General features: G+C 32.2%; 57 protein-coding genes, 5 tRNA genes and 1 riboswitch (1 of these 63 running past the window's edge). Of the genes, 47 read left to right on the plus strand and 15 right to left on the minus strand.

The features are described from left to right. Window positions 1-341: 341 nt before the first annotated feature. Together murD and mraY are read right to left on the minus strand one after the other, a co-directional pair. Window positions 342-1,550, minus strand: a complete 1,209-nt coding sequence (gene murD / locus KAR88_RS03025; protein WP_002784561.1) for a UDP-N-acetylmuramoyl-L-alanine--D-glutamate ligase — start codon at window positions 1,548-1,550, stop codon at window positions 342-344. Next, window positions 1,550-2,611 carry a phospho-N-acetylmuramoyl-pentapeptide-transferase gene (mraY, locus tag KAR88_RS03030; RefSeq protein ID WP_002829659.1) on the minus strand — a complete coding sequence of 354 codons (1,062 nt, stop codon included), beginning with the start codon at window positions 2,609-2,611 and terminating at the stop codon, window positions 1,550-1,552. The genes murD and mraY overlap by 1 nt, the downstream gene beginning before the upstream one ends. A 79-nt stretch (window positions 2,612-2,690) precedes the next feature. Here mraY and gpmI point away from each other — a divergent pair, with 79 nt between their 5' ends. The 3 genes from gpmI to KAR88_RS03045 all read left to right on the plus strand — a co-directional run bounded on the left by gpmI (window position 2,691) and on the right by KAR88_RS03045 (window position 5,394). Further along, window positions 2,691-4,169, plus strand: coding sequence for a 2,3-bisphosphoglycerate-independent phosphoglycerate mutase (gene gpmI / locus KAR88_RS03035; RefSeq protein WP_002793620.1), 1,479 nt, complete (start codon window positions 2,691-2,693; stop codon window positions 4,167-4,169). Between the two features lie 64 nt (window positions 4,170-4,233). Beyond that, window positions 4,234-4,977 carry a 3-oxoacyl-ACP reductase FabG gene (gene fabG / locus KAR88_RS03040; protein ID WP_192801226.1) on the plus strand — a complete coding sequence of 248 codons (744 nt, stop codon included), beginning with the start codon at window positions 4,234-4,236 and terminating at the stop codon, window positions 4,975-4,977. Between the two features lie 9 nt (window positions 4,978-4,986). After that, a complete protein-coding gene (locus tag KAR88_RS03045) occupies window positions 4,987-5,394 on the plus strand; it encodes a pyridoxamine 5'-phosphate oxidase family protein (RefSeq protein ID WP_002778435.1) in 408 nt (135 codons plus the stop codon). A gap of 19 nt (window positions 5,395-5,413) precedes the next feature. Here the strand turns inward: KAR88_RS03045 and tenA are convergent, their stop codons facing one another. Next, on the minus strand, window positions 5,414-6,079 hold the full coding sequence (gene tenA, locus KAR88_RS03050) for a thiaminase II (RefSeq protein ID WP_002778437.1): 666 nt from the start codon (window positions 6,077-6,079) through the stop codon (window positions 5,414-5,416). Window positions 6,080-6,192: 113 nt separating this feature from the next. Here tenA and acpP point away from each other — a divergent pair, with 113 nt between their 5' ends. From acpP to KAR88_RS03095, 9 genes are all read left to right on the plus strand, one after another. Further along, window positions 6,193-6,426, plus strand: coding sequence for an acyl carrier protein (gene acpP / locus KAR88_RS03055; protein WP_002778438.1), 234 nt, complete (start codon window positions 6,193-6,195; stop codon window positions 6,424-6,426). Window positions 6,427-6,459: 33 nt separating this feature from the next. Beyond that, the gene (locus KAR88_RS03060) at window positions 6,460-7,674 is read left to right on the plus strand and encodes a beta-ketoacyl-ACP synthase II (protein ID WP_002784557.1); all 1,215 of its coding nucleotides are present in this window, start codon (window positions 6,460-6,462) and stop codon (window positions 7,672-7,674) included. Window position 7,675: 1 nt separating this feature from the next. Continuing rightward, complete coding sequence (gene accA / locus KAR88_RS03065) at window positions 7,676-8,614, plus strand: acetyl-CoA carboxylase carboxyl transferase subunit alpha (RefSeq protein ID WP_002778440.1); 939 nt, start codon at window positions 7,676-7,678, stop codon at window positions 8,612-8,614. A gap of 464 nt (window positions 8,615-9,078) precedes the next feature. Next, window positions 9,079-10,374, plus strand: a complete 1,296-nt coding sequence (locus tag KAR88_RS03070) for an SLC13 family permease (RefSeq protein WP_192801227.1) — start codon at window positions 9,079-9,081, stop codon at window positions 10,372-10,374. Window positions 10,375-10,384: 10 nt separating this feature from the next. After that, on the plus strand, window positions 10,385-11,215 hold the full coding sequence (locus KAR88_RS03075; RefSeq protein WP_192801225.1) for a hypothetical protein: 831 nt from the start codon (window positions 10,385-10,387) through the stop codon (window positions 11,213-11,215). 12 nt (window positions 11,216-11,227) lie between these two features. Continuing rightward, window positions 11,228-12,400 carry a CaiB/BaiF CoA-transferase family protein gene (locus KAR88_RS03080; protein WP_057037167.1) on the plus strand — a complete coding sequence of 391 codons (1,173 nt, stop codon included), beginning with the start codon at window positions 11,228-11,230 and terminating at the stop codon, window positions 12,398-12,400. Between the two features lie 9 nt (window positions 12,401-12,409). Continuing rightward, window positions 12,410-13,243: a CoA ester lyase gene (locus KAR88_RS03085; RefSeq protein ID WP_192801224.1), complete on the plus strand. Its 834-nt coding sequence runs from the start codon at window positions 12,410-12,412 to the stop codon at window positions 13,241-13,243. Window positions 13,244-13,485: 242 nt separating this feature from the next. Then, a complete protein-coding gene (locus KAR88_RS03090) occupies window positions 13,486-15,549 on the plus strand; it encodes a TonB-dependent receptor (protein ID WP_002778449.1) in 2,064 nt (687 codons plus the stop codon). Between the two features lie 75 nt (window positions 15,550-15,624). Next, window positions 15,625-16,218 carry an NUDIX hydrolase gene (locus tag KAR88_RS03095; protein ID WP_002784640.1) on the plus strand — a complete coding sequence of 198 codons (594 nt, stop codon included), beginning with the start codon at window positions 15,625-15,627 and terminating at the stop codon, window positions 16,216-16,218. Between the two features lie 20 nt (window positions 16,219-16,238). Here KAR88_RS03095 and KAR88_RS03100 read toward each other — a convergent pair whose 3' ends face one another. From KAR88_RS03100 to rpmB, 3 genes are all read right to left on the minus strand, one after another. Continuing rightward, entirely contained in the window at window positions 16,239-17,333 is a 1,095-nt protein-coding gene (locus tag KAR88_RS03100) for a methyl-accepting chemotaxis protein (RefSeq protein ID WP_002778453.1), read from the minus strand. Window positions 17,334-17,344: 11 nt separating this feature from the next. Then, the gene (locus KAR88_RS03105) at window positions 17,345-17,560 is read right to left on the minus strand and encodes a YdcH family protein (RefSeq protein WP_002778454.1); all 216 of its coding nucleotides are present in this window, start codon (window positions 17,558-17,560) and stop codon (window positions 17,345-17,347) included. A 196-nt stretch (window positions 17,561-17,756) separates the two neighbouring features. Then, window positions 17,757-17,951, minus strand: coding sequence for a 50S ribosomal protein L28 (gene rpmB, locus KAR88_RS03110; protein WP_002778456.1), 195 nt, complete (start codon window positions 17,949-17,951; stop codon window positions 17,757-17,759). A 138-nt stretch (window positions 17,952-18,089) separates the two neighbouring features. Here rpmB and rpe point away from each other — a divergent pair, with 138 nt between their 5' ends. The 3 genes from rpe to thiC all read left to right on the plus strand — a co-directional run bounded on the left by rpe (window position 18,090) and on the right by thiC (window position 20,959). Continuing rightward, window positions 18,090-18,737, plus strand: coding sequence for a ribulose-phosphate 3-epimerase (gene rpe, locus KAR88_RS03115; protein ID WP_002783571.1), 648 nt, complete (start codon window positions 18,090-18,092; stop codon window positions 18,735-18,737). Next, entirely contained in the window at window positions 18,734-19,495 is a 762-nt protein-coding gene (locus KAR88_RS03120) for a 3'-5' exonuclease (protein ID WP_002780764.1), read from the plus strand. The genes rpe and KAR88_RS03120 overlap by 4 nt, the downstream gene beginning before the upstream one ends. 22 nt (window positions 19,496-19,517) lie before the next feature. Beyond that, window positions 19,518-19,622, plus strand: a riboswitch (TPP riboswitch). Between the two features lie 44 nt (window positions 19,623-19,666). After that, complete coding sequence (gene thiC / locus KAR88_RS03125; protein WP_002780766.1) at window positions 19,667-20,959, plus strand: phosphomethylpyrimidine synthase ThiC; 1,293 nt, start codon at window positions 19,667-19,669, stop codon at window positions 20,957-20,959. Here thiC and KAR88_RS03130 read toward each other — a convergent pair. Genes KAR88_RS03130 through KAR88_RS03155 form a run of 6 tightly spaced genes read right to left on the minus strand, consistent with a single transcriptional unit; the run spans window position 20,951 to window position 25,129 of the window. Continuing rightward, window positions 20,951-21,469, minus strand: a complete 519-nt coding sequence (locus KAR88_RS03130; protein WP_002778460.1) for a hypothetical protein — start codon at window positions 21,467-21,469, stop codon at window positions 20,951-20,953. The genes thiC and KAR88_RS03130 overlap by 9 nt on opposite strands. Beyond that, entirely contained in the window at window positions 21,466-21,990 is a 525-nt protein-coding gene (locus tag KAR88_RS03135; protein WP_002780778.1) for a hypothetical protein, read from the minus strand. The genes KAR88_RS03130 and KAR88_RS03135 overlap by 4 nt, the downstream gene beginning before the upstream one ends. Then, entirely contained in the window at window positions 21,987-22,973 is a 987-nt protein-coding gene (locus tag KAR88_RS03140; protein WP_002783572.1) for a hypothetical protein, read from the minus strand. The genes KAR88_RS03135 and KAR88_RS03140 overlap by 4 nt, the downstream gene beginning before the upstream one ends. A gap of 8 nt (window positions 22,974-22,981) precedes the next feature. Beyond that, window positions 22,982-23,605: a lysophospholipid acyltransferase family protein gene (locus KAR88_RS03145; protein ID WP_002778463.1), complete on the minus strand. Its 624-nt coding sequence runs from the start codon at window positions 23,603-23,605 to the stop codon at window positions 22,982-22,984. Next, the gene (gene miaB, locus KAR88_RS03150; protein WP_002800930.1) at window positions 23,589-24,890 is read right to left on the minus strand and encodes a tRNA (N6-isopentenyl adenosine(37)-C2)-methylthiotransferase MiaB; all 1,302 of its coding nucleotides are present in this window, start codon (window positions 24,888-24,890) and stop codon (window positions 23,589-23,591) included. The genes KAR88_RS03145 and miaB overlap by 17 nt, the downstream gene beginning before the upstream one ends. Then, window positions 24,887-25,129 (minus strand): HP0268 family nuclease, encoded by a 243-nt coding sequence (locus KAR88_RS03155; RefSeq protein ID WP_002778465.1) that lies wholly within the window; start codon window positions 25,127-25,129, stop codon window positions 24,887-24,889. Before KAR88_RS03155 ends, miaB begins: the two co-directional genes overlap by 4 nt. Window positions 25,130-25,253: 124 nt before the next feature. On the opposite strand from KAR88_RS03155, the gene nusA reads away from it, so the two are divergent. After that, window positions 25,254-26,342: a transcription termination factor NusA gene (gene nusA, locus KAR88_RS03160; RefSeq protein ID WP_002778466.1), complete on the plus strand. Its 1,089-nt coding sequence runs from the start codon at window positions 25,254-25,256 to the stop codon at window positions 26,340-26,342. Between the two features lie 26 nt (window positions 26,343-26,368). Here nusA and KAR88_RS03165 read toward each other — a convergent pair whose 3' ends face one another. Continuing rightward, on the minus strand, window positions 26,369-27,556 hold the full coding sequence (locus tag KAR88_RS03165) for an MFS transporter (RefSeq protein WP_002778467.1): 1,188 nt from the start codon (window positions 27,554-27,556) through the stop codon (window positions 26,369-26,371). 71 nt (window positions 27,557-27,627) lie between these two features. Here KAR88_RS03165 and KAR88_RS03170 point away from each other — a divergent pair, with 71 nt between their 5' ends. From KAR88_RS03170 to recG, 3 genes are read left to right on the plus strand one after another with little or no spacing between them, the layout of a single operon-like run. Beyond that, window positions 27,628-28,674, plus strand: a complete 1,047-nt coding sequence (locus tag KAR88_RS03170; protein ID WP_002778468.1) for a dehypoxanthine futalosine cyclase — start codon at window positions 27,628-27,630, stop codon at window positions 28,672-28,674. Beyond that, window positions 28,674-29,894, plus strand: a complete 1,221-nt coding sequence (locus KAR88_RS03175; RefSeq protein ID WP_002778469.1) for a pitrilysin family protein — start codon at window positions 28,674-28,676, stop codon at window positions 29,892-29,894. Before KAR88_RS03170 ends, KAR88_RS03175 begins: the two co-directional genes overlap by 1 nt. Then, window positions 29,884-31,698 (plus strand): ATP-dependent DNA helicase RecG, encoded by a 1,815-nt coding sequence (gene recG, locus KAR88_RS03180; RefSeq protein ID WP_002778470.1) that lies wholly within the window; start codon window positions 29,884-29,886, stop codon window positions 31,696-31,698. The genes KAR88_RS03175 and recG overlap by 11 nt, the downstream gene beginning before the upstream one ends. A gap of 2 nt (window positions 31,699-31,700) precedes the next feature. Here recG and ctb read toward each other — a convergent pair whose 3' ends face one another. Further along, entirely contained in the window at window positions 31,701-32,087 is a 387-nt protein-coding gene (gene ctb / locus KAR88_RS03185; protein WP_002780786.1) for a truncated hemoglobin Ctb, read from the minus strand. 81 nt (window positions 32,088-32,168) lie between these two features. Here ctb and nssR point away from each other — a divergent pair, with 81 nt between their 5' ends. The 19 genes from nssR to rpoC all read left to right on the plus strand — a co-directional run bounded on the left by nssR (window position 32,169) and on the right by rpoC (window position 48,800). Continuing rightward, window positions 32,169-32,765, plus strand: a complete 597-nt coding sequence (gene nssR / locus KAR88_RS03190) for a nitrosative stress-sensitive transcriptional regulator NssR (RefSeq protein ID WP_002780788.1) — start codon at window positions 32,169-32,171, stop codon at window positions 32,763-32,765. Window positions 32,766-32,775: 10 nt separating this feature from the next. Beyond that, window positions 32,776-33,477 (plus strand): amino acid ABC transporter permease, encoded by a 702-nt coding sequence (locus KAR88_RS03195; RefSeq protein WP_002778476.1) that lies wholly within the window; start codon window positions 32,776-32,778, stop codon window positions 33,475-33,477. Further along, complete coding sequence (locus KAR88_RS03200; protein WP_002780790.1) at window positions 33,470-34,126, plus strand: amino acid ABC transporter permease; 657 nt, start codon at window positions 33,470-33,472, stop codon at window positions 34,124-34,126. The genes KAR88_RS03195 and KAR88_RS03200 overlap by 8 nt, the downstream gene beginning before the upstream one ends. 1 nt (window position 34,127) lies before the next feature. After that, entirely contained in the window at window positions 34,128-34,865 is a 738-nt protein-coding gene (locus tag KAR88_RS03205) for an amino acid ABC transporter ATP-binding protein (protein ID WP_002779794.1), read from the plus strand. 134 nt (window positions 34,866-34,999) lie between these two features. Further along, window positions 35,000-35,075: transfer RNA gene (locus tag KAR88_RS03210), tRNA-Thr, on the plus strand. A gap of 60 nt (window positions 35,076-35,135) precedes the next feature. After that, a tRNA-Tyr gene (locus KAR88_RS03215) sits at window positions 35,136-35,221 on the plus strand. Window positions 35,222-35,227: 6 nt separating this feature from the next. Further along, window positions 35,228-35,304: transfer RNA gene (locus KAR88_RS03220), tRNA-Gly, on the plus strand. Between the two features lie 95 nt (window positions 35,305-35,399). Continuing rightward, window positions 35,400-35,474, plus strand: a tRNA-Thr gene (locus KAR88_RS03225). A 60-nt stretch (window positions 35,475-35,534) separates the two neighbouring features. Beyond that, on the plus strand, window positions 35,535-36,734 hold the full coding sequence (gene tuf, locus KAR88_RS03230; RefSeq protein WP_002779448.1) for an elongation factor Tu: 1,200 nt from the start codon (window positions 35,535-35,537) through the stop codon (window positions 36,732-36,734). 52 nt (window positions 36,735-36,786) lie between these two features. Beyond that, a complete protein-coding gene (gene rpmG / locus KAR88_RS03235; protein WP_002779449.1) occupies window positions 36,787-36,945 on the plus strand; it encodes a 50S ribosomal protein L33 in 159 nt (52 codons plus the stop codon). Between the two features lie 11 nt (window positions 36,946-36,956). Beyond that, window positions 36,957-37,032: transfer RNA gene (locus KAR88_RS03240), tRNA-Trp, on the plus strand. Between the two features lie 18 nt (window positions 37,033-37,050). Beyond that, entirely contained in the window at window positions 37,051-37,230 is a 180-nt protein-coding gene (gene secE / locus KAR88_RS03245) for a preprotein translocase subunit SecE (protein WP_002779450.1), read from the plus strand. Window positions 37,231-37,243: 13 nt separating this feature from the next. Further along, window positions 37,244-37,777, plus strand: a complete 534-nt coding sequence (nusG, locus tag KAR88_RS03250; RefSeq protein WP_002779451.1) for a transcription termination/antitermination protein NusG — start codon at window positions 37,244-37,246, stop codon at window positions 37,775-37,777. 25 nt (window positions 37,778-37,802) lie between these two features. Next, a complete protein-coding gene (gene rplK / locus KAR88_RS03255; protein ID WP_002779452.1) occupies window positions 37,803-38,228 on the plus strand; it encodes a 50S ribosomal protein L11 in 426 nt (141 codons plus the stop codon). 57 nt (window positions 38,229-38,285) lie between these two features. Then, window positions 38,286-38,987, plus strand: coding sequence for a 50S ribosomal protein L1 (rplA, locus tag KAR88_RS03260; RefSeq protein ID WP_002779453.1), 702 nt, complete (start codon window positions 38,286-38,288; stop codon window positions 38,985-38,987). A 148-nt stretch (window positions 38,988-39,135) separates the two neighbouring features. Beyond that, window positions 39,136-39,615, plus strand: a complete 480-nt coding sequence (rplJ, locus tag KAR88_RS03265) for a 50S ribosomal protein L10 (RefSeq protein ID WP_002779454.1) — start codon at window positions 39,136-39,138, stop codon at window positions 39,613-39,615. Between the two features lie 17 nt (window positions 39,616-39,632). Then, the gene (gene rplL / locus KAR88_RS03270; protein ID WP_002779455.1) at window positions 39,633-40,010 is read left to right on the plus strand and encodes a 50S ribosomal protein L7/L12; all 378 of its coding nucleotides are present in this window, start codon (window positions 39,633-39,635) and stop codon (window positions 40,008-40,010) included. Window positions 40,011-40,120: 110 nt separating this feature from the next. After that, window positions 40,121-44,257: a DNA-directed RNA polymerase subunit beta gene (rpoB, locus tag KAR88_RS03275; protein WP_072212059.1), complete on the plus strand. Its 4,137-nt coding sequence runs from the start codon at window positions 40,121-40,123 to the stop codon at window positions 44,255-44,257. Next, entirely contained in the window at window positions 44,250-48,800 is a 4,551-nt protein-coding gene (rpoC, locus tag KAR88_RS03280; protein WP_002780797.1) for a DNA-directed RNA polymerase subunit beta', read from the plus strand. The genes rpoB and rpoC overlap by 8 nt, the downstream gene beginning before the upstream one ends. A 24-nt stretch (window positions 48,801-48,824) precedes the next feature. Here rpoC and KAR88_RS03285 read toward each other — a convergent pair whose 3' ends face one another. Next, the gene (locus KAR88_RS03285; RefSeq protein WP_002779460.1) at window positions 48,825-49,586 is read right to left on the minus strand and encodes an IclR family transcriptional regulator; all 762 of its coding nucleotides are present in this window, start codon (window positions 49,584-49,586) and stop codon (window positions 48,825-48,827) included. Window positions 49,587-49,818: 232 nt separating this feature from the next. Between KAR88_RS03285 and KAR88_RS03290 the strand changes: the two genes are divergently transcribed. The 9 genes in view from KAR88_RS03290 to aldA are tightly spaced (at most 14 nt apart) and all read left to right on the plus strand, a layout consistent with a single transcriptional unit that may run on beyond the window. Beyond that, window positions 49,819-50,727, plus strand: a complete 909-nt coding sequence (locus KAR88_RS03290; protein WP_057037165.1) for a dihydrodipicolinate synthase family protein — start codon at window positions 49,819-49,821, stop codon at window positions 50,725-50,727. Then, window positions 50,724-50,987, plus strand: a complete 264-nt coding sequence (locus KAR88_RS03295; RefSeq protein ID WP_002779462.1) for a UxaA family hydrolase — start codon at window positions 50,724-50,726, stop codon at window positions 50,985-50,987. Before KAR88_RS03290 ends, KAR88_RS03295 begins: the two co-directional genes overlap by 4 nt. Window positions 50,988-50,989: 2 nt before the next feature. Then, the gene (locus KAR88_RS03300) at window positions 50,990-52,156 is read left to right on the plus strand and encodes a UxaA family hydrolase (protein ID WP_002779463.1); all 1,167 of its coding nucleotides are present in this window, start codon (window positions 50,990-50,992) and stop codon (window positions 52,154-52,156) included. A 9-nt stretch (window positions 52,157-52,165) separates the two neighbouring features. Beyond that, the gene (locus KAR88_RS03305) at window positions 52,166-53,437 is read left to right on the plus strand and encodes an MFS transporter (protein WP_002788668.1); all 1,272 of its coding nucleotides are present in this window, start codon (window positions 52,166-52,168) and stop codon (window positions 53,435-53,437) included. Between the two features lie 14 nt (window positions 53,438-53,451). Beyond that, on the plus strand, window positions 53,452-54,240 hold the full coding sequence (locus KAR88_RS03310; RefSeq protein WP_002829741.1) for an SDR family oxidoreductase: 789 nt from the start codon (window positions 53,452-53,454) through the stop codon (window positions 54,238-54,240). A gap of 10 nt (window positions 54,241-54,250) precedes the next feature. Then, window positions 54,251-55,492, plus strand: coding sequence for an L-fucose:H+ symporter permease (gene fucP / locus KAR88_RS03315; RefSeq protein WP_002779466.1), 1,242 nt, complete (start codon window positions 54,251-54,253; stop codon window positions 55,490-55,492). Between the two features lies 1 nt (window position 55,493). Then, entirely contained in the window at window positions 55,494-56,288 is a 795-nt protein-coding gene (locus KAR88_RS03320) for an amidohydrolase family protein (protein ID WP_002779467.1), read from the plus strand. After that, window positions 56,264-56,581, plus strand: coding sequence for an L-rhamnose mutarotase (locus KAR88_RS03325; RefSeq protein ID WP_002779468.1), 318 nt, complete (start codon window positions 56,264-56,266; stop codon window positions 56,579-56,581). The genes KAR88_RS03320 and KAR88_RS03325 overlap by 25 nt, the downstream gene beginning before the upstream one ends. 13 nt (window positions 56,582-56,594) lie before the next feature. Then, window positions 56,595-57,671: the 5' portion of an aldehyde dehydrogenase gene (gene aldA, locus KAR88_RS03330; protein ID WP_002779469.1), read on the plus strand. It continues 363 nt past the right edge of the window; only the first 1,077 of its 1,440 coding nucleotides appear in the window; it begins with the start codon at window positions 56,595-56,597; its stop codon lies beyond the right edge, outside the window.

The following is a 57,671-nucleotide window of genomic DNA, read 5'->3' on the forward strand; positions in this document are numbered from 1 at the left end:
TGTGTCAATTGTTCTTTATATGTCTAGTTTATATTTTATTATGTAGCTTGGGTTTGTTCAATAATTGGGTTGGATTTTTAATCACTCAAGTTTATTTTATAGTGTTTATTGAGGTTTTATGGTTGGGAGGTATACACTTCTTGGTTGGGTTAGGGGTTAATGTTGGGTTAGGGTGGATAGACTATGATTGTTTATTCTTGTTGGCGAGAATGAATGTTATACTTGAGATAAATTTTTTATCAAGGTATGTTGTTTAATAAATGAATTTTAATTCTAAGCCGAATACGAGTCGTTTTAAATTAGTGTTTGATAAAAATTAATATGTGATGGGGGGGGGTGAATTAAATTTTACCTACACATTCTTTAAATTTTTCTCCACGTTGAGCATAAGAGCTGAATTGATCTAAGCTTGCACAAGCAGGGCTTAATAAAGCTACTTCATTGTTTTTTAGCGTTTTGGAAATTTCTTGTACAGCATTTTCTAAAAATTCACACTTACGAGCTTTTAAATTTGCTTTTAAAGCATAATCAAGCATTTTTTGAGTGCTAAGTCCTATAGCATAGAGTTCTATGTTGAAATTTTTCATAAAATTAAATAAAGCGCTTAAATCCACACCCTTATCATCGCCGCCCACAATAAGATGAATTTTTTTATTTTTATAGCGGTTAAGAGCGGCCATTACAGCGTTTTCATTGGTCGCTTTAGTATCATTGACCCAAAGTCTACCTTGACTATCTTGTAATTCTTCGAGTTTATTTTTTTCCATGATAAATTGATTTAAAAGTTCATAGCTTAGACTATCAAGTAGAATTTTTTCTATACTTAAAGCCATGACAGCATCAAGCAAAAAAGGGCTTTTAAAAGATATTTTTTCTATATCGATACCCATTTTTTGAGCAAGATCAAATTCATCTTTGTAAGAGATAATATAAGCTTTTGTAGGTGTTTTTGCGTAAATTTCAGGCAAGATTGCAATATCACACTCATTCATTCTTTCTAAAACGCTCAATTTATCTTTTGCATAATTTTCAAAGCTTCCATGCCATGAAAGATGATCCGCACTTATAGGTAGAAGTGCATAAATTTCGGGTTTTGCAGTATGGGTATAGTGAAGTGTAAAAGATGAAGTTTCAAGTATCCAAATTTTGGCATTTAAATCAAGCTCAGCCAGAGGAAAACCGACATTTGCTCCCATTACTGCTCCAACATGTGAAAGTAGATGTGTAGCCATTTGTGTGGTTGTGGTTTTACCATTTGTACCACTGATCCAAACAGATTTTGGCATAGCATCATAAAAAAAATCATATTCGCTTTGTAAATTTTTTGCTTTTTTTATAAGGTTATGGTTAGGTGAAAAGCCAGGGCTTGGAATTTCAAGCTCGCTTACTTTTTCATCAAATTCTTTAGGATTTAAAAGATGATTACCCCATTCATCCTTGCTTTTTTCTTGAAAATGATCATCGTAGATATCAAAAGGGCCGAATTGATTGGCTAAATTTTTAGCTATTGCCTGTGTGGTTTTACCATATCCAAAAAGTGAAATTCTCATTATCTTAACTTTATCGATGCAAGCGCAAGTAAATTAGATAGCAAGGATATCATCCAAAAACGCACTATGATTTTATTTTCTACCCAGCCTATTTTTTCAAAATGATGGTGTATGGGCGCCATTTTAAATACTCTTTTATTGAAAATTTTAAAGCTTCCCACTTGTAAAATGACAGAAATGGTTTCAAGCACAAAGACAAAGCCTACAAGTAAAAGCAAGATTTCATTTTTGCTTATGATGGCTAAAAAACCTATAAATCCACCCAAGGCTAAGCTTCCACTATCTCCCATAAAAACTTGTGCAGGATAGCAGTTATACCATAAAAATCCCATAAGAGCTCCAATCAATGCAGCACAGATAATCACTACCTCGCCCAAGCCTTGAATTTTAGGTAAAAGCAAATATTCACTATAATTTAAATTTCCACTCAAATATAAAAATATACCTAAGGTAGATAAAGAAAAAATGCTAGGAACTGTTGCAAGTCCGTCAAGTCCATCGGTTAAATTGACAGCATTAGAGCTGGAGATTAAGACCAAAATCCAAAAAGCAAGAGCAAAAATTTTCATATCAAAAAGCGGATATTTGTAAAAAGGAAGATAAAATTCTGTATTAAATTCAGGGCTAAAATATAAAGGTAAAATACAGATTAATCCTACGCTTATTTGTGCTAAAAGTTTCATTTTTGGGCTAAGTCCTGAGTGGTTGTCTTTTTTTAAAATTTTACCCAAATCATCCACAAGTCCAATAAGGCAAAAAAGCACAAGACAAAGCAAGGCGGTGATTGTAAATACATTATCCAATTTAGCACAAAGAAGACTTGTAAAGACTGCACAACCTATAAAGATAAGCCCACCCATTGTAGGCGTTTGAGATTTTACCTTGTGAGTTTGGGGTGCTAGTTCATAAATGGGTTGATTTGCATTTTTGTTTTTAGCCCAAGCAATAAATTTAGGCATGATAAATAAAGACAAGCATAAAGCAATGAAAAATGCAAAGCCCGCGCGTACACTGATATAAGTAAAAAAAGCATAATCACTAAAATAAGAAAGATAATACAAAAGCTAGCCTTCTTTTTGGTTTTTAAAAGCTTAATTTTAGTAAAATCTAGCCAAAAAATTTCTTATAAAAGAGTAAAAAATGAGACAAAAATGTATTTTAGTTATTACAGATGGAATAGGTTTTAACAAAGAAAAAGATTTTAATGCTTTTGAGGCTGCTAAAAAGCCAAATTATGAGAGGCTTTTTAGAGAAGTACCAAATTCTTTAATTAAAACTAGTGGTTTAGCGGTAGGTTTGCCTGAAGGGCAAATGGGAAATAGCGAAGTGGGCCATATGTGTATAGGTAGTGGGCAAATTATCTATCAAAATTTAGTGCGTATTAATAAAGCTATAGAGAGTTGCGAACTTGAAAAAAACGCAAATTTAAAAAAACTTCTACAAAAATGCAAAAGAGTGCATGTTATTGGTTTATATAGCGATGGTGGGGTTCATTCTATGGATACACATTTTAATGCCTTGCTTGAAATTTGTGCCAAAAATGGAAATGAAGTTTTTGCACATGCAATTACTGATGGACGCGATGTAAGTCCTACAAGTGGATTAGAATTTATAAGAAAGCTAAAAAATCATTGTGAGGAAATAGGCGTACATTTTGCTACGCTTTGTGGCCGTTTTTATGCTATGGATAGAGATAAGCGTTGGGAAAGAGTTAAGGAATATTATGATTGTTTATTAGGCAAGAGCAAGGGTGTGTCAAATTGGGTTGATTATATAGAAGAATGTTATCAAAATGAAACAACTGATGAATTTATTCAAGCGGCTAAAAACGAGAATTATAAAGGCATGCAAGAAGATGATGGATTGATTTTTGTTAATTTTAGAAATGATAGAATGAAACAACTCATCGAAGTTTTAAATTCTCAAAATTTCAAGGAATTTGAGCGAGAAAAAGTGTTTGAAAATTTGCTTACTATGAGTGTTTATGATGATAAATTTAATATTCCAGTACTTTTTGAAAAAGAAGAAATTAAAAATACACTTTCTGAAACCATCTCCAAAGCAGGACTTACTCAACTTCATACTGCAGAAACTGAAAAATATGCTCATGTTACTTTCTTTTTCAATGGAGGAAAAGAAGAACTTTTGGAAAATGAAACAAGGGTTTTAATCCCAAGTCCAAAGGTAAAAACTTACGACGAAAAGCCTGAAATGAGCGCTTTTGAAGTATGCGATGTGGTTAAAAAAGGGATAGAAAAGGGCGAAGATTTTATAGTGGTGAACTTTGCAAATGGTGATATGGTAGGCCATACAGGAGATTTTAATGCTGCCATTAAGGCTGTAGAAGCAGTAGATGTTTGTTTGGGCGAAGTGGTCGAGTGTGCAAGAAAGCATGATTATGCCTTTATCATTACAAGTGATCATGGAAATTGTGAAGCGATGCAAGATAAAAAAGGAAATTTATTGACCAATCATACAACTTTTGATGTTTTTGTTTTTGTAGAAGCTAAGGGAGTAGATAAGCTTAAGGAAAATATGGGACTTAGTAATATCGCTGCAAGTGTGCTTAAAATATTAAATTTAGAAATTCCAAAAGAGATGAATGAGGCTTTATTTTGATCTGTTTGCCTTTTGATATAGATTTTTGTTAAAATTTAATTTTATATTTTTTTTAAGGATAGAAATGAAATTTAGTGGAAAAAATGTTTTGATTACAGGTGCAAGTAAGGGTATTGGTGCTTCTATTGCAAAAACTTTGGCAAGTTTTGGATTAAAAGTTTGGATTAATTATCGCTCAAAACCAGAACTTGCAGATGTTTTAAAAGATGAAATTCTTGCGCAAGGCGGCAATGCAGCTGTGATTAAATTTGATGCAAGCAAAGAAGATGAGTTTGAAAATGGGATAAAAACTATAGTAGAAAGCGATGGAGAGCTTAGCTATCTTGTAAATAATGCAGGTGTTACAAACGACAAACTTGCCTTAAGAATGAAACTCGAAGATTTTACAAGTGTAGTGGATACAAATTTGAGTTCTGCATTTTTAGGTTGTAGAGAGGCTTTAAAAACAATGAGCAAAAAGCGTTTTGGTGCGGTTGTGAATATTGCTTCAATTGTCGGTGAAATGGGGAATGCCGGTCAGACTAATTATTCTGCGAGCAAGGGTGGAATGATTGCTATGACTAAATCTTTTGCTAAAGAGGGAGCAAGTAGAAATTTGCGTTTTAATTGTGTTACTCCAGGCTTTATTAAAAGTGATATGACAGAGATTTTAAGCGATGAAATCAAACAAGCATATCAAGATAATATCCCTTTAAAACGCTTTGCAGAACCTGAAGAAGTTGGAAATTGTGTAGCATTTTTATTAAGTGATTATGCTTCTTATGTGACAGGTGATGTGCTTAAAATTAATGGCGGATTATATATGTAAGGAAAGTATATGGACTTAAAAGAAATTGAACAATTTTTAGATGAAAATACTCCTGCGTTTTTGGCAACTTTAGGAACTTGTGGAAATCCTAGGGTTCGTCCTATGCAGAGCCCTTTACTTGTAGGAGATAGAATTTATTTTTGTACTTCTAATAATAAAGGACTTTTTAAGCATATACAAAATTATAATGGTATTGAATTTTGTTCTTGTTCTAGAGAGGGCGTTTTTTTAAGACTTAGAGCAAATGCAGTTTTTGAACCTAACGCAAAAGTTAAAGAGCTGATGTTTGAAAAATATCCTTATCTTGTAAGCCTTTATGAGAATCCACAAAATTCTAGATTTGAAGTTTTTTATCTTGATAATTTAAGTGCTAAAATGCAGTTTCCAAACGGAGATTTTAAACTTTATAAAGCTTAAAGCAAGGATTTTCCTTGCTTTAAATATCCATTTTCATTTGTAAAGCATGTTCCCAAAAAGCATTTTCTAAACGCACTACATTATAAAAAATTTCGCTAAGATTTTCAAATTTTTCTTGAGATATTTGTTGAGTATAAGAATTTAAAAAGTCTTCAAATTCTTTAATTTCACTTTGAAATTCATCTGAACTATAGGTTAAAATCCATTCTTTATAAGGGTGATTTTGAAGTTTTTCCTTGCCAAGTCTTTTATAAATTTCAGCTCCTATATAACCATAACCTATGGCACAAGCACTTAAAGCCACTAACATATCTAAAAAATCTCCACTTTCACCCACGCTTAACATATAGCGTGTGTAAGCTATATTGGTCAAACTTTCATCTTTAACATTTAATTTATCAGCATTGATGCCAAGTTTTAAAATACTTTTATGAAGTTCAATTTCTCCTTCTATAATGTAGTTTTGAAATTTCATTGCAAAGCGTAGTTCTTCGGCATTTTTTGCATTTAAGGCAAGTCGTGCATAGCATTTAGCATAATGGATGAGATAGATATAATCTTGTTTGAGATAAAAAAGAAAATTTTCTTCTTTTAAACTTCCATTTTCTAATTTTTTTACAAATTCATGATGTAAATATTCATCCCAAATGTGTGAATTTGTTTCAATAAGTCGAGAAAAAAGCATTTCTTACTCCTAAAATTCAATGGTTTTTTAAAGTATAGTCAAAAACTATAAATATTTTAAGTTTTTTATTGTAAAATACGCTTTATTTTAATTTTTATCAAGGAGATATATAAATGGCAACATTTGATGATGTAAAAGCAGTGGTAGTAGAGCAATTAAGCATTGATGCGGATGCTGTTAAGATGGAATCAAAAATCATTGAAGATTTAGGTGCAGATTCTTTGGATGTTGTAGAGCTTATTATGGCATTAGAAGAAAAATTCGAAGTAGAAATCCCAGATAGTGATGCTGAAAAACTAATTAAAATTGAGGATGTTGTAAATTATATCGAAAATCTTAAAAAATAATTTAAAAAAATTCACTTTACAAGGAGCTTGTTCTTGAAAAGAGTTGTAGTAACAGGTATTGGTATGATCAATGCCTTGGGTTTAGATAAAGAAAGTTCTTTTAAGGCGATTTGTGAAGGTAAGAGTGGTGTGAAAAAAATCACTCTTTTTGATACTACAGACTTTCCGGTTCAAATTGCAGCAGAAATTGAAAATTTCGATCCTCTAGAAGTAGTTGACGGTAAAGAGGTTAAAAAAATTGATCGTTTTATTCAATTGGGCATTAAAGCTGCTCGCGAAGCAATGCAAGATGCTAATTTTGATCAAAATTTAGACAAAGAAGAATTTGGAGTTGTTTCAGCTGCGGGAATTGGAGGTCTGCCAAATATAGAAAAGAATTCGGTTATTTGTTCTGAACGTGGCCCTCGTAAAATTTCTCCATTTTTTATACCTTCAGCTTTAGTAAATATGTTAGGCGGTTTAATTTCTATAGAACACGGACTTAAAGGACCTAATATTTCTTGTGTAACGGCTTGTGCAGCAGGAACTCATGCTATAGGGGAAGCATATAAAAGTATAGCTTTAGGTAATGCTAACAAAATGTTGGTAATTGGCGCAGAAGCTGCTATTTGTCCTGTAGGAATTGGCGGTTTTGCTTCAATGAAAGCTCTTTCTACTAGAAATGATGATCCTGCTCATGCTTCAAGACCTTTTGATAAAGAAAGAGATGGTTTTGTAATGGGAGAGGGTGCAGGCGCTTTGGTTTTTGAAGAGTATGAAGAGGCTAAAAAGCGTGGGGCTAAGATTTATGCTGAATTGGTTGGTTTTGGAGAAAGTGCTGATGCGCATCACATTACCTCACCTACATTAGATGGACCTTTAAGAGCGATGAAAAAAGCCTTAAAAATGGCAGGAAATCCAAAGGTAGATTATATTAATGCACATGGAACTTCAACGCCCGTAAATGACAAAAATGAAACAGCTGCAATTAAAGAGCTTTTTGGAAGTGAAATTCCAGCGGTTAGCTCAACAAAAGGACAAACAGGGCATTGTTTGGGTGCTGCAGGAGCTATTGAAGCGGTTATTAGCATCATGGCATTAGACAATGGAATTATGCCACCTACTATTAATCAATTTGTTAGCGATGAAGAATGTGATTTAGATTATATACCAAATGAGGCCAGAAAAGCGGATTTAAGAGTTGTGATGAGTAATTCTTTTGGCTTTGGCGGCACAAATGGTTGCGTGGTATTTAAAAAAGTAGATTGATATGGCTTCGTATTTAGATTTTGAAAAAAATATTCAGCAAATTGATGAAGATATTATCAATGCTCAAATTAAGGGTGATACCGAGGCTGTTGCTATACTTAAAAAAAATCTCGAAAAAGAAATTGCTAAAACTTATAAAAATTTAAGCGATTTTGGACGCTTGCAACTCGCTCGTCATCCAGATCGCCCTTATGCACTTGATTATATAGATCTTATTTTAAATGATGCTTATGAAATTCACGGAGATCGTGCTTTTAGAGATGATCCTGCTATTGTTTGTTTTATGGGGTATTTAGGAGAAAAAAAACTTATAGTTATAGGAGAACAAAAAGGACGTGGCACAAAAGAAAAGATCGCTAGAAATTTTGGTATGCCTCATCCTGAAGGTTATAGAAAAGCTTTAAGAGTGGCAAGACTTGCAGAGAAATTTCAAATTCCTATTTTGTTTTTGATAGATACCCCGGGTGCTTATCCAGGTTTGGGAGCAGAAGAACGTGGTCAAAGTGAAGCTATTGCTACAAATTTGTATGAACTTAGCGATTTAAAAACTCCTACTATAGCTGTGGTTATAGGAGAAGGAGGAAGTGGTGGAGCTTTGGCTATAGGTGTGGCTGATAAGCTTGCAATGATGAAAAATTCAGTTTTTTCTGTCATTTCTCCTGAGGGTTGTGCAGCTATACTTTGGAATGATCCTTCTAAAAGTGAAGCAGCAACAAAAGCTATGAAAGTTACTGCAGACGATTTAAAAAGTCAAGGCTTAATTGATGATGTGATTGAAGAGCCTATCAACGGAGCCCATCGCAATAAAGAAGCTGCTGCTGTTGCTATAGCTGATTATGTTAAAAAAGCCTTGGATGAATTAGAAAAAATAGATCCGCGAGAACTTGCTTCAAATCGCATGCAAAAAATTCTTCAACTTGGAGCTTTTAGCGAAAGCTAAAAACTCTACTTAATAAAAATATTCTTTAAAATTTCAAATTATTCTAAAAAATTAAAATTTTGACAATAAAGCAAAACCTACAAAAAGAAAAGTTCAATAAATATAAGAGATAAATAATGAATACTTTATATCCTTTATATCACAAATAAAACAATATAGAAGATGCAAAGAAGCATTTATACTTTTTAATGGATAAAAAATAATTTGACAAATGGGTAATATTGTAATAAAAATTTATTAATATTTAAAATATCACTTTTATATGAAAAATATATAAAAATTAAATATATGATTTTTTTTAAATTTGCTTAATTAAGTAACAATAAATTTAAAATATGAGAATATTAGTAACATTATTAAATAAAATTTTTATTTGTCAAAGATTTATTGATAAGATTTAAGTATTTTTTATTGGAAGTTAGTGGAAAATTATCTTAAAATTACTCAAGATAAGGAGCTAAATGATGGATACTATTAATATTATTATTTTATTTTCCCTCATAATATCAATTGCTTTGGGCTATGTTCTTAAAGCAAATATCGGAGTCTTCGCGATACTTTCAGCCTTTATTGGGGCATACCTTTACGGTATAACACCAGAAAAGGTGATTAATCTTTGGAATGGAAGTTTAAGTTTATTTTTTATACTTCTTTCTATTACTTATTTTTATGGTTTTGCGATTGCAAATGGTACGCTAAACAATCTCGCGTTAAAAGCTGTGTATTCTGTTAGGAATAGACCTTGGAGTATTCCTATTGCACTTTATATTACAGTTATGGTATTTGTAGGAATTGGACCAGGACATTATGCAGGCTTTGCTTTTATGAGTCCTTTGGTTCTTTATAGTGCTAGCAAAATCAAAATGAATAAGATTTTAGCAGCTATTATTATTTATTCTGGTTCCTGTGCAGGTGGATTTAATCCCTTTACCCTTGGTGGCAGAGTAACTTTTGATCTTATCGAAAAACTTGGTTATTCAGCAGAAGCTTCTGCAATAATGCAATTAAATTTAGGTAAAAATATGTTTATTGCACATACTTTGATTTTTATAATCGGATATTTTTTGCTAAAAGGTTATAAGGTGAAAATTACTTCGCAAATTACAAAACCAAAAAGACTCAATGCTGCACAATGGAAGACGATTTTTATTGTGTGTTTTGTTTTTGCGGTTATTATGATCCCATCTTTTTTTCTTGCTTTAAATCCTCATGATGAAACACTAAAAAAAGTAACTTCCATTTTTAACCCTGTTTTTGTTTCATTTCTTGGAATCGTTTTGGCAGTAATATTTGGAATTGGTAGTGAAAAAGAAGCATTTAAGAATGTGCCTTGGGATTTGATTTTCATGATTGGATCACTTTCTATGCTTATTGAGCTCAGTAAAACAACAGGCATAATGGAAAATATCACAACATTTATGAGTGCGCACGGTTCAAGTAGCAGTAATTGGCTTTATTATTTGCTTGGAATTTTATCTTCTTGTATGAGTGCGTTTGCCTCAAGCATGGGGGTGGTTATGCCAACATTTTTCTCTATCGTACCATCAATCAAAGCACTTGAGCCATCACTTGCATTTTCTATAATCGCAGTATTTGCAACATTTACTGGATATTCAAGTTTTTCAACAGGCGGAGCCTTGGTTTTGGCTGGTGCACAAGATGAAAGTGAAAAACGCTATCTTTTTATAAGATTGATAATATTGCCTTTAATTTTGGTAGTATTTGGTTTTGTATTATTATTTTTAGGTATTTTAAATTAAGGAGAAAAAAATGAGTTATGAAAATTTTATTGGAAAACAAGAAAAATTTACAGAAAACATCAATGAAAAACAGGTGCAAAAAATTGTTACAACGCTACAATCTAAGCAATTAAAAAATGGCGATGCCCTTCCATATCTTTGGCAATGGTGCTTTTTTAATGAAGCACTAACTCCAGATAAATTAGGCAGAGATGGCCATCCTAAACTAGGACTAGATAAAAATAGCTTTTTTCCAAGCTTTGGTGAAGTCAATCGTATGTGGGCAGGAGGTAGATTTAACTTTATTGCTCCTTTGATTATTGGAGAAGATGCAACAAAAATAACCACAATAAAAAAGATTCAAGAAAAACAAGGAAAAAGTGGAAAACTTACTTTTGTTACCTTAGAGCACTGCTATTATCAAAAAGAGCAGTTAAAAATCGAGGAAGAACAGGATATTGTTTATAAACAACCAGCACCTCCAAAGCTTACGAGCGATGTAGTTGCTATGAATGCAGATTATTCTGAAAAAATGCAACCTGATTCCACGCTTTTGTTTCGCTATTCTGCTTTAACCTTTAATGGCCATAAGATCCACTATGATTTTCCTTATGCAACGCAAGTTGAGGGTTATCATGGTTTAGTTATACATGGTCCTTTATTGGCAACTTATATGATTAATTGCTTTGTAAAAAATCATCCCGATAAACAAATTATTAATTATAGTTATAGAGGTATGCATGCACTTTGTGTTCCTGATAGTTTTGCTGTGGAGTCAAAAATTATTGACAACAATACTGCTGAAGTATGGATAAATAAAAATGGATTTGTGGTACATTCTGGCACTATTCATTTTAAATAAAAAGGAGAAGAGATGTTACCTTTAGAAGGAAAACTAGTTTTAAGTATAGAACAAGCAATAGCAGCACCTTTTTGTACAAGGCAATTGGCAGATTTGGGAGCTAGAGTTATTAAAATCGAAAGACCTGAAGTGGGAGATTTAGCAAGAGGATATGATAAAAGAGTAGATGGCATAGCTAGTCATTTTGTATGGGCAAATCGTAGCAAAGAAAGTTTGGCTATTGATTTAAAAGATCCTGATGGGCTTGAATTTATCAAGACGATTTTACCAAAAGTAGATATTTTTGTACAAAATTTAGCATTTGGAGCATCTAAAAGATTGGGATTAGATTATGAAAATCTAAAAAAATATAACCCAAAGATTATAGTTTGCGATATTTCTGGATATGGCGAAGGTGGAAATTATGGGCATAAAAAGGCTTATGATCTTTTAATACAATCAGAAAGCGGCTTAGTTTCTATAACGGGTACGCAAGATGAATGTGTAAAAGTTCCAATCAGTATCGCAGATATTTCCGCAGGAATGTATGCTTATAGCGGTATTTTACAGGCATTATTATACTTAGAAAAAACGGGAAAGGGTTCTAGGGTAGAAATTTCCATGCTAGAATGTATGGCTGAATGGATGAATTATCCTCTTTATTACACCTATAAAAATGCAACTCCTCCAGAGAGAAAGGGTGCATTTCATGCAAGCATTACTCCATATGGTCCTTATAAGGCAAAAGATGGAGTTGTAATGTTTGGCTTGCAAAATCCAAGAGAGTGGGAAAGTTTTTGTAAAATTGTATTGCAAGATGAATCATTGATCGAGCATGAAGATTTTAAAAATAATACCTTAAGAACCAAAAATGCATCAAAAGTAAAAGAAATAATCGAAGATGCTTTCAAAAACCTTAGTGCAAAAGAAGTTGTAGATCGTCTTGATGAAGCAAAAATTGCAAATGGAAATGTTAACGAACTTAATCAAGTATGGGAGCATCCACAACTAAAAGCTAGAAATCGTTGGAGGGAAGTTGATAGTGAAGTTGGAAAAATTCCTGCACTTTTGCCACCTGCGACAAATAACAATTATGAAGCTAGAATGGATAAAATCCCAGCTCTTGGAGAACATACAGAATCAATTCTTAAAGAATTTGGCTTTTCTGATAAGATAAATTTATTCAAAGAAAAAAAGATTATCTAAGGATTTTATATGAAAGCCAAAAGTTTTTTATTTGTTCCATCAATTTTTCCAGAAAGATTTACAAAAGCTTTGCAAAGTGGTGCTAGTCAAATTATTATTGATTTAGAGGATTCTGTTGAAGTGGCAAAAAAAGAAGTTGGAAGAAAAAATATTGTAGATTTTTCAAGCCAATGTGCTAAAAATAATGATAAATTTCTTATAAGAATCAATGAAACAAAAAGCAAGGAATTTCAAAAAGATTTGTCTTTAATTTCAACTATTAAAGAATCTAATGGCATTATTGGCGTTGTATTGCCAAAAGCGCAAAGTTATGAGGATATAGATATGCTTAGCCAATTTGAACTTCCTATATTACCTATTATTGAAAGTGCGTTAGGAGTGGAAAATTTAGATGATATTGCTAGGCATCCGAGTGTTTTAGCATTAAGTTTTGGAAGTTTAGATATGACTTTGGATTTAAATTTGCAAGAGGGTGTGGGTAAGAATTTTATTTTAAATAGCATTAGAACACAGATTGTTCTAAAAAGCACAAAATACAATCTTTTATCGCCAATAAATGGAGTTTATCCTGATATAAAAAATATTGATGGATTAAAAGAGGATTTAATATTTGCAAAATCAATGGGGTTTGGGGGGTCTTTGTGCATTCATCCAAACCAAGTTGCACCAATTAATGAAGTTTTTAGCCCATCGGCCAAGCAAATTGCATGGGCAAAAGAAATTTTATCACTTAGGCAAAATAGCAATGATATTATTTTTAACTACAATGGAATGATGGTGGATCTACCCGTTATTAAGAAAGCAGAACAAATTCTGTTAGATAGCAATTCAAATCTCTCATAGGGAGATTTGAATAAATTATTTGTGTATAAATATAATACTTTTTTTAAGATATTTTATCCTCTTACTTGTCTTTAAAATAACTTATAATATTTCTAAAAAGCTATGTTTTGTGCAAATTTTAAGCTTTAAAATTGTTTTTATAATTATTATCAAAGTTAAGTAAATTTAAAGTCATTTTTATCTATACTTCAAAATTGATTTTAACTATCATAATAGCCTAATACAAGAAAGGAAAAAGGATAATGAATGCTAAAAAGCTTAAATTAAGCATTTTATGTTTTTGTTTGATGGGATTAGGTGAAATCAAAGCAGAAGAACAATACCAACTTGATGATGTGGTAGTGAGTGCAAGTGGTTTTGAACAAGACTTAGTGGATGCGCCTGCTAGTATTTCTGTTATTACTAAAGAAGAGCTTAGTAAAAAGCCTATTAAGGATATAGGAGAAGCAATTTCGGATATCCCGGGTGTTGATGTTACTATGAATAAAACCGGTACTTATGATTTTAGCATACGAGGTTTTGGAAGTTCTTACACTTTGGTTTTGATTGATGGAAAGCGTCAAAGCGTTGCTAATGGTTTTTATGATAATGGTTTTGGCGGTAGCGAATCAGGATATTTACCACCCGCATCTATGATAGAGCGTATCGAGGTGATACGCGGACCTGCTTCTACACTTTATGGTAGCGATGCAGTAGGTGGGGTAATAAATATCATTACTAAAAAAAATCCCAATAAAACCGAAGCGAATATAGAATTTAGCACCCTTTTACAGCAGCATTCTAGTAAATATGGAAATGCGGGTGGTTTTAATGCTTATGTGGCTACACCTTTGATTGAAGATACGCTTTCAATTTCTGCTAGGATTAAGTATTATGATAAGGCAGCTTCTGATTTAAAATGGCCTACGCCAGTTTGGAGTAATGGTACTCAAAGACCTGAAAATTATCAAATCGCAAGTCATAGTCCTGGATATTTTACGAGTTTAGGTTTTGGATCAAGACTGAATTGGACTGTAGATGATAGCAATAATGTTTATTTAGATGTTGAGCGTTATATCAATGAAATTTCAGTAAATTCCACAAGTAGTAGTGCTATTAAAAGCGAAAGGCAATTGTTTAAAGACAATGTCGTTTTAAATCATGATGGAAATTATGAATTTGGAACTACAAATTCATACTTACAGTATGGTAGTACTAAAGATAAAGATCTGCATAGTCAAATTTGGGTAGGAGAAGGAAAGGTTGTCTTGCCTTGGAATTTGGATAAATATGGAAATTTAGTAAGTACCTTTGGAACAAGAATAGACTATGAGACACTCAAAAACGATCAAGAAAGTGCAGGTAGCGAAATAAGGGGTAAAAATCTTGATCAAACTACGGTTGCACTTTATGGCGAGGGTGAATATTTTATCAGTGATGATTTGATTTTTACTACAGGCTTGCGTTATATTTATAGTGATTTGTTTGATTCTGAAGTAACTCCTAGAGTATATCTTGTTTATCATTTAAATGATAATGTTGCTTTTAAAGGAGGTGTAGCTATGGGTTATAAAACTCCAGCAGCAAAACAACTCACCAATGGTTATTATAATTATAGCAATAATGGTGCTTCTTTTGGAAATCCTGATTTAAAACCTGAAGAAAGTACAAATTATGAGCTAGGAGTTGATTTTAGAATATTTGATTTTGCTCATTATTCTATTACAGGATTTATTACTGATTTTAAAAATCAAATCAGTAGCGAAGAGTTAACAGGAATGTACAATGGTATTGATTGTGCCAATGGTGTTACATGCGAACGTTCTATCAATCTTGGTAAAACACAAACTAGGGGTATAGAATTGGCTTTCAATACAAAACCTTATAAGGGTTTTAGTGTTAATTCAAGTTATACTTTTATGGATAATCGCTACAAGGATGGACAGACAAATTGGTTTGGTGGAGATAGAATAGAAAATTTACCAAGACATATTGCTATGTTAAAATTAAATTACGAGCAAGGAAAATTTAGCTCTTATGTTAAAGCGCGTGCAAGACTTGATACTATAGCCAGATCAAAAGGTGGTGGCAGTGGCACTTTGCCATGGCAAAAATATAAGCCTTTTTATATAGTGGATTTGGGAGTAAATTATAAAATCGATAAACAATCAAGTTTGAGCTTTACAGTGCAAAATCTTTTTGATAAAGATTTCTTTGATCCGCAAGTTACAAGATGGGATGGTGCTAATCCAGGAGGTTATGCAAATCGCTATCAAGATTATACAGAAGGAAGAAGTTTTTGGTTAAGTTATAAATATGATTTTTAAATTGAAAAAAAGAGTGTCTTAACTTAAAACAAGTAAAAACAAAGTATAATGAAGAAAAAATAAAGGCTTTGTTTTATGATATTTAAAAATTTAAAAGAGCTTCCTTTTTGCGAGTCTAATTATATCAAACCCAAAAGATTTAGTTATGAGAGCAATGGAAAGTTTTGTACTTGGGATTTTATAGAATCCAAAGATAGCGTTTCAATTCTTTTATATCATAAAGAATTGAAAAGCTTTATTTTTGTTCGTCAATTTCGCATACCGCTTTGGTATCATCAAAAGCAAGATAAAAACTATCATAAAGATGAAAATATGGGCTATACCATAGAACTTTGTTCAGGGCTTGTAGATAAAGATTTACCCTTAGAGCAAATAGCCAAAGAAGAATGCATCGAAGAATTAGGCTATGCCCCTAAAGAATTTGAAAAAGTAGGCGACTTTTATACAGGTTTTGGTTCGGGGGTTAGTAAGCAAAGTTTTTATTTTGCAATTGTAGATGAGAATGACAAAATTTGTGATGGTGGCGGGGTTGATGACGAGCAAATAGAGGCTGTTTTTGTAAAGATCAATGAATATGAAGAATTTTCTAAAAAGATAATCCATACACCTTTGCTTGATTTTGCTTATTTGTGGTTTTTAAAAGAAAAGAAAGAACTTTGCCTTAAATAAATAAGGCAAAGAATTTTGGATTAATTTGCTTCATTAAGCATTTCTTTAAATACATCAAATAAATGCAAAGACGCATTTTCAGCATTCTCACATTTTTTGATAATTGCATCTTGAGTATTGCTTAAGCTTACATCTTCTGTGTTTGCGATGCGGATAGCGCTATTCATATTTTCATGTACTTTTTGATGTGGCTCATTGATCTTTATAAAGCTTTTGCTATCGCCAAATCTTTCTTTTCCGGTACTTGCTACCCATTTACCTAAACGACAACTTGTATGATCGGCTAATTCTTGTCCAGATTTTGCAAAAATTTCTTTATATCCATTAAGTTTAAATGCTATATGATCAAGTTTTGCCAAAGATACAAATGCTTCTGAGGCAATACCTACAGCATTCGAATTTGTAGAGTGTGCTTCGTTGACTAAGTGGGTAAATTTTTCTGAAAAACTCATAATGTGTGCGTTAGAATTAATAGAAATTTTTTCCACTTGCTCACTTTGGGTATACATTTCATTTGCATTTTGTTTTAGAAGATTGATATTCATTTCCACTTCTGTTGTAGCTTTTTGAGTTTTTTCAGCTAACTTTCTAACTTCATCCGCAACAACAGCAAAACCCCTACCATGTTCTCCTGCTCTAGCAGCCTCTATAGCAGCATTTAATGCTAAAAGATTGGTTTGATCGGATACATCTTTAATAAGGTTAATTACATTTGTAATCTCATCAACGCTACGATGTAAAGTTCCTGCAACATCGCGTGTTTTATTAGCTGACTCTGTGATATCACCCAAAGAAGCGTTTATAGAATTGGCTATATGGTTTAATTCATCCATTTCAGCTAGTGAAGTTTTGGAATAATTAGAAATAATTTCAGCTTTATTAACATTTTCAAGCATATCACTTTGGACTATGGTAATATTTTTCAAAACACCGCCTAATAATACATTTAAAAGATCGGTTTTTAACTTTGACTCTAAAGCTTCTTGCTCTAAGAGTGAAATTTTATCTTTTAACTCTAAATTTTCAGCCTTGATTTTCTCAAGCTGCTGAGTAAGATTTTGGTTTTCATTCTTGATATCTTGAAGCTCTGTATGATTTATTTTACTTCCAAACATATTTTTTTACCCTATTTTTTATAGTTTGCTAGATATTGGTTTAACTGATCTTTAATATGTAATTTTTCTTTTTTAAGATTTGAAATTTCAATATCACTTAATAAATTTCTTCCTTCTTCTGCATCTTTAATTTGATCGTCAAGTTCATTATGGCGCTCAAATAATTTATCAAAATGCGCATCTTTTCCTTTTAACTCTGACATAAGTTCACGATATTCATGTAACATAAAATTCTCCTTAAAAATTGATACAATTTAAAAAATATTAAACGATATGTTACATTATAACTAATTAAATGATATTTTTGGCTTAAAAAATGCTAAATAATTCAATAAATCTTAAATATGTTACAAATTAGCGATTTGTTAAATTAAATAATTATAATGAAGATTTTTAAGTCATTGAGGACGAATCCTCAAGAGTTTATTTAGAGTTTTGTTTTTTTAAAGTTCTTAAAGTAGAGGCAGCAATTCTCATTTTTCTTGTAGTGCCATCTTCTAGGGTTACACGAACTGTTCTAAGATTAGGTAAAAAGCGTCTTTTTGTTTTATTGTTAGCATGGCTGACATTATTACCCACCATTGGTCCCTTACCTGTGATTTGACATATTCTTGCCATATTTGCATCCTTTGGAAATTTTAAATCAAGATTTTATCAAATTTAAGCTTAAAATATTCAAATATTTATACTATTTTTAATTTATAAATAGATAAAATGTTTTTCTTTAAAATTTTTTACTTTAACGAGGCTAAGCTTATGTATGTAGCTCCGAGTTTATTATCGGCCAATTTTTTAAAACTAGAAGAAGAGATTAAGGCAATTGATGAAGCAGGAGCTGATCTTTTGCACATTGATGTTATGGACGGGCATTTTGTTCCAAATTTAACCTTTGGACCCTGTGTAATAGAAAAAATTTCAACCATTACCGAAATACCTTTAGATGTCCATTTAATGGTAAAAGATGTGGGTAAATTTGTAGATCTTTTTATCCCTATCAAGCCTAAATTTATTTCTTTTCATATAGAAAGTGAAGCCCACCCTATACGACTTTGCGAGTATATAAGAAGTCAAGGAATCCATCCTGCTATTGTTTTAAATCCACATACTCCTATAAATTCCATAAAACATATGATAGACTTTGTAGATATGGTGCTTTTAATGAGTGTTAATCCTGGCTTTGGCGGACAAAAATTTTTACCTTTAGTATATGATAAAATCAAAGAATTAAGAAGACTGATCGATGAAAAAAATGCTAAGGTTTTTATAGAGGTTGATGGCGGGGTTAATGGCTTAAATGCAAGCGATTTAGAAGCTGCGGGAGCAGATATTTTAGTCGCTGGAAGTTATATTTTTTCTTCAAATGATTATAAAACTTCAATTTCATCTTTAAAGCTTGAATTTTGAGTTTGCAGCAAGTTGATCAGATTATTTCTATCTTAAGTAAGCAAAGTAAGCCCTATGAGTGGGTAATTAAAGAATTTAAAAAGATTGAAGAATTAAAAGATTATGAACTTGATTTAGAAACTTTCGAGCTTTTGGGTTTGGGTTTAACTCTAGATAAAAATAATATTTTTACCTTGCAAACGCGTACAAAAAAGATCAAAGAAGAAATTTTTTGCATTGTAGATATAGAAAGTACAGGCGGGATTAAAAACGGACAAATTTTAGAAATAGGTGCAGTTAAGATAAAAAATTTGCAAGAAATCGATCGTTTTAGCTCTTTGGTACAGGTAAAAGAAATTCCTGAAAATATTACAGAACTTACAGGAATTAATTTAGACATGGTAAAAGATGCACCGAGTTTGACTAAGGTTTTAAATGATTTTAGACTTTTTTTAAAAGACAGTATTTTTGTCGCACATAATGTGCGTTTTGATTATGGTTTTATTTCCAAGGCTTTAAATGAGTGTGGTTTTGGAATTTTGCTTAATCGTCGTATTTGCACCATAGAATTTGCGCAATGCTGTATAGAAAGTCCAAGATATAAATTAGATGTTTTAAAAGAGCTTTTAGGGATAAAAAATGCCCACCATAGAGCTTTAAACGACGCTTTGGCTGCGGCTGAAATTTTTAAACATTGTCTTGGCAAACTCCCTTATCATATCAAAACCACTGAAGAACTTATAAATTTTACCAAGACTTCTCGCATAAAGCAAAAATAAAATATTTAAAGAGTATAATTAAAACATAAATGACGGGAGCTTGTGATACAGGCTGAGAGTAAGCTAAAAGCTTAGACCGAACCGGAACTAGATAATGCTAGCGTCGGGAAGATTTATACTTTCTACAATTTACTTGCACCCTCATTTATCCAAATTTTTCAAAGGATAAATATGAAAACTCAAATGCTTTATGCCAAAGAAGGTATTTTTACCAAAGAAATGGAGATTGTTGCTCAAAAAGAAGAAGTAAGCAAAGATTTTTTGCTTGCAAATATAGCTTGTGGTAAGATTATCATCCCTGCTAATATCAATCATAAAAGTCTTGATCCAAATGGTATAGGACTTGGACTTCGCACTAAGGTAAATGTAAATTTAGGTGTTTCAAATGATTGTGTTGATTATAGTGAGGAGATGAAAAAAGTAGAGCTTGCTCACAAATTTGGAATCGAAGCTATTATGGATTTAAGCAATTATGGCAAAACAAGTCGTTTTAGAGATGAGCTTATCGCAGTTTCAAAAGCTATGATAGGAACAGTTCCAGTTTATGATGCGGTAGGATTTTTAGAAAAAGATCTAAAACAAATCAGCGCTAGGGATTTTTTAGATGTGGTTTATCATCATGCAAAAAGCGGGGTTGATTTTATGACTATACATGCGGGTATAAATTCGCGCGCGGCTAGAGTTTTTAAAGAAAGCAAAAGACTTACTAATATAGTTTCTAGAGGAGGATCAGTACTTTATGCGTGGATGGCTATGAAAGAAGCTGAAAATCCTTTTTTTGAATACTATGATGATTTGCTTGAAATTTGTTTAAAATACGATGTGACACTATCTTTAGGTGATGCTTTGCGTCCAGGATCTACACATGATGCAAGTGATGCAGCGCAAATTTCTGAACTTATCGAATTATCTTTACTCACTCAAAGAGCGTGGGAAGCAGGTGTTCAAGTAATGATAGAAGGACCTGGACATATGGCAATTAATGAGATTGAAGCTAATATGCAAATTGAAAAACGCATTTGCAAAGGCGCTCCTTTTTATGTTCTAGGACCTTTAGTTACGGATATTGGTGCTGGATATGATCATATAAGTGGAGCTATCGGTGGTGCTGTGGCTGCTGCTGCGGGTGCTGATATACTTTGTTATGTAACTCCTGCTGAACATTTAAGATTGCCTAATTTAAATGATGTTAGAGATGGTATAGTAGCTACTAAGATTGCAGCTCATGCAGGGGATTTAGCTAAGCTTCCAAAAGAAAGAAAAAGAGATGATGAGATGAGTAAGGCGAGACAGGATATCGACTGGGAGAAAATGTTTAAACTTGCCATTGATGGCGAAAAAGCTAAAAAAATGTTTAACGAAAGACGCCCCGATGATCTAAATTCCTGCTCTATGTGTGGAAAAATGTGTGCTATGAATACAATGAATCAGGTCTTAAAAGGCGAGAATGTAAGTCTAGTTTGAGTAAATTTGCACATTAAGATTTATCATTATCCCATGATCACTAGCCTTTAAGGTCATGGGATAATCAATCTTTACAAGATTGTTATATTGAGCTAAGGCATCTATGAAGTCATATAAGCGTCTAGGATTATTTATCGATGCTCGGATGTTGATTCTATGGGTAAGATATTTTTCTTTTTTATCTAGTTTAAGTTCTGTTATTTGGATATTTTCAAAGTATTTTTCTAAAAAATTTTGAAAGTGCGTGAGATTGAATTGTTGTTCAAATTGCTCTAGACTTTTATTATTTTCTGTTCTTAAGGCGCTTATTTTATTTTCACTAGTATCTAGCTTAGCTTTTGCTGCATTAAATATAGCTGCTTGCGAATTTTTTCTTAAATGGGTTTGTTTGTAATCTTTCAGCACAGGCAATAATAAAAATAAAATCAAAGCAGTACATACAGTAATAAAGCTTAAAACATAAATAACAATCTTTAAAATATTTAATTCTTCAAGACTTTTATCTTTCATTGTAAAACTCCTGAATTTTGTTTACTTATGCTAATAAAGCGATACCAGCCATTGTTTAAACGATAATAAGTTGTAAAACTTTGATCAAAAATACTTTTTAGCGGTGTTTCTAAAAGTAGGGCAAACATTTCTTTTGTTGGCGTAACTCCTATAAGTTTTAGAGAATTTTCTTCTTGTTCTATACTTTCAAGAGTGATTCCATCGGTTTTAACTATTATATCAAAAAGATTTTTTAAGCTATTTTTGAAAGCTTGATTTTGAGTGTGAAAGGTATTTGCAATTTTACTTTGTTCTAGAAGAATATCATATAATTTTCCGTTTTCTTGTGTTTTATTTTGAAATTGCAAAACTTGTTCTTTTTGCTCTTCTATAAAATTATGCGTTAATGCGATTTGAGTAAGATATAGAAAATATACCGCAAAAATAAAAACTATACCAAAACTAAAAAGCCCAAACCATATTTTGTCAAAGAGTGTAAAGATAGGTTTTTTTCTAGGTTGTATGAAGCTATAGCTTTTCACTGAAGCTCCTTTTGCATAAGTTCTATGATTGAATCTAAGGTATTGATTGGCTTAGACTCAATTTCCAGTAAAGTTTCTTCTTCTAAAAATTCAATAGCACTTTGATCAAGCTCTTTGGTGCTAAGGATTAAAGCCTTATCGATAAACGCACTTGGATATTTGTCATCTTTATAAAATTTTTCAATACTTGTAACAATATGACGACAAAGTTCTATGTCGTTTCCAAATTGATCCATTTCTTCAAGATCAAATTTATCTTTGCCATCCAAAAACTCTGAATCATTCTCATTATTTCCTAAAATATTATCAAATTGATCAAGAGCGTTAAGCTTATCTTCTAGGGTTTCATTAAAATTATCAAGCGTTACTTCAGTATCATTTAATGTATCTTCGCCTAAGTTGTCTAAATTCTCTTCTTGATGTCCAAATTCTAGATCCAATTCTTCTTCAAAGAAAATGATATCTCCATATAAAATTTCAATACCTCGGCAAATTATAAGAGTTAGAATATGCTCATGCTTATAGGCGTAAAGAGTTATTTTATCGCTGTTTGGTTTTTCTTTTAAAATATTATGATAAAGTATAGCAAAAGGAGAGTATAAAAAATCTAAACCACCATAATCTTCAAACAATTCATTAAAGTATTCTATGTGTTCTGTTGCTGTGTATATCAAAGCATTATTTAAAGCGATGGATTTTAAGCTCATTTTACCTACATTAAAACGCTCAAAATCCTTGTCGTTTTTACTAGGAATCAAACCTTGCTCTTTGACATTTAAAAATAATGCTGTGTGATAAAATAAAAATTTGCTATTGAGTGTTTTTACATATTCTAATAATTTTTCACTCTTATCAAAGGTTTTTTCATTACTACTTATAAGTTTGTGATTTTTATATATAGAAGTTTTAAGGATGTTTTTTTTATCTTCTAAAATAATACTTGTGAAAAGTTGTGGTAATATTTTTTTAAGTAAAAATAACATTTTATTCCTTAAAATTTATCCATTTGTTCAATTTTTTTAAAATGTTCAAGTAAAAAAAATTTAGCTTGATCTTTATCTAAACTTGAAATATCCAAGGGTTCGCTAAGCCTATAGACTAAATGAGTAAAAGGCTTAGGTAAAATCATTTTATCCCAACTTTTAAATTCCCAAAAATTTCTTGCCTCATAGTTTAAAATTCTTATTTTAACATTTTTTTTCTGTGCAAGCAATACCGCTCCATCTGAAATGCTATGATAAGGTCCGCGTGGCCCATCAGGAGTAATGACTACATCATGATTTTCATCTAAAATTTTAAAAGCACTTCGAAGAGCTGTACTAGCTCCTTTTGAAGTGCTTCCACGCACGGTATCTAATCCAAACAATTTGATAATTCTAGCAATTTGCTCCCCATCTCTATGATGAGAGATCATAACATAAGCTTTTTTTCCTTTTTTGCCAAAATGCCTAAATGCGAAAGGCATAAGGGCAAGACGCCCATGCCAAAAAAGTATCACATTAGAAATTTGATCAACTTTATCACCTTTGTAGGTTTTTTTACAAGTAAGAAAAATCAACCATTGTAGAATGAAAACTAAGCGTGCTATAAAAGCTATTTTAAATGATTTCCCCATATAAAACCATACGCTTTGCATTAGTAATTTTTACTTCTTTAAAAGTTCCTAAGAGCTCTTCGCTGCCTTCAACTTGCACTAGAAAATTATTATCTGTTCTACCCACGATAGCATTGCCTGCTCTTAATTCTTCAAAAAGAACTTTAAAAGTTTTATTTTCTTGTTTTTTAACAATATCGTCTAAAATTTCATTATGACGAGCCTGTAGAGTACTAAGTCGATTTGAGGCTATCTCTTCATCGATTTGATTTGGCATGGTAGCAGCTTTGGTTAAAGGGCGTTTAGAGTATTTAAAAGAAAACATTTGTTCAAAGCGTACTTTTTCTAAAACCTCCATGGTTTCTTCAAAGTCTTTATCGCTTTCTCCTGGAAATGCAACAATAATATCTGTGGATATGCTAACATTTGAGCAAAGTTCTCTTAATTTTAATGCCCTATCTAGATACCATTCTTTGGTGTAACCACGCTTCATAGCTTTTAAAATTTGACTTGAGCCACTTTGCAAAGGCATATGCATTGATTTACAAACTTTTGGATTTTTGGCAAATACTTCTAAAAATTTATCGTCCATATGTAGAGGATGAGGACTTGTAAAACGGATGCGCTCTAATCCTTCTATGGTGCTAAGTTCTTCTAAAAGATCTGAAAAATCCATTTTTTTGTGTTCATTTCTAAATCTTTTACCATAATTATTGACATTTTGTCCTAATAGGAAAATTTCCTTAGCTCCTTTATCTACTGCTTTTTGTGCTTCTTTATAGATGATATTTAAAGGAATGGAAATTTCATCTCCTCTTGTATGGGGAACTATACAATAAGTACAATGCTTATCACAACCTATAGAGATATTAATATATGATTTATAAATGCTATTTCTAAAATCCCCAAAAGCGAATTCACTCTCATCATAATCTATATCAACGCTCATAAATTTAGGAGTGTTAACAGCTTGGGTAATTTTAGAAATATTCCTAGCTCCTAGTACAAAATCCACATAAGGAGCACGACGAAAGATTTCACTCCCTAAATGAGAAGCTGTACATCCACAAACTCCTATTTTTGCGCCTGATTTTTTAACCTTTTCAAAGCCACCCACTTCTGAAAAAAGCTTATGCACAGGCTTTTCACGCACAGAGCAGGTATTGATAAGTATCAAATCTGCTTCTTTAATATCTTCTGTTAAAGTATAATTATCTTTTTGCGTCAGTTCTGCTATCATATGTTCAGAATCTCTGACATTCATTGCACAGCCTAAGGTTTGAATAAAAAGTTTTTTCGAGCTCAAAGAATATGAACCTCATACATAAAATCATTACTATCTAAACCATATCTGATAGTTCTATGATAAACACTTAAGCCTTTTTTTTCAAAGTGTTCAACCAAGGCAATAAGATCTTTGTGTGAATTTTCTTTATCAAAATAAAAAAACTTTTGTCCTTCTTGATTTACAGCCTCTTCAATTTTAGCTAGACTAATATTTTTAGGCTCTTCATTGATTAAATTTCTTGCCAATTTTAAATCCATATTATATCCTTAGCGTCTTTTAAATCTATAATTTTATCAAATTTTACTTTTAATTAAACTTATTAAAGATATACTTTTAATCTACTTTCTTAAAAAAATCCCAAAAGAAAAGGTATCGATAATTATGGAAAGAATCGCAGACATTATAGAAAGCATTGCGAATGAGAAAAATTTAGATATAGAAAGCGTGAAAGAAAAAGTTATTATAGCTTTGATAAATACAGCAAAAAGAATTTATGGGCAAGAATATGACTTTTTTGTAGATAGAAAAAATTTAAATCTTTATCAAAAAATTACAGTTGTGGCTGATAATGACGAAAGATTGAATGAAAATAAAGAAAGTTATATTGAATTTAGCAAGGCTAAAAAAGAAGCACCTGATGTTGAAATTGGTGATGAGCTTACCTATGAATGTTCTTTAGAAAATTTAGGAAGAACAGCTGTAAATATTTTACATAAAGAATTAGAATACCATATACAAAAACTACTTGAGCAAACCATTTTTGAAAAATATAAAAATAAAGTCGGTCAAATGGTTTTTGGAAATGTTGTGCGAATTGATAATGAGGAAAATACCTATATAGAAATCGATGAGCTAAGAGCTTTTTTACCTAGAAAAAATCGCATCAAGGGTGAAAAATTTAAAGTGGGCGATGTTGTTAAAGCTGTGATACGCCGTGTTTATACGGATAAGGGTATTAAAATGGAGCTAAGTCGCACAAGCCCTAAATTTTTAGAATGTTTACTTGAAGCAGAGGTGCCTGAAATTAAAGATGGATATGTAAGCGTAGTTAAATGCGCTAGAATTCCTGGAGAAAGAGCGAAAATTATACTTCAAGCAAATGGGGCAAATATTGATCCTGTGGGAGCTACTGTAGGTGTAAAAGGGGTTAGAATCAACGCTGTGAGTAAAGAATTACATAATGAAAATATAGATTGTATTGAATTTAGCAATGAACCTGAAATTTTAATCGCAAGAGCTTTAGCACCTGCTATAGTGAGTTCTGTAAAAATTGAAAATGAAAAAGCAATTGTAACTTTAAACAGCGAGCAAAAGAGTAAGGCCATTGGAAAAAGCGGTATTAATATTCGTCTTGCGGGTATGCTTAGTGGATATGAAATCGAACTTAATGAAGTGAATGCTCGCACCACAAGCAATACTTTAAGTAATGAAGAAGCCTTGAAAAACTTGCAAGATTTATTTAAAATTTAATCTTTTAATTTGTGAATTTATAAAATTCACAAATATTTCTTATCAAACCATCTCCAATAAAAAGCCGCAAATATAAATACCACTCCAAGTAAAGCCGTGATTATAGCAAGCTTAAAACCTTGTTCAAACAATAAGCCCATGAGTTGAGAAATAAGAGCGCTAAAGCTAAGATAAACCATATCTGTATAAGCAATCACTCTGCCATAGTAAGTTTTATCACAATTTTTCTGAATCATAGTATAAGTATAAGCCCAAAGGGATGAGGTACAAAATCCCGCAGCAATAAGGCCTATAAATGAAATATAAAAATTAAACTGGGTTAAAGCCCAAAGTATAATTCCTAAACCTTGACCTAAGTATAGAAAAAATACATTTTTATTGTTTGTGATTTTACTTAGAAAAATAGGACCAAAAGCTAAAGCTAAAGCCCTTATTGCATTTAAAAACCCTATAACCAAAGCAGCGGATAAAACTTCTTTGTATTCGTGTTGGGCTAATAAAGTTACGAGTGTTTCATAAGCGGTAAGTCCTATAAAAGCGTGCAATATAATAAGATGAAGGATAATTTTATTTTGTAAAACATATAAAAAACCTTCTTTAATCAGAATAAAAAATTTATTTTGAATTTTTTGTTTAAAATGAGGAATATGAAGTTTGGTTAAAAATAAAATTCCAATAATTATCAGACAACAATCAAACAAAAAGGCCGCTTTAATGCCAAAGAAATTGATAAAAATTCCCGCACTTGCCATACTTGCTGTATAAGAAACCGCCCAAATTACACTATGCATCTCATTAGCAAGCTTGAGTTCTTTTGGATTTAAAATTTTAGCTAGCAAGCTCATTTCAGCTTGAAAATAAATCGAAGCCACGCAAAGTCTAACAAAAATTAAAATAAATAAAAGCCAAAGCATGCTAAGACTGGTTACAAAGATAAGGCAGAAAATAGAAACAAGTTCTATGCTAATCATACTTAACAAAAGCTTTTTGGGTTTGTTTTTTTCTACTATAACTCCATTAATAGGAGCAAGCAAAACTCCTGGTAAAAAAGCAAGCATAGCGCTTGTAGCCGTTGCCCAAGTAGGAGCGTTAAGGCTTACTAAAAGAGTAAAAACACCTGTTTGGGAAAACCAAGCGCCAAAATACACGATAAATTGTACTAAGGTTAGTATTCTAATATTTTTATTATTTTTCAATAAGTCAATATAATTCATAAGCGAAACTATAGCATAATTTATGTTTTTAAATGCTATAATAAAGCTAAAAATGGATTTAAGGAAATAACTTGAAAAGATTAGATAAAGAAGAAGCTCTTTATTTGTTAAGGAATGCAAATTTAGCAGAACTTGGAGAAATAGCTTATCAAAGAAAATTAGAACTTCATCCCGAAAAAATCACCACCTTTGTTGTAGATAGAAATATAAACTACACCAATGTTTGTTGCATAGATTGTTCTTTTTGTGCTTTTTATCGCCATCATAAAGAAGATGACGCTTATATTTTGAGTTTTGAAGAAATTGGTAAAAAAATCGAAGAGCTTGAAGCTATTGGAGGGACGCAAATTCTTTTTCAAGGCGGGGTGCATCCTAAATTAAAAATAGAATGGTATGAAGAGCTTGTTTCGTGGATTAAGGAGCATTATCCAAATATTACCGTGCATGGTTTTTCTGCAGTTGAGATTGCTTATATTGCCAAGGCTTCTAAAATTTCAATTTCTGAAGTTTTACAAAGACTTCAAGCTAAAGGTTTGTTTTCAATACCTGGAGCGGGTGCTGAGGTATTAAGCGATAGAGTGCGAGATATTATCGCGCCTAATAAATGCGATACTGCTACTTGGCTAGAAGTACATAGAAGAGCGCATGAAATCGGTATGAAAAGCACTGCTACTATGATGTTTGGAACGGTTGAAAGTGATGAGGAGATTATAGATCACTTCGAGCATTTAAGAAAATTACAAGATGAAACAGGAGGATTTAGAGCTTTTATTTTATGGAGTTTTCAAAGTGAAAATACAGCATTAATCCAAAAACATCCTGAAATCATGAAGCAAAGTTCAAACAAATATTTAAGACTTTTAGCTTTGGCTAGACTTTATTTGGATAATTTTAAAAATTTACAAAGTTCTTGGGTAACACAAGGTTCATTGATTGGGCAACTTGCTTTAAAATTTGGGGCCAATGATTTAGGCTCAACCATGATGGAAGAAAATGTTGTAAGCGCTGCAGGTGCGAGTTATAGAATGAATCAAGATGAGATGATAAGACTGATTAAAAGCTTAGGTGAAAATCCCGCTAAGCGTAATACAGCTTATGAAATTTTAGAAAGGTTTTAATGCAGAATTTAGAAGTTAGTAGAGTAAAAATTCCTTTTATTTTTGAAGAAAATAACGATTTTCCTATTGTTATCTTAAAGCTTGTTTTTAGAAATTGTGGAAGAAGTTATGATGAAATAGCAGGACTTGCAAAGATGTTTGCAAGAATTTTAAATGAGGGTGTAGATGATAGCTTTTTTAAAGAATTGGAATTTAAAGCTGTAAATTTGGAAGCAAGTAGTGGTTTTGAAAGTTTAGAAATCAATCTTTCTTGCTTGAAAGAAAATTTTGAATTTGCTTTAAAACACTTAGAAAACTTACTCTTAAATCCTAGATTTGAAGAAAAAATTTTAGAAAAATTAAAAATCAATGCCCTAGGTGAGCTTGCTAGTAAAAATAGTGATTTTGATTATTTAGCAAAAAATTTGCTTAATAGCGAAATTTTTGAATGTAAAGAATTTCAAAGTCCAAATGATGGCGATGAAAAAAGTATCAAGCAAATTTCTTTAAGCGACTTGGAGAGTTTTTATAAGAAAAATATTAATTTAAGTAATCTTGTAGTGATTTTAGGCGGGAATTTAGCCCAAGAAAAGGCTAAAGGCTTATTAAATAAATTATTAGCAAAACTTCAAAAAGGCAGTCAAAATTCACAAAAAACTTATGAAATTAACTCAAAAAATAAAGACATAATCCAAATCAGAAAAGAAAGCGAACAAGCCTATATTTACTTTGCTGCACCCTTTTTTACAAAATTTAATGATAAGGATTTTTATCTTGCAAAAATCGCACTATTTATTTTAGGTCAAGGCGGTTTTGGATCAAGGATAATGGAAGAAATTCGTGTTAAAAGAGGGCTTGCGTATTCTGCTTATGCTATGCTTGATATGAATGCATCTTTTACTAGAGTTTTTGGTTATTTGCAAACTAAAAATGAAAGTGCTAAAGAAGCTAAAAAGATAGTTAAAGAAGTATTTAGAGATTTTGTAAAAGAAGGAGTGAGTCAAAATGAGCTTGTGCAGGCTAAAAATTTTCTCATAGGTTCAACTCCTTTGCGTTATGAAAGTCTTAGTAGGCGTTTGTCGATAAGTTTTAATGAGTACTATCAGGGATTGCCAAAAGGATATTATAAAGAAGAATTAAAGCTTATAGAAAAAGTAGAGCTTCAAGAGCTAAATGCTTATATTCAAAAACATAATGAAATTTTAGATTTAAATTTTGCAAGTATTGCAAATGAAAATTAAAGAAAATGATTTTGATTTTTTTAAAAAATTAAAAATTAAAAGCGCGATTGATTTAGCGCTTATCTTACCTAAAAAAATCGAAAATTTAAGTCCAAGCAAAACACCTAAAGAAAATGAGCTATGCACTCAAAAAATAATCATTAAAAGCATTCATTCAAAAAAAGGTCAGCTCTTTGGTTTGGGATTTTGTAAAGAGTGGAGTCAAGACATTTCCTTTGTGTTTTTTCATCCTAGGGCTTGGCACTTTGGAATTTGCAAAATAGGCAAAGAACTTATTTTAAATGGGAAACTTACGCGTTTTGGCCATGTTTGGCAATTTAACAATCCTAAAATTTTAACTTCTTTTGCAGGTTTTGCTCCAAAATATCAAATTCAAGGTTTACAAGATAAAAAAATTTCTGAATTTATACACAAATATCTTAATTATGAAAATTTAAAAGAAAGTGGGATTGAGGATAAATATATCCATTTTCTTTTAAATTTACACACTTATGATGAAAAAAGTTTTTTGATGTTTGAGAATTTGGAGCGCTTTGAGAAAGATTTAAAATATATTGAAATTTACAATTTTTTAAAACGCTTGAAGGCTAAAAAAAGTCACTTTAAAGCTTATGAAATTGAAATTTTCAATATAGCCAATTGGCTAAAAAATTTACCCTTTTCACCCACTCGTGATCAATTAAATGCTTTAAAGGATATAGAGCAAGATTTGGGCTCTAAAGAAGCTAAAAGACGGGTGATTATGGGGGATGTAGGCTGTGGCAAGACTTTGGTTTTGTTGGGCGCTGCTTTGATGGTGTATCCAAAACAAGCTATCTTAATGGCTCCTACTAGCATACTTGCCAATCAACTCTATGAAGAGGCAAAAAAGCTTTTGCCTGAATTTGTGGATATTTTATTTATTAAAGGGGGTAAAAAAGAAAAAGATTTGGAAGAAAAAATTAAAAAAGCCAATTTGATTATAGGAACCCATGCGCTCATTCACCTTCAAAGTCATAATGCTGTGCTTGTAATGATAGATGAGCAGCATCGCTTTGGCTCTGCACAGCGTCAGCAAATTTATTCTTTAAATGAAAATGAATTAGCCCCACATTTTATACAATTTTCTGCAACTCCCATTCCAAGAACTTTAAGCATGATACAATCAGAACTTTTAAATTTTAGTTTTATCAAGGAAATGCCTTTTAAAAAGGATATCACCACTCTTTGTATACAAAATGAAGGTTTTGCAAAGCTTAGTGAAAAAATCAAAGAAGAAATCGCACAAAATCATCAAATCATCATCATCTATCCCTTAGTCAATCCAAGCGATAAAATTCCTTATCTTTCTTTAGAACAAGCAAGGAGGTATTGGGAGGATAATTATGAAAAAGTTTTTGTTACGCATGGAAAAGACAAGCAAAAGGATGAAATTTTGGAGCGGTTTCGTGATGAGGGAAATATTTTATTAAGCACCACAGTCGTAGAAGTAGGAATTTCATTGCCAAGGCTTAGTACTATTGTTATTGTAGGAGCGGAGCGCTTAGGCCTTGCTACCTTGCATCAACTTCGCGGACGCGTGGGCCGTGTCGGACTTAAAAGCACTTGTTATCTTTATACAAAACTCAAAGAAATTCCAAGTCGTTTAAAAGAATTTGCTAGTACTTTAGATGGTTTTAAAATCGCAGAACTTGATCTTAAAAATCGTTTGAGTGGAGATTTGCTCGATGGATTTATCCAGCATGGAAATGAATTTAAATATTTTGATTTTTCCAAAGATGAATACATTTTGGAAAAAGCAAAAAAAGATTTGATGGAAATATAATCTTAATGTCCACCAAAACGATAAAGCATATTTTGAAAATGCGAGGCTATCATTTGTGCGCGCTGTAAAATAACATTTTTCATTTCTTCATTATTGTAAATTTTATCTAAACTTTCTTCAAAAAGTCCTAACCAAATTCCAAAAAATTCTTGCGGAAAAGGAGGCAAATCAAGATGTTTTTTTAGAGGTTGTCCGATATAATCACCTTCCCCTAGCAACATTCCTGCCCAAAAATTCCCTATTTTTGCTTTGTGCTCTTTCCAAGCTTCATCGCTAGTTCCTATGGCATTGTTAAAAATAGGCCCTAAATCCTTATCTTTTCTTATTTTGTCATAAAAAAGTTCCATAAGTTTAGCTATACTTTCTTGATTTATAGTTTCATATTTCATTGTGTTTGCCTTTGGATAAAAATTTATCGTTAATATAGCACAAACAAAATGAGATAAAATTAACATAGGTTAAATATTATAATGCAAGAGTATTTAGATTTTTTAAAGGGTATAGGTAAAATAAGAAAATTTGAAAAAAATAATATTTTATTTTTTGAAGGCGAAAAGGCATTAAAATTTTTTATTCTTTTAAAAGGTAGAGTGCGTGTATACAAAAGCACAGCAGGCGAAAAAGAGATTACTTTGCATTATTTTACCCCGCCTAATTTTATAGCCGAAATGCCTACATTTAAGCGTTTGAGATATCCAGCAAATGCTATTTGTGAAGAATATTGTGAAATTTTAGAAATTGATTTTGAAGATTTTGAAACCCTGTGCAGCCAAAATAAAGAATTTAATTTCTTGCTTATTTCATCTCTTTTTGAAAAAATTAAAATTTTAGAAAAAAAATTATTAGAAAATTCTTTGGATTTAAAAAGTAAACTTGCAAGATATCTTTTGGAAAATGAAAAGAATTTGGCTCAAATTTCGCAAAGACAAATTGCAGTGGATTTAAGTGTTCGTGCTGAATCTTTGTCAAGAATTCTAAAAGAATTTAAAAATTCAGAGCTAATTGAGACAAAAAAGGGTAAAATTGAGATCCTAGATAAAGAGGGTTTAAAAAAAGGACTTTGGTAATAGGAATAAAATGGATTTTGATTTTATACTAGCTAATTCAAATGCTTTTATTGCAGCTGCTTGGCTTACTTTAAAACTTAGTTTTTTTGGTATTATTTTTTCTATAATTATAGGCTTTTTTTGTATTTTAATGAGTTATTTTAAAATAACGATTATGGAAGCTTTTTGTAAAGTTTATATAGAATTTTCTCGCAATACTCCTTTATTGATACAGCTTTTTTTCTTGTATTATGCTTTGCCTAAATTTGATATTCATTTAGAACAAATTCCGCCTTTGAATTTGATTTGTTTAAGTGTAGATGAGGCTTTGCGTCCAGCGTTTGCTTGTGCTATTGTGGGGCTTAGTTTTTTGGGCGGTTCTTATATGGCAGAGAGTTTTAGAGCTGGTTTTGAAGCCATTAAAAAGCAGCAATTTGAAGCAGGTCTTTCTTTGGGTTTTACTAAATTGAATAATTTGCGTTATGTTATAATGCCTCAAGCTTTAGGGGTTTGCTTACCAGGAATAAGCGCAAATATTGTTTTTCTTATTAAAGAAACCTCTGTTGTGAGCATTATAGCTTTGCCGGATTTAGTCACAGTTATGAAGGGTTTAAATTCACTTACTTATAAAACGGATGAGCTTTTATTGCTTTTGTTTTTGGGATATTTATGTATCATACTGCCTATTTCTTTGTTTTTGTTCTTTTTGGAAAAAAGGTTTTCAAATGTTTGATCTATTAAATCCAGATACTTTAAGTCGACTTTGGAAAGGCTTGTATATCACACTTGAAATTTCTATTGTAAGTATTATTATAACTTCTTTTGGCGGGCTTTTTTTAGGTATTTTGATGAGTCTGAAAAATCGTTATATTTATATTTTATGTCGTTTTGCTTTAGAATTTGTTCGTGTTATGCCGCTACTAGTATGGCTTTTTATGGTATATTTTGGACTTTCTAGATGGTTGGGTATAAATTTAAGCAGTGTAAGTTCGGCTATTATTGTTTTTAGTATTTGGGGAAGTTTTGAAATGATGGATTTGGTAAGAACTTCTTTAAAAAGCATTCCTAAACACCAATACGAAAGTGCAGCAAGTCTTGGTTTAAATAAAGCTCAAAGTTATTTTTATATTATCATTCCTCAAGCTATGCGTCGTTTAACACCTATGAGTATGAATTTATTAACACGCATGATTAAAAGTACAACTTTTGCTTATTTAATCGGTGCGGTAGAGCTTGTAAAAGTGGGGCAGCAAATCATCGAATTTAACAATAAAAATGATTTAGCACCATTTATTATTTATGGTCTAATCTTTTTTATCTTTTTTTTAATTTGCTATCCTGTTACTTTATATTCTAAAAAATTAGAAAAAAAATGGAGTTAAAATGAGTATTTTAAAGATAAAAAATTTGCAAAAATATTATGGCTTTCATCATGCTTTAAAGAATATCAACTTAGAAGTAAAACAAAAAGAAGTGGTGGTGATTTTAGGTCCAAGTGGTTGCGGAAAATCTACTCTTTTGCGTTGTATTAATGGGCTTGAGGAAATTGCAGATGGGGTTATAGAAATAGGACAAGATAAGATCGATAAAAATTTTAAAGATTGGACAAGAGTGCGTCAAAAAGTGGGTATGGTATTTCAATCATACGAGCTATTTGAACATTTAAGCGTGAAAGATAACATACTTTTAGGTCCTTTAAAAGTACAAAAAAGAGCTAAAGAAGAAGTTTTGCAAGAAGCTAAAATTTGGCTTGAAAAAGTAGGTTTAGCACATAAAATCGATGCTTATCCAAAAGAGTTAAGCGGAGGGCAAAAACAAAGAATAGCTATAGTGCGCAGTCTTTGCATGAATCCAGAGCTTATGCTTTTTGATGAGGTTACAGCAGCACTTGATCCTGAAATCGTTCGTGAAGTTTTAGAGGTAATTTTAAATTTGGCAAAAGATGGAATGACTATGCTTATAGTCACTCACGAGATGGGATTTGCAAGAGCGGTAGCCGATAGAATAATTTTTATGGATAATGGAGAAATTATCGAAGAAAATACTCCTGATGGTTTTTTTGAAAATCCTAAAAGCGAAAGAGCTAAGAAATTCCTTAATTTATTTGACTATCATAAATGATTTCAATAAAAAATCTTAGTTTTTGTATTTTTAATGGGAAATTTTTAATTATGAAATTGTTTTTTAAATAATTTATAGCGCATAATCTTGACAAACTATTTTTTTTCAGATATAATAACATCTTTAAATTATTTGCTGGTTTAGCTCAGTTGGTAGAGCAGCTGCCTTGTAAGCAGCAGGTCGGGGGTTCAAGTCCCTTAACCAGCTCCATTATTTTAGCAGTGTTTGACCAGAATATTACAATAAGCTTAGATGTAATATTTCATTTATGGTGAGTTACTCAAGTGGCCAACGAGGGCAGACTGTAAATCTGCTGGCTTTCGCCTTCCGTGGTTCGAATCCACGACTCACCACCATGCTTTGCGGGAGTAGCTCAGTTGGCTAGAGCATCAGCCTTCCAAGCTGAGGGTCGCGGGTTCGAGTCCCGTTTCCCGCTCCAAAGTTTGACTGGGAGCTGTATTTTTTTTCTAACTTACAGTAAATCCCCTAAAATTGTTTTTTAGTTGTCTATGTTTTTATATAATTTTTCTGAGCGCTCGTATGGCTCAGAGGTAGAGCACTCCCTTGGTAAGGGAGAGGTCGCGGGTTCAATTCCCGCTATGAGCTCCATAAAATTGAAAAAATTATAAATATAGACTTGCCTTGTTAAATTTTTATATGGAGGAAAAAATGGCTAAAGAAAAATTTTCACGTAATAAGCCACATGTAAACATTGGTACTATTGGTCACGTTGACCACGGTAAAACTACTTTGACAGCTGCTATTTCTGCTGTTCTTTCAAGAAGAGGTTTGGCAGAACTTAAAGATTATGATAATATTGATAACGCTCCTGAAGAAAAAGAAAGAGGTATCACTATTGCAACTTCTCATATTGAATATGAAACAGATAATCGCCACTATGCACACGTTGATTGTCCAGGTCACGCTGACTATGTTAAAAACATGATCACTGGTGCTGCTCAAATGGACGGTGCTATCCTTGTTGTTTCTGCAGCTGATGGTCCTATGCCACAAACTAGAGAGCACATCCTTCTATCGCGCCAAGTAGGTGTTCCATATATCGTTGTATTTATGAATAAAGCAGATATGGTTGATGATGCTGAACTTTTAGAATTGGTTGAAATGGAAATTAGAGAATTATTAAGCTCTTATGATTTCCCAGGTGATGACACACCTATTATTTCAGGTTCTGCTTTAAAAGCTCTTGAAGAAGCAAAAGCTGGACAAGATGGCGAATGGTCAGCGAAAATTATGGATCTTATGGCTGCTGTTGATAGCTATATTCCAACTCCAACTCGTGACACTGAAAAAGATTTCTTAATGCCAATTGAAGATGTTTTCTCAATTTCAGGTCGTGGTACTGTTGTTACAGGTAGAATTGAAAAAGGTATTGTAAAAGTTGGTGATACTATAGAAATCGTTGGTATTAAAGATACTCAAACAACAACTGTAACTGGCGTTGAAATGTTTAGAAAAGAAATGGATCAAGGTGAAGCAGGGGATAATGTTGGTGTTCTTCTTCGTGGTACAAAAAAAGAAGAAGTTATCCGCGGTATGGTTCTTGCTAAACCAAAATCAATTACTCCACATACTGATTTCGAAGCTGAAGTTTATATCCTAAATAAAGATGAGGGTGGTAGACATACTCCATTCTTTAATAACTATAGACCGCAATTCTATGTAAGAACAACAGATGTAACAGGTTCTATTAAATTAGCTGATGGCGTTGAAATGGTTATGCCTGGTGAAAATGTAAGAATTACTGTAAGCTTGATTGCACCAGTAGCGCTTGAAGAAGGTACTCGTTTTGCTATCCGTGAAGGTGGTAAAACTGTTGGTTCAGGTGTTGTTTCTAAAATTATTAAGTAATTTTAAAAGCCAAGTTTAATACTTGGCTTTAAATTTTTTAAGGAAAATATAAATGAGAATTAAAGTTGGTTTAAAATGTGAAGAATGTGGTGATATTAATTATAGCACCTATAAAAATGGCAAAAATACTACAGAAAAATTGGAATTAAAAAAATATTGCCCAAGATTAAAAAAACACACACTTCACAAAGAAGTTAAGCTAAAAAGTTAAGCTTATGCCCTAGGGCAATAGCTCCAACGGTAGAGCACCGGATTCCAAATCCGATGGTTGGGGGTTCGAATCCCTCTTGCCCTGCCATAATTAAGGTTTAAATAAATGGAAAAATTAATAACTTATTTTAAATTATCAAAAGTCGAATTAAGGAAAGTAATTTTTCCTTTAAAAGAACAGGTAAGAAATGCTTATATTACAGTTTTTGTAGTGGTTGCGGTTATTTCTTTGTTTTTGGCGTTAGTGGATTGGATTATGTCCTCTATTGTTTCTGCGATTGTATAAAGGAGAACAAAATTTGAGTACTCATAAATGGTATGCAATCCAAACTTATGCTGGTAGCGAAATGGCAGTTAAAAGAGCCATTGAAAATTTAGTAAAAGATAATGGAATCGAAGAGCAACTAAAAGAAATAGTTGTTCCGACTGAAGATGTTATTGAATTTAAAAATGGAAAAGAGAAGATAAGTGAAAGAAGTTTGTATTCTGGGTATGTTTTTGCACATCTAGATTTAAATACAGAACTTTGGCATCGCATTCAATCTCTTCCAAAAGTTGGTCGTTTTATTGGAGAATCAAAAAAACCTACTCCTTTAACAGAAAAAGATATTAATTTAATTTTGGAAAAAGTGCATAATCGTGCTGCTCCAAAACCTAAAATCTCTTTTGAAGAAGGAGAAAATGTAAGAATTACTGAAGGTCCATTTGCAAACTTTACTGCTATAGTAGAAGAATACGATATGGTTCGTGGATTATTAAAACTTAATGTTTCTATTTTTGGACGTTCTACTCCAGTAGAGATCTTGTATTCTCAAGTTGAGAAAATAATTTAATTTATATCAAGTAAGGAGATTTGTTATGGCTAAAAAAGTCGTAGGCGAAATTAAATTGCAAATTGCAGCTACAAAAGCTAATCCATCACCACCTGTAGGTCCTGCTTTGGGTCAGCAAGGTGTAAATATCATGGAATTTTGTAAAGCTTTTAATGAAAGAACAAAGGATATGGCAGGATTTAATATTCCTGTTGTTATTACTGTTTATGCTGATAAAAGCTTTACTTTTATTACAAAACAGCCACCTGCTACAGATTTAATTAAAAAAGCAGCTGGAATTTCTAAAGGTACAGATAATCCACTTAAGAACAAGGTAGGTAAATTAACTCGTGCCCAAGTTTTAGAAATTGTTGATAAAAAAATTGCAGATTTAAATACTAAGGATAGAGATCAAGCTGCGAAAATTATTGCAGGTTCAGCTCGCTCTATGGGTGTTGAAATCGTAGATTAAAACCTTTTACCGCTAAGGTAAAAAGCGGTAGCACTTTAAAAATGCGGAGAAAAATATATGGCTAAAATAACTAAAAGATTAAAAGAATTATCACAAAAAATTGATGTAAGCAAAGAGTATGCTTTAAATGAAGCAATTGAAACAGTAAGAAATTTAAAATCTGCAAAATTTGATGAAACTGTTGAAATCGCACTTAAATTGAATGTTGATCCAAGACATGCAGATCAAATGGTTAGAGGTTCTGTTGTACTTCCTGCTGGAACAGGTAAAAAAGTTCGTGTAGCTGTTATTGCAAAAGATGCTAAGGCAGATGAAGCAAAAAATGCTGGAGCAGATATTGTAGGAAGTGATGACTTGATAGAAGAAATTCAAAAAGGCAATATGAATTTTGATGTATTAATCGCAACTCCTAATTTAATGGGTCTTGTGGGTAAAGTAGGTAGAATCTTAGGACCTAAAGGTTTAATGCCAAATCCAAAAACCGGAACAGTTACTATGGATGTAGCTCAAGCAGTTAATAATGCTAAAAGCGGACAAGTAAATTTCCGTGTAGACAAACAAGGAAATATTCATGCAGGCCTTGGAAAAGTAAGTTTTTCTAAAGAGCAACTTTGGGATAATATTTCTACTTTTATTAAAGCGATTAATAAACATAAACCTGCAGCAGCTAAAGGTAGATATATTAAAAGCGCAGCTTTGTCTTTAACAATGAGTCCTTCTGTAAAACTTGAAACGCAAGAATTACTTGATATGAAGTAAGAGTTGCTATAATGCAACTCTTTTTAAATAAACATCTGAAAAAATTTTTATTTTTTGAGATGTTTATTTTAGATTGAAGATAGTCGAGGCGAAAGCTTAATTTGGGTAAAACCACTCTGCTTGAAATCTCAGTCGGAAAGGAGAAAATGTGACTAGAAGCGAAAAAGTTGAGATTATTGCTAAGCTTCAAGAAGAATTTAAAATTAGCGAAGCAATTGTAGTTTGTAATTACAAAGGCTTGAGTACTAAAAAGCTTGAAGAACTTAGAAATAATGCGAGAGAAAACAATGTAAAAGTTCAAATTATTAAAAACACTTTGGCTAACATTGCTCTTAATAATTCCGGTAAAACAGGTCTGGTTCTTAAAGATACTAATGTTTATCTTTGGGGCGAGGATCAACTTAGCGTTTCAAAAGTAGCAGCTAAATTTGAAGAAAATAATGATAAATTTGAAATTAAAACTGCTCATATTGAAGGCGAAGTTGCAGATGTTGCTAAGGTTAGAGCTTTGGCAAAAATGCCTTCTCGCAACGAGTTGCTTGCTATGCTTTTGCAAGTTTGGAATGCGCCAATTACCAATTTCACTATTGGTTTAAATGCGCTTAAAAATAAAAAAGAATCTGAATAATAAATAAAGGATAAAAAATGGCAATTTCTAAAGAAGATGTATTAGAATTTATTTCAAATTTAAGTGTTCTTGAGCTTTCTGAGCTTGTAAAAGAATTTGAAGAAAAATTTGGTGTATCTGCTGCTCCTGTAATGGTAGCAGGTGGTGCAGCAGCAGGTGGTGCAGCAGCTGCAGCTGAAGAAAAAACTGAATTTGATATCGTTTTAGTTGATGGTGGTGCTAAAAAGATCGAAGTAATTAAAATCGTTCGTGCTTTAACTGGTCTTGGACTTAAAGAAGCAAAAGATGCAGTAGAGCAAACACCTTCAACCTTAAAAGAAGGCGTGGCTAAAGCTGATGCAGAAGAAGCTAAAAAACAACTTGAAGAAGCTGGTGCTAAAGTAGAACTTAAGTAATTAAGCTTTAAAAGTTTAAGAAGATTTGCTTATTTAAGTAAGTCTTCTTTTTTATTTTTTACCTAGATATTAGGTCTTCTTTTTTAAATTTACAAAATTTACCACGAGGTATATGCAATATGTTAGACAATAAATTAAGAAATCGTTTAAGAGTAGATTTCTCCAATATTTCAAAGCAAATAGAAATTCCAAATCTTCTTCAACTTCAAAAAGCAAGTTTTGATTATTTTTTAAATCTTGAAAATGGTGAAAGTGGAATAGAAAAAGTATTTAAATCAATCTTTCCTATCCATGATCCACAAAATAGGTTAAGTCTTGAGTATGTTAGTAGCGAAATTGGAAAACCAAAATACACAATTCGTGAGTGCATGGAAAGAGGTTTGACTTACTCTGTAAATTTAAAAATGAAAATCCGTCTTACCTTACATGAGAAAGATGAGAAAACAGGTGAAAAAGTTGGTATAAAAGATATCAAGGAGCAAGAAATTTATATAAGAGAAATTCCATTGATGACAGATAGGGTTTCTTTTATTATCAATGGGGTTGAAAGAGTTGTAGTTAATCAGCTTCATAGAAGTCCAGGCGTAATCTTCAAAGAAGAAGAAAGCTCGACTGTTGTTAATAAGCTTGTATACACTGCTCAAATTATTCCTGATCGCGGTTCTTGGCTTTATTTTGAATATGATGCTAAGGATGTATTGTATGTAAGGATTAATAAAAGAAGAAAAGTTCCAGTAACAATGCTTTTTAGAGCTTTAGGATATAAAAAACAAGATATTATTAAATTATTTTATCCTATTCAGACTATTCACGTTAAAAAAGATAAATTTTTAACAGAATTTAATCCAAGTGATTTTATGGATAGAATAGAATACGATATCAAGGATGAAAAGGGTAATATTATCCATCAAGCCGGTAAAAGATTAACCAAGAAAAAAGCCGAACAGCTTATTAAAGATGGCTTAAAATGGATAGAATATCCAGTAGAAATTTTGTTAAATCGTTATCTAGCCAATCCTATTATTGATAAAGAAAGTGGCGAAGTTTTATTTGACTCTCTAACCTTACTTGATGAAAGCAAACTTGCTAAAATTAAAGAGCAAAAAAGTTTTGAAATAGCTAATGACTTGGCAAATGGAGTGGATGCAGCTATTATTAATTCATTTGCACAAGATAATGAAACTTTAAAATTATTAAAACAAAGTGAAAATATCGATGATGAAAATGATTTAGCAGCTATTAGAATTTATAAAGTAATGCGCCCAGGTGAGCCTGTTGTAAAAGATGCGGCTAAAGCCTTTGTTAATGATTTATTTTTTAATCCTGAAAGATATGATCTTACTAAAGTAGGTCGTATGAAAATGAACCATAAACTAGGACTTGAAGTTCCAGAATATGTAACAGTTCTAACCAATGAAGACATTATCAAAACTGCAAAATATTTAATTAAAGTAAAAAATGGTAAAGGACATATTGATGATAGAGATCATTTAGGAAATCGTCGTATCCGTTCTATAGGTGAACTTTTAGCCAATGAACTTCATTTAGGTCTTGCAAAAATGCAAAAGGCGATCAGAGATAAATTTACTTCTTTAAATGCGGATCTTGATAAAGTAATGCCTTATGATTTAATCAATCCTAAAATGATTACTACAACTATCATTGAATTTTTTACAGGAGGTCAGCTTTCGCAATTTATGGATCAAACCAACCCTTTAAGCGAGGTTACTCATAAGCGTCGTTTATCAGCGCTTGGTGAAGGTGGACTTGTAAAAGAAAGAGCAGGTTTTGAAGTACGTGATGTTCACTCGACACATTATGGTAGAATTTGTCCAGTTGAAACACCTGAAGGTCAAAATATTGGTTTGATTAACACTCTTTCTACTTATGCAAAAGTAAATGAACTTGGCTTTGTTGAAGCACCATATAGAAAAGTTGCAAATGGTAAAGTGACTAATGAAGTTGTTTATCTTACAGCGACACAAGAAGAAGGCTTGTTTATCGCACCAGCTTCAACTAAGGTTGATGCTAAAGGCAATATAGTAGAAGAATTTGTTGAGGCTAGACAAGATGGTGAAACTATACTTGCAAGACGCGAAGAAGTGCAATTAATCGATCTTTGCTCAGGTATGGTTGTTGGAGTTGCAGCTTCTTTGATTCCGTTTTTAGAGCACGATGATGCAAACAGAGCGCTAATGGGTTCAAACATGCAACGTCAAGCTGTGCCACTTCTTACTGCTTCAGCTCCGATAGTAGGAACAGGTATGGAACAAATTATTGCGCGTGATGCTTGGGAAGCTGTTAAAGCAAAGCGTGGCGGTGTGGTTGAGAAAGTGGATAATAAAAGCATTTTTATTTTAGGTGAAGATGATAAAGGTCCATTTATTGACCATTACACTATGGAGAAAAATTTAAGAACCAATCAAAATACAAATTATATTCAACACCCTATTGTTAAAAAAGGTGATATAGTAAAAGCAGGACAAATTATCGCAGATGGTCCTTCTATGGATCAAGGCGAACTTGCTATAGGTAAAAATGCTTTAATCGCTTTTATGCCTTGGAATGGTTATAACTATGAGGATGCTATAGTAGTAAGTGAAAGAATTATACGCGAAGATACTTTTACTAGTGTTCATATTTACGAAAAAGAAATTGAAGCAAGAGAACTAAAAGACGGTATAGAAGAAATTACCAAAGATATTCCAAATGTAAAAGAAGAAGATGTTGCGCATCTTGATGAGAGCGGTATTGCAAAAATTGGTACCCATATTAAACCAGGTATGATTTTGGTGGGTAAGGTTTCTCCAAAAGGTGAGGTTAAACCAACTCCTGAAGAAAGACTTTTAAGAGCGATTTTTGGAGAAAAAGCAGGACATGTTGTGAATAAATCCCTTTATGCAACCGCTTCTTTAGAAGGTGTTGTTGTGGATGTTAAAATTTTCACTAAAAAAGGCTATGAAAAAGATGATCGCGCAATAAAATCTTATGATAAAGAAAAAATGGCTTTAGAAAAAGAGCATCATGATAGACTTTTGATGATGGATAGAGAAGAAATGCTTCGTGTTTGTGCTCTTCTTTCCAAAGCCCCTTTAAATAGCGATCAAAAAATTGGAGATAAAAATTATAAAAAAGGACAAACTGCAGATATTAGCGAACTTGAAAAAATCAATCGTTTTACTTTAACAACTTTGATTAAAGCTTATTCTAAAGAGATTCAAAAAGAATACGATGATTTAAAAAATCATTTCCAAAATGAGAAGAAAAAGCTTAAAGCTGAACATGATGAAAAACTTGAAATTTTAGAAAAAGATGATATCTTACCAAGTGGAGTAATTAAGCTTGTTAAGGTGTATATCGCAACAAAACGCAAGCTTAAAGTGGGTGATAAAATGGCAGGACGCCATGGAAACAAAGGTATAGTTTCTACTATAGTACCTGAAGTGGATATGCCTTATTTGCCAAATGGAAAAAGTGTGGATATTGCACTCAATCCACTTGGGGTTCCAAGCCGTATGAATATAGGGCAAATTTTAGAAAGCCACTTAGGTCTTGTAGGGCTTAGACTGGGTGATCAAATTCAAGAAATTTTTGACAGAAAACAAAAAGATTTCGTTAAAGAATTAAGAGCAAAAATGCTTGAAATATGTTCTATTCCAAGACTTGTAAATGAAAAAGAATTTATTAAAAATTTAAGCGATGAAGAGCTTTTAAATTACGCAAGAGATTGGAGCAAGGGTGTTAAATTTGCAACTCCTGTTTTCGAGGGAGTCAATATAGAAGAGTTTGCAAAACTTTTTGAAATAGCAAAGATTGACATGGATGGCAAAACAGAACTTTATGATGGGCGCACTGGAGAAAAAATCGCTGAGAGAGTTCATGTAGGATGTATGTATATGCTAAAACTTCACCATTTGGTCGATGAAAAAGTTCATGCTAGAAGTACTGGACCTTATAGTTTGGTTACCCAGCAGCCTGTGGGCGGTAAAGCACTCTTTGGTGGACAAAGATTTGGTGAAATGGAAGTTTGGGCGCTTGAAGCTTATGGAGCGGCTCATACCTTAAGAGAGATGCTTACTATAAAATCCGATGATGTTGAAGGTAGATTTAGTGCTTATAAAGCGCTTACCAAAGGAGAAAATGTCCCAGCAACAGGAATTCCGGAGACATTTTTTGTATTGACTAATGAGCTTAAGTCTCTAGCTTTAGATGTTGAGATTTTTGACAAGGATGAAGATAATGAGTAAATTTAAAGTAATAGAAATAAAAGAAGATGCAAGACCTAGGGATTTTGAAGCATTTCAACTTAGACTTGCAAGTCCTGAAAAAATTAAATCTTGGTCTTATGGTGAAGTAAAAAAGCCAGAGACTATTAATTATAGAACTTTAAAACCAGAAAGAGATGGGCTTTTTTGCGCTAAAATTTTTGGACCTATTAGAGATTATGAATGTCTTTGTGGTAAATACAAAAAAATGCGCTTTAAAGGCGTTAAGTGTGAAAAATGTGGAGTTGAAGTTGCAAATTCAAAAGTTCGTCGCTCTAGAATGGGGCATATTGAACTTGTAACCCCAGTAGCTCATATTTGGTATGTTAATTCTCTTCCAAGTCGTATAGGAACACTTCTAGGTGTTAAAATGAAGGATCTTGAACGCGTACTTTATTATGAGGCTTATATCGTGGAAAATGCAGGAGATGCGTATTATGATAATGAAAGCACCAAAAAAGTAGAATACTGCGATGTATTAAATGAAGAACAATATCAAAATTTGATGCAGCGTTATGAAAATAGTGGCTTTAAAGCAAGAATGGGGGGCGAAGTAGTCCGTGACTTGCTAGCAAATTTAGATCTTGTGGCGCTTTTAAATCAGCTTAAAGAAGAAATGGCTGCTACAAATTCAGAAGCTAAGAAAAAAACCATTATAAAGCGTTTAAAAGTTGTAGAAAACTTCTTAAATTCAAATTTAAATGCAAATACAAATAACGAAGATGCAGTACCAAATCGTCCTGAATGGATGATGATTACAAACTTACCTGTATTGCCACCTGATTTGCGTCCTTTGGTTGCTTTAGATGGGGGTAAATTTGCAGTTTCTGATGTAAATGATTTATACCGCCGTGTTATTAACAGAAATACACGTCTTAAAAAACTTATGGAGCTTGATGCGCCTGAAATTATTATCAGAAATGAAAAAAGAATGCTACAAGAAGCTGTAGATGCACTTTTTGATAATGGTCGTCGTGCTAATGCAGTTAAAGGAGCAAACAAACGCCCGTTAAAATCTTTGAGTGAAATTATCAAAGGTAAACAAGGTCGTTTTAGACAAAACTTGCTAGGTAAAAGGGTGGATTTTTCAGGTCGTAGCGTTATTGTTGTAGGACCAAAACTTAGAATGGATCAATGTGGCTTACCTAAAAAAATGGCTTTAGAACTTTTCAAGCCACATTTATTGGCTAAGCTTGAAGAAAAAGGTTATGCCACTACAGTAAAACAAGCTAAAAAAATGATAGAAAACAAAACTAATGAGGTTTGGGAATGTTTAGAAGAGGTGGTAAAAGGGCATCCTGTTATGTTAAACCGTGCTCCAACTCTACATAAACTTTCTATCCAAGCTTTCCATCCTGTTTTAGTTGAGGGGAAGGCAATACAACTCCATCCTTTAGTTTGTGCAGCATTTAACGCGGATTTTGATGGTGACCAAATGGCGGTGCATGTGCCACTTTCTCAAGAAGCGATCGCAGAATGTAAGGTTTTAATGCTTTCTTCTATGAATATTCTTTTGCCTGCAAGTGGAAAGTCTGTAACTGTACCTTCTCAAGATATGGTTTTAGGAATTTATTATCTTTCTTTGGAAAAAATGGGTGCAAAAGGTTCACATAAGATATGCACAGGCATTGATGAAGTAATGATGGCCCTTGAAAGTAAATGCCTTGATATTCATGCTAGCATTCAAACTATGGTTGATGGTAGAAAGATTACTACAACAGCAGGAAGACTTATTATTAAATCTATTTTGCCTGATTTTGTTACTGAGAATATGTGGAATAAGGTTTTAAAAAAGAAAGATATTGCTGCACTTGTGGATCATGTATATAAACAAGGTGGTTTACAAACTACTGCAAGCTTTTTAGATAAACTTAAAAATTTAGGTTTTGAATATGCGACTAAGGCAGGTATTTCTATATCTATCGCTGATATTATCGTTCCTAATGATAAACAAAAGGCTATTGACGAGGCTAAAAAGCAAGTAAGAGAAATTCAAAATTCTTATAATCTTGGTTTGATCACTTCAGGTGAAAGATATAACAAAATTATTGATATTTGGAAAACCACTAACAATACTCTTTCAAGAGATATGATGAAGCTTGTTGAAAAAGATAAGGAAGGCTTTAATTCTATCTATATGATGGCAGATTCAGGTGCTAGAGGTAGTGCAGCTCAAATTTCTCAGCTTGCTGCTATGAGAGGACTTATGACTAAGCCTGATGGATCGATTATCGAAACGCCTATTATTTCAAATTTCCGTGAAGGTTTGAATGTTCTTGAGTATTTTATTTCAACTCACGGAGCTAGAAAAGGTTTAGCAGATACTGCTCTTAAAACAGCAAATGCAGGTTATTTGACAAGAAAACTTATTGATGTGGCGCAAAATGTAAAAATTACCGTTGAAGATTGTGGCACACACGAAGGTGTTGAAATCAATGAGATCACTGCAGATAGTTCCATTATAGAAACTTTAGAAGAGAGAATTTTAGGCAGGGTTATAGCTGAAGATGTAATCGATCCTATTACAAATTCTGTACTTTTTACAGAAGGTACCTTAATAGATGAAGAAAAAGCTAGAATATTAGGAGAAAGCGGTGTAAAAAGTGTAAATATTCGCACTCCAATCACTTGTAAAGCTAAAAAAGGAATTTGTGCAAAATGTTATGGAATCAATCTTGGCGAAGGCAAGCTTGTTAAGCCAGGTGAGGCAGTGGGTATTATCTCTGCTCAATCTATCGGTGAGCCAGGAACTCAGCTTACGCTTAGAACCTTCCACAGCGGGGGAACTGCAAGTACAGATTTACAAGATAGACAGGTAAGCGCCCAAAAAGAAGGTTTTATAAGATTTTATAATCTTAAAACTTATAAAAATAAAGAGGGAAAAGACATAGTGGCTAATCGTAGAAATGCGGCTATTTTACTTGTAGAGCCAAAAATTAAAGCACCATTTAAGGGTATTATCAATATAGAAAATATCCACGAAGATGTAATTGTTTCTATAAAAGATAAAAAACAAGAGGCAAAATATATTCTTAGAAAATACGATCTTGCTAAACCAAATGAATTAGCGGGCGTTAGCGGAAGCATTGATGGAAAGCTTTATTTACCGTATCAAAGCGGTGCTGAAGTTGAAGAAAATGAAAGTATTGTTGAGATGATTAAAGAGGGTTGGAATGTGCCAAACCGTATTCCATTTGCAAGTGAAATTCTTGTAAAAGATGGGGATCCTGTTGTGCAAAATATCAAAGCAGGGGAAAAAGGAATTTTAAAATTCTATATTCTTAAGGGCGATGGACTTGATAGGGTTAGAAATATTAAAAAAGGCGATATAGTAAAAGAAAAAGGATTTTTTGTTGTAGTTGCTGATGAAAATGATAGAGAGGCAAAAAGACATTACATCCCAAGAGAATCAAGAATAGAATTTAATGATAGCGAAGAGGTTAATTTTGATTCTATAATCGCTAGTGCGCCAAAACAAGAAAAGTCAGTTATTGCAGAATGGGATGCTTATAATAATACTATCATTGCAGAGATTGATGGTGTGGTAAGTTTTGAAGATATAGAAGCAGGTTATAGTGCAGATGAGCAAATCGATGAGGCAACAGGCAAGCGCTCGCTAGTGATCAATGAGTATTTACCAAGCGGAGTAAGACCGACTTTGATAATTGCAGGTAAAGGTGATAAAGCAGTGCGTTATCAGTTGGAGCCAAAAACGGTTATTTTTGTTCATGATGGTGATAAAATTTCTCAAGCAGATATTTTGGCAAAAACTCCAAAAGCAGCAGCGAAATCAAAAGACATTACCGGAGGTCTTCCAAGGGTTTCAGAGCTTTTTGAAGCAAGAAAACCAAAAAATGCAGCAGTAATTGCAGAGATTGACGGTGTGGTTCGTTTTGATAAGCCTTTACGCTCAAAAGAAAGATTGATTATCCAAGCAGAAGATGGCACAAGCGCAGAATATTTGATCGATAAATCAAAACATATTCAAGTAAGAGAAGGTGAATTTATTCACGCAGGTGAAAAGCTAACTGATGGAGTAGTTTCAAGTCACGATGTGCTTAAAATTTTAGGCGAAAAAGCCTTGCATTATTACTTGATTTCTGAAATTCAACAAGTATACCGAGGTCAAGGGGTTGTTATTTCTGATAAGCATATTGAGGTTATAGTTTCTCAAATGTTAAGACAGGTTAAAATTATTAATAGTGGACATACTAAATTTATCGAAGGGGATTTGGTTTCAAGACGCAAATTCCGCGAAGAAAATGAGCGAATTCTTAGATTGGGCGGAGAACCAGCTATTGCCGAACCTGTACTTTTAGGTGTTACAAGAGCAGCGATAGGCAGTGATAGTGTGATTTCTGCAGCTTCATTCCAAGAAACAACAAAAGTACTTACCGAAGCAAGTATCGCGGGTAAATTTGACTACTTAGAAGACTTAAAAGAAAATGTTATTTTAGGTAGAATGATTCCTGTTGGAACAGGGCTTTATGGTGAGCAAAATTTAAAACTTAAAGAACAAGAATAACTTATAGCCCTTTTTTGGGCTATTTTAGTATAATTCTTCTAAATCGTTGAAATGAATTTTTAAGGCTTTTTCTATTTTATTTTTTTCTTCTAAAAGTATTTTTTTATTTTTTTCTCTGAAGGTTTCATTAGAGTAGAAAATAAGATAAGATATACTAATAGCGGCAATTATTTTGTTTTTATGTTCTATACCTATAGCCATACATTCAATTTGCGGATTGATTTCTCCGCTTTCAATAGCAATTTTTTCTTTTTTAATTTGTTCGATTTGTTGATAGAGTTCATCTATATTTTTTAGTGTATTTTCTGTGATTTTTTCAAAATTGTTTGGATAAATTTTTTTTAATTCTTCTTTATTTTTATTGGACAATAAAGCCTTGCCTAAAGAAGTTGCATAAGCAGGATAAGAGGTGCCTATGAAAGATTTTAATTGTACTGGATTATTTGCATCAATTTTTTCTAAATAGAGCACATTTTCTTCTTTTAAAATTCCCATTTGACAAGTTTGATTTGTTAAATTTCTTATATTTTTCATATGTTTTTTAATCATTTCAAAAATACTATTTTCACTTTTTATATTGTATCCTAATTCTAAAATTTTAAAATCTAAATAATAGCTTTTATTCTTTAAATCGCATCTGATGTATTGTTTTTCTTGTAGAGTTTGCAAAATAGGCCAAAGAGTTCCAGCTGGAATATTTAGTTTTTTGGCTATAGTACTTAAGGTAAGTTTTTCTTTTGCCAGCAGTTCTAAAATATTTAAAACTCTAAGAGTAGGCTGATGCATAATGCTTTTATCCTTGTTTTGTTTTTATAAATTCTAGCATAATTTTTACTTTTAGTAACACAAAATAAAAAAATTATTTATTGATAAATTTCGATAATTTTTTGTAAGAATCGGTAGTTATTAAGGATGGAATGTGAATTTTACACCATATTCTTAATTTGATTTTTTACAAATATTTTGTTATATTTTTTGTATATAAATATATTTTTGTATATACGAAAGGAAAATAAAAATGGGAATTTTAAAAGGAACTTTACCGGCTTTGCTTACTCCATATAAAGATGATGGAAGTATTAATGAAAAAGAATTTATTCACTATTGTGAATTTGGTATTTCTAAAGGTTTAAATGGATTATTTTGTAATGGAAGCGCGGGAGATTCTCAAGCTTTAAGCATTGAAGAACAAGTTAAATTAATGAGACTCACAAAAGAAGTTGCAAAAAATAATATGCCCATTATTACAGGTATTGCTTCAACAATTTATCAAAATACTTTTACTTTGGCACAAAAAGCTTATGAAATAGGTCTTGATGCTTTGTTGCTTGCTATGCCTTATTATTATAAATTAAGTGAAGATGCGCTTTTTGAATATGTAAAAGATCTATCTTCTAAAGTGAAACTTCCCTTGTATGTTTATAATATACCTCTTTTTGCACCAGCACTAAGCTTAAAATTTATAGAAAGAGTTTCAAAGCTTGATAATGTTGTGGGTATAAAAGATAGTAGTGGAGATGCTTTGCTTTTAAATCATATTTTAGATGTGCTACCTAGCAATTTTGATGTTTTTGTAGGAAGAGAAGAATTTTATGTAGGTGCATTATTAGCAGGTGCAAAAGGTTCTATGACTAGCATAGGTGGAGTTTTTCCAGAACTTATGAGCGAAATTTACAAATCAATCAATGAAAAAAATATAGGCAGAGCTTTGCTAATACAAAAAAGTTTATTAAAGGCCATAAGATTTGGTATGAGCATAGCTTTTCCTATGGGTTTTGCTTTGCTTTTAAAGGCCAGAGGATTTGAATTTGTAAATGCTAGTATTCATCCTTTATCACCTGCTACAAAAGAAGAATTAAACACTCGCTTTGATGAAGCAAAAGAGCTTATTAAAACTATAGAAAAAGAAACAGGTATAAAACTATGAAAGGATATATTATAGTCAATGAAAAAGACAATGTTGCCACAGCTTTGCGTGACTTTAAAAAAGGCGAAAAAGTGGCAAATATTGAGCTTTTAAATGATATTGCAAGCGGACATAAATTTGCACTAAAGGATATAAAAAAAGATGAAATTATTATCAAATACGCAGAAGCTATAGCTAGTGCAAGTTGCGATATTAGTACAGGGGAATGGGTGCATATCCATAATACTGCGGGAATTAGAGGTCGTGGAGATAAGGAATAAATATGAAAAAGATAATGGGCTATAGAAGAGAAGATGGAAAATTTGGCTTAAGAAATAAAGTCATTATCATACCAAGTGTACATTGTGCTAATAAAGTGTGTGAAAATATAGCTAGAAAATGTAATGGAGCGGTTTATATCAACCATCAGCATGGTTGCTCCCAGCTTGAATTTGATGCTTTGCAAACCAGAGATGTTTTGATAGGTCATGGGAGCAATGCCAATGTTTTTGGTGTTTTAATTGTAGGGCTTGGTTGTGAGGTAATACAAGCTAAAGTAGTAGCAGAAAAAATCAAAGAAGCAACGCCTTATAAAAAGGTTGAATATTTAGTGATACAAGAATGCGGTGGTAGTAAAAATACTATTGAAAAAGGTATTAAAATAGTCAATGAAATGCTTGAAAGTGCCGCAAAGTTACAAAAAAGTGAAGGAGATTTTAGTGATTTGATTTTAGGCACAGAATGCGGTGGAAGTGATAGCTATAGCGGACTTAGTGCTAATCCTGCTTTAGGAAGTTTGAGTGATTTTGTCATTGATGAGGGTGGTGCGGTAATTTTAGCAGAAACTACAGAGCTTATAGGTTGTGAAGCTATACTTGCTAAGAGAGCAAAAAACGATGAAATAGCTAAAAAGGTATATGATAAGATTTTAGGTTATGAGAATTTAGTCAAGTCTTTTCGTGCTGATATTCGAGGAGCAAACCCTAGTCCGGGAAACATTGCAGGTGGGCTTAGTACTATAGAGGAAAAATCCTTAGGTTGTGTTTATAAAGCAGGAACCAGAACCTTAATGGATGTGATTGATTATGCCAAACCTATAGTTTCTAAAGGACTTACTTTTATGAATACGCCAGGTAATGATATAGAACAACTTAGTGCTATGGTTGCAGGTGGAGCAAATATTTGTGTTTTTACTACAGGTCGTGGCACTCCAACGGGTTCTGCTATTGTGCCTACAATTAAAATGAGTTCTAATACTTTTTGTTATGAAAATATGAATGATGCTATTGATATTAACGCAGGAAGCATTATAGATGGGGTAAAAACAAAAGAAGAAGTGCGTGATGAGCTTATAGAATTAATCGTGCGAATTTCAGATGGAGAATTGGTAAAAGCTGAAATAAACGAGCAAAATGATTTTTCAGTTTGGAGACTTGCTACAACTTGTTAGGGACTAAAAATGGGGCATTTAAAATTAACAAAATTAGAGCTGGTTTGTAAGAAAATATCTTGGCGTATTCTACCTTTAATTGTTTTGATGTTTTGTCTTTCTATGCTTGATAGGACAAATATTAGTTTTGTGAAATCTCACATCGAAATGGATGCGGGTATTAGCGAAACTGCGTATGCTTTGGGTGCTGGGATATTTTTTGTTGGTTATGCTTTGTTTGAAGTGCCTTCAAATTTACTTTTGCATAAATTAGGAGCTAAGATTTGGTTGAGCCGTATAATGATCACTTGGGGACTTGTAACTATGGCTATGATTTTTATACAAGGAGAAACAAGTTTTTATATATTAAGGTTTTTTCTAGGGTTGACTGAAGCAGGTTTTAGTCCAGGGATTATTTTGTATCTTAGTTATTTTTTTCCAGCTATATATCGATCAAAAGCTTATGGAATTTATCAAATGGGTGTGCCTATAGCTTTTGTTTTTGGTTCTTTAATCAGTGGTTTTATACTTGATTATGCATCAAATATGTATTTTAAAAATTGGCAGTGGATGTTTTTAATCGAGGGCGGAATTACTGTTTTGGTGGGTGTTTTTTGTTTGTTTTATCTTGATTCACATCCAAAAGATGCAAAATGGTTAGATATAAAAGAAAAAGATATTTTGCTAAAACATATTGAAATTTCCAATACTAAAGCTAAGGATTATTCTATAAAAGATATTTTTAAAAGTATTTTGGTGTGGAAATTTGTATTTGTTTATTTTTGTATTCAATTAAGTGTTTATGGAGTGCTTTTTTATTTACCAAGTAAAATTGCTCAAATATTGCAAATAAATGTGGGTTTTGAAGTAGGGCTTTTAAATGCTATTCCTTGGATTTTTGTTTTTATCGCCTTGCCAATATTTACCTCATTGGCGGATAAAAAACGCTCTTGGAATTTATATGCGATTTTATTTTTATTATTAGCAAGTTTAAGCATGATAGCTTCGACTTTTGTTGCGAATTTAGCACCATTTTTATTTTTTATTAGCTTGGCTGTTATAGGTTTTATCGTAATTCAGCCTATATTTTGGAATTTACCAACTCAAGTTTTAAAGGGAAAAGGTGGTGCAGCTGCTATCGCACTTATAGGGTCTTTAGGAAATTTAGGTGGTTTTGTCGCACCGACTTTAAAAACATACATAGAAAATCATTTTGGGGTTGAGTTTGGACTTATAACACTAGCATTAATAGCAGTTTTAGGCGTATTGATATTAGTGCATTTAAAAATGACTTTAAATTAGATAAAGGAGAATAAATGGATTTAAAAATTAAAAATAAGGTTTGTATTATTACAGGTGGTGCTAAAGGCATTGGTTATGGTATTGCTAAATTATGGGCTATGGAGGGTGGAATTCCTGTAGTTTTTTCAAGATCTATGCCTAAAGAGCACGACGAAGAATTAAAAAATTTATGCAAAAGCTATGAATTTTATGAAATTGATCTAAAAAATTATGAACAAATTGAAGAACTTATAAAAAAAGTTGTTACAAAACATGGTGGAATTTATGCCCTTGTAAATAATGCAGGTGCAAATGATAATTTGCATATTGAAAATACAAGTACTCAAGATTTGATAAAATCTTATGAAAATAATCTTTTTCATTATTATGCTATGGCAAAAGAGTGTTTGCCTTATATTAAAAAAGAGCAAGGCAGTATTTTAAATATAGTGAGTAAAACAGGTATCACAGGACAAGGAAGAACTTCAGCTTATGCTTCGGCAAAAGCTGCTCAAATAGGTTTTACTAGGGAATGGGCTTGTGCTTTTGCTAAAGATAGTGTTAGAGTAAATGCCATAGCACCAGCTGAAGTTATGACTCCTCTTTATGAAAAATGGTTGCAAAATTTCCCTAACCCTAAAGAGCAATATGAGAAAATCGCAAAAACTATACCTTTAGGACATCGTTTTACCACTATAGAAGAGATTGCAAATACTGCAGTTTTTACACTTAGTCCTTTGGCTTCACATACTACAGGACAAATTTTAATGCCAGATGGAGGTTATGTTCATTTGGATAGAGCATTGAATTGGGATGAAATTTAAGGAGTAAAAAATGACTGATTCTAAGAATATAAAAATAGCTATTGTTTTGGTGACTTCTCTTTTCTTTTTATGGGGAGTAAGTTATGGGCTTATCGATGTAATGAATAAAAATTTTCAAAATCATCTTCACATTAGCCAGCATGAAAGTGGATTTTTACAATTTGCTTATTTTGGAGCTTATTTTATCATAGCCTTGCCAGCGGGTTATATAGCCAATAAGTATTCTTATAAAATGGGGATTATTTTCGGTTTAGCACTTTATGCTGTAGGGGCTTTGCTTATTATACCTGCTACAAATTTAGCTTCTTTTCATTTGTTTTTATTTGCGTTTTTTGTTTTAGCTTGTGGCATTGGTTCTTTAGAAACTAGTGCAAATCCTTACATGGTAAAACTTGGAGATGAAAAAAATGCAAGTTTTAGAATCAATGCCGCACAAAGTTTTAATGGTTTAGGACAATTTGTAGGACCTATTATAGGTGGAGCTTTATTTTTATCTATTACCAAGCAAGAAGAGGGTGCGAGTGCGGAGCAAATCGAAGCTGCATTGCTAGCCAATATGGGTAATGTTCAGCTTGTTTATGTAGGAATTGCTGCTATTGTTATTTTGATTTTAATTGCTTTTGTTCTAAATAAGCTTCCAGAAGGAAGTGCGGTAAGTGATGATTATAAACAAAAAGATGATTCTAAGCCTATACATGTTTTTAAACACAGACATTTTAATTTAGGACTTTTAGCGCAATTTTCATATATAGCAAATCAAGTTGCAGCAGGGGCGTTTTTTATTAATTATGTAGTAGATCATAATGAAGGATTAAAAGATGCGCAAGCTGCTTATTATTTTTCTATAGCTTTGGTTGCATTTATGCTAGGACGTATTGTTTCTACTCCTTTGATGAAAGTGATTAAAGGTGAGAAAATTTTAGGACTTTATTCTTTAATTAATGTACTCATATGCTTTGGCTTGTATTTTACGAGTGGTTTTTTAAGTACTATTCTTTTAATTGCTTTATTTTTCTTTATGTCTATCTCTTTTCCTACTATTTTTGCAGTTGCAACAAAGAATTTGCCTTTAAATCAAGTAAAACTAGGCGGTTCTTTGCTTGTAATGAGTATAGTAGGTGGAGCGATTATGCCTTTAATTATAGGTTTTATTAATGATCATTATGGCACAGGTATGGGGTATTTAGCAATGGCACCTTTATTTTTATATGTGGCTTGGTATGGTTTTGTTGGCTCAAAGATAAAGGCTTAAAATGCAAAAGATTTTTGATGCACATTTGCATCTTTGGGATTTGGATAAAATGCCTATTTCATGGTTAAAAGGCAATGAAAAATTAGAGCAAAATTATGATTTTTTTAGAGCAAAAGAAGAATATGAAGGATTTGAATTTTTAGGTGCTATGTATGTTGAAACCAATAGCGATGATTTAGAAAAGGAAGCTTTATTTGCTTTAGAGCAAAAAAAGCTTCATAATCTTTTGCTTTGTTTAGCGGATTTAAAATATAAAGAAGAACTTAGCTCTTTTAGGGAAGTAATGCACACGAGTAAAAAAGAAGCTAAAAGACTATTTGAAGCAGATTTTGAAGAAAAAATAGAAATTTTAAAAACTTTCAATATACCTTTTGAAGCTTGTATGAAAAATGAAGAACTCAGTTTTTTAGAAAAATTTTTAAATAAAAATCCAAATTTAAAAGTGGTTTTAAATCATCTAGGAAGTCCAAAAATAGATCGTTTAAATGAGTATAAAAAAGATTTAAATCTTTTGAAAAAATTTCCAAATTTATATATTAAGCTTTCGGTTCCAGATGATTTTTCAGAACAAACCTCAAAGGAATTTATTTATGAGCTTTTTGCTTTTTTTAAAGAAAATTTTAGTGAAGATAAATTCATATTTGGTAGCAATTATCCTGTGGCAAAAATAGCTCCAGCTAAGTGGGCTAAACTCATCATAGAAAGTAAAATTTTCAAAAACTTAAATAAGATATTTTATCAAAATGCTTTATCAATTTACAAGGAGGATAGATGCAAAGATATGGCCAAATCATAAAGATAAAAAAGGAAAAAATAGAGGAATATAAAAATCTTCACGCAAAGCCTTATGAAGGGGTTTGCGAGATGATTAAGAAGTGCAATATGCAAAATTATTCCATTTATTTGTTCGGAGAATATTTATTTGCATATTTTGAATATGTAGGTGCTGATTTTGAAGCAGACATGGCTAAAATGGCAAGAGATGAAAGCACACAAAAATGGTGGAAAGTAACAGATCCTTGTCAAATATCTTTAGGCTATGCAGGACAAAAATGGCTAAATATGGAAGAAGTATTTCACTTAGACTAAAAAAGGAGAAAAAATGACAACTTATTTAAATTATATTGATGGAAAGTTTATCCCACATAATGGAGAATTTATCGAAGTTTTAAATCCGGCTACCAAAGAAGTGATTTCAAGAGTAGCTAGCGCTTCTTTAGAAGATACTAAAAGAGCGATTGAAGCAGCCAAAAAAGCACAAAAAGTTTGGGAGGCTAAACCAGCGATTGAAAGAGCAAATCATTTAAAAGAAATAGCTAGTTTAATACGCAAAAATGCTAATTTCTTAACCGAAGTTTTAATGCAAGAGCAAGGAAAAACCAGAGTTTTGGCTAGCATAGAGATTAATTTTACAGCAGATTATATGGATTATACGGCCGAGTGGGCTAGAAGATATGAGGGTGAAATCATACAAAGCGATAGGGCTAATGAGCATATATATTTATATAAAAGTGCTATTGGGGTAATTGGTGGAATTTTACCTTGGAATTTTCCATTTTTCTTAATCGCAAGGAAGATGGCACCTGCTTTACTAACAGGAAATACTATTGTTATAAAGCCAAGCAGTGAAACTCCAAACAATGCTTTTGAATTTGCAAAGCTTGTTTCGCAAAGTTCTTTACCAAAAGGTGTTTTTAACTTAGTTGCAGGTAAAGGCAGTGTAGTAGGATATGAATTATCAAGCAATGAAAATATAGGTATGGTAAGTCTTACAGGAAGTGTTGAAGCAGGGACTAGAGTAATGGAAGCTGCAGCTAAAAATATTATCAAAGTTTCTTTAGAACTTGGTGGAAAGGCGCCAGCTATAGTGTGCAAAGATGCGGATATTGATTTAGCAGTAGAAGCGATTAAAGCAAGTAGAATTTGCAATAACGGACAAGTTTGTAATTGTGCTGAAAGAGCTTATGTGCATACAAGCATTTATGATGAATTTGTAGACAAATTTGTAAAAGCCATGAGTAAAGTAAGTGTTGGAAATACCTTAAAAGGTGATTTTGATATGGGACCATTGGTCAATCAAGCAGGAGTTGATAATGCTTTGGCAATGCTTCAAAGAGCTACAGCTAAAGGAGCGATTGTAGAATGCGGTGGAAAAATCACTGATACAAGTGGGTATTAT

The organism is Campylobacter sp. JH23, assembly GCF_017846595.1.
Taxonomy (GTDB): domain Bacteria; phylum Campylobacterota; class Campylobacteria; order Campylobacterales; family Campylobacteraceae; genus Campylobacter_D; species Campylobacter_D coli.

Bases quoted from the DNA above. Each gene is read 5' to 3' on its own strand.
- murD (WP_002784561.1), bottom strand. From the start codon at position 1,550: ATGAGAATTTCACTTTTTGGATATGGTAAAACCACACAGGCAATAGCT.
- gpmI (WP_002793620.1), top strand. From the start codon at position 2,691: ATGAGACAAAAATGTATTTTAGTTATTACAGATGGAATAGGTTTTAAC.
- fabG (WP_192801226.1), top strand. From the start codon at position 4,234: ATGAAATTTAGTGGAAAAAATGTTTTGATTACAGGTGCAAGTAAGGGT.
- KAR88_RS03045 (WP_002778435.1), top strand. From the start codon at position 4,987: ATGGACTTAAAAGAAATTGAACAATTTTTAGATGAAAATACTCCTGCG.
- tenA (WP_002778437.1), bottom strand. From the start codon at position 6,079: ATGCTTTTTTCTCGACTTATTGAAACAAATTCACACATTTGGGATGAA.
- acpP (WP_002778438.1), top strand. From the start codon at position 6,193: ATGGCAACATTTGATGATGTAAAAGCAGTGGTAGTAGAGCAATTAAGC.
- accA (WP_002778440.1), top strand. From the start codon at position 7,676: ATGGCTTCGTATTTAGATTTTGAAAAAAATATTCAGCAAATTGATGAA.
- KAR88_RS03070 (WP_192801227.1), top strand. From the start codon at position 9,079: ATGGATACTATTAATATTATTATTTTATTTTCCCTCATAATATCAATT.
- KAR88_RS03075 (WP_192801225.1), top strand. From the start codon at position 10,385: ATGAGTTATGAAAATTTTATTGGAAAACAAGAAAAATTTACAGAAAAC.
- KAR88_RS03080 (WP_057037167.1), top strand. From the start codon at position 11,228: ATGTTACCTTTAGAAGGAAAACTAGTTTTAAGTATAGAACAAGCAATA.
- KAR88_RS03085 (WP_192801224.1), top strand. From the start codon at position 12,410: ATGAAAGCCAAAAGTTTTTTATTTGTTCCATCAATTTTTCCAGAAAGA.
- KAR88_RS03090 (WP_002778449.1), top strand. From the start codon at position 13,486: ATGAATGCTAAAAAGCTTAAATTAAGCATTTTATGTTTTTGTTTGATG.
- KAR88_RS03095 (WP_002784640.1), top strand. From the start codon at position 15,625: ATGATATTTAAAAATTTAAAAGAGCTTCCTTTTTGCGAGTCTAATTAT.
- KAR88_RS03100 (WP_002778453.1), bottom strand. From the start codon at position 17,333: ATGTTTGGAAGTAAAATAAATCATACAGAGCTTCAAGATATCAAGAAT.
- KAR88_RS03105 (WP_002778454.1), bottom strand. From the start codon at position 17,560: ATGTTACATGAATATCGTGAACTTATGTCAGAGTTAAAAGGAAAAGAT.
- rpmB (WP_002778456.1), bottom strand. From the start codon at position 17,951: ATGGCAAGAATATGTCAAATCACAGGTAAGGGACCAATGGTGGGTAAT.
- rpe (WP_002783571.1), top strand. From the start codon at position 18,090: ATGTATGTAGCTCCGAGTTTATTATCGGCCAATTTTTTAAAACTAGAA.
- thiC (WP_002780766.1), top strand. From the start codon at position 19,667: ATGAAAACTCAAATGCTTTATGCCAAAGAAGGTATTTTTACCAAAGAA.
- KAR88_RS03130 (WP_002778460.1), bottom strand. From the start codon at position 21,469: ATGAAAGATAAAAGTCTTGAAGAATTAAATATTTTAAAGATTGTTATT.
- KAR88_RS03140 (WP_002783572.1), bottom strand. From the start codon at position 22,973: ATGTTATTTTTACTTAAAAAAATATTACCACAACTTTTCACAAGTATT.
- KAR88_RS03145 (WP_002778463.1), bottom strand. From the start codon at position 23,605: ATGGGGAAATCATTTAAAATAGCTTTTATAGCACGCTTAGTTTTCATT.
- KAR88_RS03155 (WP_002778465.1), bottom strand. From the start codon at position 25,129: ATGGATTTAAAATTGGCAAGAAATTTAATCAATGAAGAGCCTAAAAAT.
- nusA (WP_002778466.1), top strand. From the start codon at position 25,254: ATGGAAAGAATCGCAGACATTATAGAAAGCATTGCGAATGAGAAAAAT.
- KAR88_RS03165 (WP_002778467.1), bottom strand. From the start codon at position 27,556: ATGAATTATATTGACTTATTGAAAAATAATAAAAATATTAGAATACTA.
- KAR88_RS03175 (WP_002778469.1), top strand. From the start codon at position 28,674: ATGCAGAATTTAGAAGTTAGTAGAGTAAAAATTCCTTTTATTTTTGAA.
- recG (WP_002778470.1), top strand. From the start codon at position 29,884: ATGAAAATTAAAGAAAATGATTTTGATTTTTTTAAAAAATTAAAAATT.
- ctb (WP_002780786.1), bottom strand. From the start codon at position 32,087: ATGAAATATGAAACTATAAATCAAGAAAGTATAGCTAAACTTATGGAA.
- nssR (WP_002780788.1), top strand. From the start codon at position 32,169: ATGCAAGAGTATTTAGATTTTTTAAAGGGTATAGGTAAAATAAGAAAA.
- KAR88_RS03195 (WP_002778476.1), top strand. From the start codon at position 32,776: ATGGATTTTGATTTTATACTAGCTAATTCAAATGCTTTTATTGCAGCT.
- KAR88_RS03200 (WP_002780790.1), top strand. From the start codon at position 33,470: ATGTTTGATCTATTAAATCCAGATACTTTAAGTCGACTTTGGAAAGGC.
- KAR88_RS03205 (WP_002779794.1), top strand. From the start codon at position 34,128: ATGAGTATTTTAAAGATAAAAAATTTGCAAAAATATTATGGCTTTCAT.
- tuf (WP_002779448.1), top strand. From the start codon at position 35,535: ATGGCTAAAGAAAAATTTTCACGTAATAAGCCACATGTAAACATTGGT.
- rpmG (WP_002779449.1), top strand. From the start codon at position 36,787: ATGAGAATTAAAGTTGGTTTAAAATGTGAAGAATGTGGTGATATTAAT.
- secE (WP_002779450.1), top strand. From the start codon at position 37,051: ATGGAAAAATTAATAACTTATTTTAAATTATCAAAAGTCGAATTAAGG.
- rplK (WP_002779452.1), top strand. From the start codon at position 37,803: ATGGCTAAAAAAGTCGTAGGCGAAATTAAATTGCAAATTGCAGCTACA.
- rplA (WP_002779453.1), top strand. From the start codon at position 38,286: ATGGCTAAAATAACTAAAAGATTAAAAGAATTATCACAAAAAATTGAT.
- rplL (WP_002779455.1), top strand. From the start codon at position 39,633: ATGGCAATTTCTAAAGAAGATGTATTAGAATTTATTTCAAATTTAAGT.
- rpoC (WP_002780797.1), top strand. From the start codon at position 44,250: ATGAGTAAATTTAAAGTAATAGAAATAAAAGAAGATGCAAGACCTAGG.
- KAR88_RS03285 (WP_002779460.1), bottom strand. From the start codon at position 49,586: ATGCATCAGCCTACTCTTAGAGTTTTAAATATTTTAGAACTGCTGGCA.
- KAR88_RS03290 (WP_057037165.1), top strand. From the start codon at position 49,819: ATGGGAATTTTAAAAGGAACTTTACCGGCTTTGCTTACTCCATATAAA.
- KAR88_RS03295 (WP_002779462.1), top strand. From the start codon at position 50,724: ATGAAAGGATATATTATAGTCAATGAAAAAGACAATGTTGCCACAGCT.
- KAR88_RS03300 (WP_002779463.1), top strand. From the start codon at position 50,990: ATGAAAAAGATAATGGGCTATAGAAGAGAAGATGGAAAATTTGGCTTA.
- KAR88_RS03305 (WP_002788668.1), top strand. From the start codon at position 52,166: ATGGGGCATTTAAAATTAACAAAATTAGAGCTGGTTTGTAAGAAAATA.
- KAR88_RS03310 (WP_002829741.1), top strand. From the start codon at position 53,452: ATGGATTTAAAAATTAAAAATAAGGTTTGTATTATTACAGGTGGTGCT.
- fucP (WP_002779466.1), top strand. From the start codon at position 54,251: ATGACTGATTCTAAGAATATAAAAATAGCTATTGTTTTGGTGACTTCT.
- KAR88_RS03320 (WP_002779467.1), top strand. From the start codon at position 55,494: ATGCAAAAGATTTTTGATGCACATTTGCATCTTTGGGATTTGGATAAA.
- KAR88_RS03325 (WP_002779468.1), top strand. From the start codon at position 56,264: ATGCAAAGATATGGCCAAATCATAAAGATAAAAAAGGAAAAAATAGAG.